The 44752-nt window shown below is 62.5% G+C and carries 41 protein-coding genes; 34 read left to right on the top strand and 7 right to left on the bottom strand.

Annotated elements, in window-relative coordinates:
- The 12 genes from ACTO5E_RS02175 to ACTO5E_RS02120 form a co-directional block, all read left to right on the top strand.
- Window positions 1-230 (top strand): hypothetical protein (locus tag ACTO5E_RS02175; RefSeq protein ID WP_482301186.1); only part of this gene is annotated, 230 nt, incomplete at its 5' end.
- 33 nt (window positions 231-263) lie between these two features.
- Complete coding sequence (locus ACTO5E_RS02170; protein WP_482301184.1) at window positions 264-1598, top strand: C1 family peptidase; 1335 nt, start codon at window positions 264-266, stop codon at window positions 1596-1598.
- A gap of 13 nt (window positions 1599-1611) precedes the next feature.
- Entirely contained in the window at window positions 1612-2373 is a 762-nt protein-coding gene (locus tag ACTO5E_RS02165) for a class I SAM-dependent methyltransferase (protein ID WP_482301183.1), read from the top strand.
- Between the two features lie 128 nt (window positions 2374-2501).
- A complete protein-coding gene (locus ACTO5E_RS02160; RefSeq protein WP_482301181.1) occupies window positions 2502-3851 on the top strand; it encodes a UDP-N-acetylmuramoyl-tripeptide--D-alanyl-D-alanine ligase in 1350 nt (449 codons plus the stop codon).
- A 61-nt stretch (window positions 3852-3912) separates the two neighbouring features.
- A complete protein-coding gene (locus ACTO5E_RS02155) occupies window positions 3913-4764 on the top strand; it encodes a hypothetical protein (RefSeq protein ID WP_482301180.1) in 852 nt (283 codons plus the stop codon).
- Between the two features lie 526 nt (window positions 4765-5290).
- Window positions 5291-6898: a xylulokinase gene (locus tag ACTO5E_RS02150; RefSeq protein WP_482301178.1), complete on the top strand. Its 1608-nt coding sequence runs from the start codon at window positions 5291-5293 to the stop codon at window positions 6896-6898.
- A gap of 280 nt (window positions 6899-7178) precedes the next feature.
- Entirely contained in the window at window positions 7179-8231 is a 1053-nt protein-coding gene (rsgA, locus tag ACTO5E_RS02145) for a ribosome small subunit-dependent GTPase A (protein ID WP_482301177.1), read from the top strand.
- 387 nt (window positions 8232-8618) lie between these two features.
- Window positions 8619-9431, top strand: a complete 813-nt coding sequence (locus tag ACTO5E_RS02140) for a hypothetical protein (protein ID WP_482301175.1) — start codon at window positions 8619-8621, stop codon at window positions 9429-9431.
- 282 nt (window positions 9432-9713) lie between these two features.
- The gene (locus tag ACTO5E_RS02135; RefSeq protein ID WP_482301173.1) at window positions 9714-12023 is read left to right on the top strand and encodes an AMP-binding protein; all 2310 of its coding nucleotides are present in this window, start codon (window positions 9714-9716) and stop codon (window positions 12021-12023) included.
- A gap of 345 nt (window positions 12024-12368) precedes the next feature.
- Window positions 12369-13148, top strand: coding sequence for a nucleoside phosphorylase (locus ACTO5E_RS02130; protein ID WP_482301172.1), 780 nt, complete (start codon window positions 12369-12371; stop codon window positions 13146-13148).
- A gap of 22 nt (window positions 13149-13170) precedes the next feature.
- Window positions 13171-13704, top strand: a complete 534-nt coding sequence (locus tag ACTO5E_RS02125; protein ID WP_482301170.1) for a GNAT family N-acetyltransferase — start codon at window positions 13171-13173, stop codon at window positions 13702-13704.
- Window positions 13705-13717: 13 nt separating this feature from the next.
- Complete coding sequence (locus ACTO5E_RS02120; RefSeq protein ID WP_482301168.1) at window positions 13718-14260, top strand: DUF308 domain-containing protein; 543 nt, start codon at window positions 13718-13720, stop codon at window positions 14258-14260.
- 68 nt (window positions 14261-14328) lie between these two features.
- Here ACTO5E_RS02120 and ACTO5E_RS02115 read toward each other — a convergent pair whose 3' ends face one another.
- Complete coding sequence (locus tag ACTO5E_RS02115; RefSeq protein WP_482301166.1) at window positions 14329-14718, bottom strand: TSUP family transporter; 390 nt, start codon at window positions 14716-14718, stop codon at window positions 14329-14331.
- A 10-nt stretch (window positions 14719-14728) separates the two neighbouring features.
- Entirely contained in the window at window positions 14729-15091 is a 363-nt protein-coding gene (locus tag ACTO5E_RS02110) for a TSUP family transporter (RefSeq protein WP_482301165.1), read from the bottom strand.
- A gap of 97 nt (window positions 15092-15188) precedes the next feature.
- On the opposite strand from ACTO5E_RS02110, the gene ACTO5E_RS02105 reads away from it, so the two are divergent.
- From ACTO5E_RS02105 to ACTO5E_RS02075, 7 genes are all read left to right on the top strand, one after another.
- Window positions 15189-16826, top strand: coding sequence for a penicillin-binding transpeptidase domain-containing protein (locus ACTO5E_RS02105; protein WP_482301163.1), 1638 nt, complete (start codon window positions 15189-15191; stop codon window positions 16824-16826).
- Window positions 16827-17267: 441 nt separating this feature from the next.
- A complete protein-coding gene (locus ACTO5E_RS02100; RefSeq protein ID WP_482301161.1) occupies window positions 17268-17807 on the top strand; it encodes an adenylate kinase in 540 nt (179 codons plus the stop codon).
- Window positions 17808-17916: 109 nt separating this feature from the next.
- Window positions 17917-20550 carry an alanine--tRNA ligase gene (gene alaS, locus ACTO5E_RS02095; protein ID WP_482301158.1) on the top strand — a complete coding sequence of 878 codons (2634 nt, stop codon included), beginning with the start codon at window positions 17917-17919 and terminating at the stop codon, window positions 20548-20550.
- Between the two features lie 265 nt (window positions 20551-20815).
- Window positions 20816-21169 (top strand): histidine triad nucleotide-binding protein, encoded by a 354-nt coding sequence (locus tag ACTO5E_RS02090; RefSeq protein WP_482301157.1) that lies wholly within the window; start codon window positions 20816-20818, stop codon window positions 21167-21169.
- Window positions 21170-21270: 101 nt separating this feature from the next.
- Entirely contained in the window at window positions 21271-21894 is a 624-nt protein-coding gene (locus ACTO5E_RS02085; RefSeq protein WP_482301155.1) for a hypothetical protein, read from the top strand.
- Window positions 21895-21932: 38 nt separating this feature from the next.
- A complete protein-coding gene (locus tag ACTO5E_RS02080; RefSeq protein WP_482301153.1) occupies window positions 21933-22469 on the top strand; it encodes a phosphoribosyltransferase family protein in 537 nt (178 codons plus the stop codon).
- 21 nt (window positions 22470-22490) lie between these two features.
- The gene (locus ACTO5E_RS02075; RefSeq protein WP_482301152.1) at window positions 22491-24650 is read left to right on the top strand and encodes a ComEC/Rec2 family competence protein; all 2160 of its coding nucleotides are present in this window, start codon (window positions 22491-22493) and stop codon (window positions 24648-24650) included.
- A 177-nt stretch (window positions 24651-24827) separates the two neighbouring features.
- Here the strand turns inward: ACTO5E_RS02075 and ACTO5E_RS02070 are convergent, their stop codons facing one another.
- Window positions 24828-25544: a helix-turn-helix domain-containing protein gene (locus tag ACTO5E_RS02070; protein WP_482301150.1), complete on the bottom strand. Its 717-nt coding sequence runs from the start codon at window positions 25542-25544 to the stop codon at window positions 24828-24830.
- 203 nt (window positions 25545-25747) lie between these two features.
- On the opposite strand from ACTO5E_RS02070, the gene ACTO5E_RS02065 reads away from it, so the two are divergent.
- The 4 genes from ACTO5E_RS02065 (at window position 25748) to ACTO5E_RS02050 (ending at window position 28271) form a co-directional block, all read left to right on the top strand.
- A complete protein-coding gene (locus ACTO5E_RS02065) occupies window positions 25748-26002 on the top strand; it encodes a hypothetical protein (protein WP_482301148.1) in 255 nt (84 codons plus the stop codon).
- Window positions 26003-26005: 3 nt separating this feature from the next.
- Window positions 26006-26368, top strand: coding sequence for a terminase small subunit (locus ACTO5E_RS02060; RefSeq protein WP_482301146.1), 363 nt, complete (start codon window positions 26006-26008; stop codon window positions 26366-26368).
- Window positions 26365-27732, top strand: a complete 1368-nt coding sequence (locus tag ACTO5E_RS02055) for a PBSX family phage terminase large subunit (RefSeq protein ID WP_482301145.1) — start codon at window positions 26365-26367, stop codon at window positions 27730-27732. Before ACTO5E_RS02060 ends, ACTO5E_RS02055 begins: the two co-directional genes overlap by 4 nt.
- A gap of 95 nt (window positions 27733-27827) precedes the next feature.
- Window positions 27828-28271: a phage holin family protein gene (locus ACTO5E_RS02050; protein WP_482301143.1), complete on the top strand. Its 444-nt coding sequence runs from the start codon at window positions 27828-27830 to the stop codon at window positions 28269-28271.
- A gap of 310 nt (window positions 28272-28581) precedes the next feature.
- Here the strand turns inward: ACTO5E_RS02050 and ACTO5E_RS02045 are convergent, their stop codons facing one another.
- Window positions 28582-30264: a putative polysaccharide biosynthesis protein gene (locus ACTO5E_RS02045; protein ID WP_482301142.1), complete on the bottom strand. Its 1683-nt coding sequence runs from the start codon at window positions 30262-30264 to the stop codon at window positions 28582-28584.
- 362 nt (window positions 30265-30626) lie between these two features.
- Here ACTO5E_RS02045 and recA point away from each other — a divergent pair, with 362 nt between their 5' ends.
- The 8 genes from recA to ACTO5E_RS02005 all read left to right on the top strand — a co-directional run bounded on the left by recA (window position 30627) and on the right by ACTO5E_RS02005 (window position 38262).
- On the top strand, window positions 30627-31796 hold the full coding sequence (gene recA / locus ACTO5E_RS02040) for a recombinase RecA (protein WP_482301140.1): 1170 nt from the start codon (window positions 30627-30629) through the stop codon (window positions 31794-31796).
- Complete coding sequence (locus tag ACTO5E_RS02035) at window positions 31796-32422, top strand: regulatory protein RecX (RefSeq protein ID WP_482301139.1); 627 nt, start codon at window positions 31796-31798, stop codon at window positions 32420-32422. The genes recA and ACTO5E_RS02035 overlap by 1 nt, the downstream gene beginning before the upstream one ends.
- A gap of 190 nt (window positions 32423-32612) precedes the next feature.
- Window positions 32613-32876 carry a 30S ribosomal protein S15 gene (gene rpsO, locus ACTO5E_RS02030; RefSeq protein ID WP_482301138.1) on the top strand — a complete coding sequence of 88 codons (264 nt, stop codon included), beginning with the start codon at window positions 32613-32615 and terminating at the stop codon, window positions 32874-32876.
- Window positions 32877-33176: 300 nt separating this feature from the next.
- Entirely contained in the window at window positions 33177-35369 is a 2193-nt protein-coding gene (locus ACTO5E_RS02025) for a polyribonucleotide nucleotidyltransferase (RefSeq protein ID WP_482301136.1), read from the top strand.
- A gap of 198 nt (window positions 35370-35567) precedes the next feature.
- The gene (locus tag ACTO5E_RS02020) at window positions 35568-36185 is read left to right on the top strand and encodes a cytidylate kinase-like family protein (protein WP_482301134.1); all 618 of its coding nucleotides are present in this window, start codon (window positions 35568-35570) and stop codon (window positions 36183-36185) included.
- A complete protein-coding gene (locus tag ACTO5E_RS02015; protein WP_482301133.1) occupies window positions 36182-37336 on the top strand; it encodes an FAD:protein FMN transferase in 1155 nt (384 codons plus the stop codon). The genes ACTO5E_RS02020 and ACTO5E_RS02015 overlap by 4 nt, the downstream gene beginning before the upstream one ends.
- Window positions 37333-37728, top strand: a complete 396-nt coding sequence (locus ACTO5E_RS02010; RefSeq protein WP_482301131.1) for a NusG domain II-containing protein — start codon at window positions 37333-37335, stop codon at window positions 37726-37728. The genes ACTO5E_RS02015 and ACTO5E_RS02010 overlap by 4 nt, the downstream gene beginning before the upstream one ends.
- A gap of 18 nt (window positions 37729-37746) precedes the next feature.
- Window positions 37747-38262: a Gx transporter family protein gene (locus tag ACTO5E_RS02005; protein WP_482301129.1), complete on the top strand. Its 516-nt coding sequence runs from the start codon at window positions 37747-37749 to the stop codon at window positions 38260-38262.
- Between the two features lie 118 nt (window positions 38263-38380).
- Here ACTO5E_RS02005 and ACTO5E_RS02000 read toward each other — a convergent pair whose 3' ends face one another.
- The 3 genes from ACTO5E_RS02000 to ACTO5E_RS01990 all read right to left on the bottom strand — a co-directional run bounded on the left by ACTO5E_RS02000 (window position 38381) and on the right by ACTO5E_RS01990 (window position 40716).
- Complete coding sequence (locus ACTO5E_RS02000; RefSeq protein WP_482301128.1) at window positions 38381-39196, bottom strand: zf-HC2 domain-containing protein; 816 nt, start codon at window positions 39194-39196, stop codon at window positions 38381-38383.
- A 380-nt stretch (window positions 39197-39576) separates the two neighbouring features.
- The gene (locus ACTO5E_RS01995) at window positions 39577-40065 is read right to left on the bottom strand and encodes an RNA polymerase sigma factor (RefSeq protein ID WP_482301127.1); all 489 of its coding nucleotides are present in this window, start codon (window positions 40063-40065) and stop codon (window positions 39577-39579) included.
- A 315-nt stretch (window positions 40066-40380) separates the two neighbouring features.
- Window positions 40381-40716 (bottom strand): hypothetical protein, encoded by a 336-nt coding sequence (locus tag ACTO5E_RS01990; protein WP_482301125.1) that lies wholly within the window; start codon window positions 40714-40716, stop codon window positions 40381-40383.
- Between the two features lie 186 nt (window positions 40717-40902).
- On the opposite strand from ACTO5E_RS01990, the gene pfkB reads away from it, so the two are divergent.
- From pfkB to ACTO5E_RS01975, 3 genes are all read left to right on the top strand, one after another.
- Window positions 40903-41829 (top strand): 1-phosphofructokinase, encoded by a 927-nt coding sequence (pfkB, locus tag ACTO5E_RS01985; protein WP_482301123.1) that lies wholly within the window; start codon window positions 40903-40905, stop codon window positions 41827-41829.
- Window positions 41830-42030: 201 nt separating this feature from the next.
- The gene (locus ACTO5E_RS01980) at window positions 42031-43149 is read left to right on the top strand and encodes a 5-bromo-4-chloroindolyl phosphate hydrolysis family protein (RefSeq protein WP_482301122.1); all 1119 of its coding nucleotides are present in this window, start codon (window positions 42031-42033) and stop codon (window positions 43147-43149) included.
- A 193-nt stretch (window positions 43150-43342) separates the two neighbouring features.
- The gene (locus tag ACTO5E_RS01975; protein ID WP_482301120.1) at window positions 43343-44488 is read left to right on the top strand and encodes a toxic anion resistance protein; all 1146 of its coding nucleotides are present in this window, start codon (window positions 43343-43345) and stop codon (window positions 44486-44488) included.
- The last annotated feature ends 264 nt before the right edge of the window (window positions 44489-44752 follow it).

Raw genomic sequence — 44752 nt, 5'->3', positions numbered from 1 at the left:
CTTTCTGCGTCAAAAATCCTCGAAAGGCGGCAAGCCTTTCTTGCGGTTTTTTCCTTGAAAGCCCTCGTTTTGGGACAAAAATCCGACATTTCTCCGGTTTTAAAACAGACTCTAGGGCCGGCGGACCGGAGTCCCTGATTTTTCGCATCGAGAAGGAAAACGCCCGCACCCCTCAGGGCAGCCGCTATGAGGTGTGGGTGCCCATTCAAAAGGCTGCCCCACAGGAATAAGGGAATCAAACACAGAAAACGGAGGAACCCAAAATGGAAAAAATCATTGAAACCGCTCAGCTGGAAGCCTTTGAGAAGGACTTTGCCGCCGACCCCGCCAAGCGGGTGGCCCAGCTGGCCGTCACCGCAAACGGGGTCAACAAGTCCGCTGCCGACCCCCATGTCCAGCGGGAGGACCGGCATCTGTTCTCCGTCCAGCTGGAAACCGGCAAGATTACCAACCAAAAGAGCTCGGGCCGGTGCTGGATGTTCGCCGCCCTGAACACCATGCGGGTGGATATTATGCGCAAGCTGAACCTGGACACCTTTGAGCTCAGCCAGAACTACACCCTGTTCTACGACAAGCTGGAAAAGTCCAACTACTTTTTAGAGAGCATTCTGGATACCCTGGACGAGCCCACCAACGGCCGGGTGATCGCCCACCTGCTCAGCGCCCCCCTCAACGACGGCGGCCAGTGGGATATGCTGTGCAATCTGGTGGAGAAATACGGCGTGGCGCCCAAGGAGGCCATGCCCGAGACCGCCTGCTCCTCCGCCACCTGGGAGGTCACCGGCTACATGACCCGCAAGCTCCGGGAGTTCGCCTGCACCTTGCGGGAGGGTCACGCTGCCGGCAAAACCGTAGAGCAGCTCCGCCAGCAGAAGGAGGCCATGCTGGGCAGCATCTACAACATGCTGTGCATTGCCCTGGGCGCCCCGCCCAAAACCTTCACCTTTGAGGCCCGGGACAAGGACAAGAAATTCATCCGGGAGACCGGCCTCACCGGCAAAAGCTTCTTCGAGAAATATGTGGGCTGGAACATGTCCGACTATGTGAGCCTCATCAACGCCCCCACTGCCGACAAGCCCTATCACAGAACCTTTACCGTGAAGCTGCTGGGCAATATTGTAGAGGGCCGTCCCGTCAAATACCTGAACCTGCCCATTGAGGACCTGAAGGCCGCAGCCATCCGCCAGCTGCAAGACGGCAGTCCTGTGTGGTTTGGCTGCGACGTAGGCAAGTGCTCCGCCCGGGACAGCGGCATTATGGACCTGAACGTGCTGCGGCCCGACCAGCTGTTTGGCACAGAGTTCGGCATGACCAAGGCCCAGCGCCTGGACTACGGCGACAGCCTGATGACCCACGCCATGGTGTTCCAGGGGGTAAACCTGAACGAGGACGGCCAGCCCACCCGCTGGCGGGTAGAGAACAGCTGGGGCAAAGAGGCCGGCAGCGAGGGCTACTATGTGATGAGCGACGACTGGTTCACCGAGTACACCTACCAGGTGGTGGTACATAAAAAGTACCTTACCGAAGCCCAGCGGGCTGAGCTGGACCAGGCCCCCATCGCCCTGGAGCCCTGGGACCCCATGGGCTCATTGGCGTAAGGAGGGGCTTCCTATGGCCGACCTGTACGACTACCCCGACATCTATGACGAACGCTTTACCGACAGGGCCAATCAGGCATATAAAGAGCATTATCGAAAGCTGTTCGCCGGCAAAGCGGTCCACAGCATTCTGGACTGCAGCTTTGGCACCGGCAATCTGACCTTCCCCCTGGCAGAGCTGGGCTACCAGATCGCCGGGTCAGACCTGAACGAGGGTATGCTGAAAAAGGCCGGGGAGAAGGCAGCGGCAAAGGGCTTCCAGGTTCCGCTTATGCCCTGCGACTTCCGGGGGCTGTCCGCCCGCTTTGACTGCCGGTTTGACTGCGTGATGAGCACCGGCAATGCCCTGGCCCATGTGGACAATGAAGACGTGGTGAAAACCCTGCATGAGATGGACCGGTGCCTGAAGCCCGGCGGCTACCTTTATTTCGACAGCCGGAACTGGGAGATGGCCCAAAAGAACGGGCAGCGGTTTATCATCCCTCAGCCCTTCTATCAGCAGGACGGGACCAGAATCGGCAATGTTCAGGTGTGGGACTATCATGAGGACGGAACCATCACCATAAACATTTTCCACAGCTACGAAAAGGATGGCAAAATTTTCAAAACAAATCAGTTCCAGGAGCATCTTCATCCCTTTTCCCTCCGTCTGGTCAAGGATGAGCTGGAAGGGATGGGCTATACACAATTTGAAATCAAGCCCTGCCCCTGGTTTGAAGACAAACCCTTTTCCGAGATTGGCTGGTATTGCCTGATGGCCCAAAAGCCTTACTGAAAAATATAGCGAAGAAGACGGCAGGCCCCCTGAAAAGCGTTTGAAAAGGATGCGTCAGCATTTTCAAAACACTTGCTATGGCCCGCCGTCTTCCCTTTTGTCCTGATCCTTTATGCAGAGGTGAGCTTATGAAAATGACCGTTTCTGAAATCGCAGAGCTCTCCGGCGGCAGGCTGCTCTCCGGCGACGGCTCTGCCCTGGTAACCGGCTTTGTCACCGACAGCCGCAAGGCCTGCCCCGGGGCCATGTTCGTGCCCATCCGGGGCGAGAACGTGGACGGCCACCGGTTCATCCCCAACGCCCTTGCCGCCGGAGCCGCCAGCTTTACCGACCACCCGGTGGAGGCCCGCGGCCCCCTGGTGCTGGTAGAGGACTGCCGCGCCGCCCTGCAAAAGGTAGGCGAAGCCTACCGGGCGCGGTTCACCCTGCCCATTGTGGGCATTACCGGCAGCGTGGGCAAAACCACCGCCAAGGAGATGACCGCTCTGGGGCTGACCGCCAGCCGCCGGGTGTGGCGCACCCCTGGCAACGCCAACAGTCAGGTGGGGGTGCCCATCACCGTGTGTGGCATCGAGCCGGAGCACACAGCCGCTGTCATTGAAATGGGGGTGAGTATGCCCGGCGAAATGGCCCGCATTGCCCGGGTGGTAAAGCCCACCTGCGGGGTGGTCACCACCATCGGCACGTCCCATCTGGAGTTCATGGGAACCCGTGAGAACATCCTGGCGGAGAAGGCCCGCATGGCCGATTACCTCCCAGAGGGAGCCCCCCTGTTTGTCAACGGCGACAACGACCTGCTGTCCGGCTTCACCTCCGGCTCCTACCGGGTGGTGACCTTCGGCCTCTCCCCGCACTGCCAGTGGCGGGCCAAAGAGGTGGCTGAGGGCAAAGACTCCCTGACCTTCACCTGCTGCTCCCCAGAGGGCCAGGAGCAGACCGTCTCCCTGCCTGTGCTGGGAGAGCACAATGTGCGCAACGCCCTGGCCGCTATGGCAGTGGGCAGCTGGCTGGGCCAGCCTCTGGCGGATACCGCCCGGGTCCTTGCCAGCTACGAGCCGCCTGCCATGCGCCAGCAAATCAAAGAGGCAGGGGGCGTCGCCATCATCGACGACACCTACAACGCCAGCCCCGACTCCATGGAGTCCGCCCTCAATGTGCTGGCGGACCGGCCCGAGACCGGGAGAAAAATCGCCGTGCTGGCCGGTATGCGGGAGCTGGGCAGCTACGAGCAGGCCGGCCACCAAAGCACCGGGGCCTATGCCCGAAAAAAAGCAGTGGAGCTGCTGGCCATAGGAGAATTAGGCCGGCTGATCGCCCAGGGCTACGGGGACAAGGCAGTGTGCGTAAAAGACAACGCCGAGGCCGCGGCCTGGCTGCTCCACAGGCTCCGCCCCGGCGACGCCGTGCTGGTGAAGGGCTCCCGGGGCATGAAGACCGAGGAGGTTGTCAACGCTCTGCTGTCTGGCCTGGGAGAGTAAGATTCCCGCTCTCCCGTGGTGAGAGATGATTCCAAGGAAAACAGAAAGAGGGGAAACGACTATGCTGAGAGAACTCAACCAAAGCAACTACAAAAATTACCTGGACTGGGCCTACAGCCTGGCCCTGGACATGACCCGTTCCGGCTATCCCACCTATGCTGACGGCCTGAAGACCCGGGCCGAGTTCGACGAGATCGCCGCCCTGGCCCATGAGAGGGAGCACGAAGGGGCCCTGCTCTTTGAGGACAACGGCAAGACCCTGGGCTATATCCACTACTTTGCCCTGCCCGAGGACAAATATCTGGATACCCGGGCCTTCTGCACCGAGGACAAGACCGAGCAGGCCATGGACGAGCTGATTGCCTACCTGGGTCAGAAGTACCCGGGCTTTACCATGCACTTCGGCTTTTCCGACCAGAACACCCGGGCGGTCAACCACCTGGTCGAGCTGGGCTGGCCCCTGAGTGAGGAGAGCCTGGTGGGCGTGATGAGGTTTGAGGAATACGAGCCAAAGCCCGAGAGCGCGAAGCACGTCCCCATCACAGAAGAAAATTTTGACCGCTTCGCCGCCATCCACGCCCAATGGGACGGGAAAATGTACTGGGACAACGCCCATCTCCGGGAAGCTCTGGACCGCTGGCACTTATACCTGCTGGAACGGGACGGCCGGGATGTGGCGGTCATCTACTTCGTCTATGTAGACGGGATGCTGGAAATCTTCGGCCTGGACTATGCAGACGGCAGGTTTGCCCCCCAGGCGGTCCGGGCGCTGCTGCTCCGTGCGCTGAACCAGGGCAAGGCAGACGGGATGGAGAGCTTCTACTACTTCCACGACAGAGACGAGGAGCCCATTGTGAAGGAGCTGGGCGTCCGCTCCCTGGGCCGTTATGTGATGTACAGCCGCGCCATCTAAGCCCCCCAACGCGGGCAAAAAACCCAAAGCGAAAGAAAACCAAAAGAGCGCGAACCAAAAGTTTCGTCCACCTTTACAAAGGTGGCAGAGGTTTGGGGACAGAGTCCCCAAGGTCTTGACCTTGACCTTAAAACGGCGGCGCAGTAAGCAAAGCCGCGAGGTACGAGTTTGCTCCCTCGACCAAGTTCGGGCCGGGGTAAGACTGCGCCGCCGTCGACTTGCCGAAGGCAAGTCGGAGCGAGGTCGACCGCAGGAAGACCAGCGGCCCTCTCGCTGCCGTCTCAAACAGAACGAAAAGCCCAACCACCGCAGGGAGACCAGCGGCCTCCTCACTGTCGCCTCAAACAAGACGAAAAGCCAACCGCCGCAGGAAGCCCAGAGTCCCTCTCGCTGCCGTCTCAAACAGAACGAAAACCCCAACAACCGCAGAGAAACCCGCGTCCCCCCAAAAAAAGCAAAAAAACACACTCCCCAAACCCACCCCACCCCAAAGCAACACCCCATCACCCCAAAGGAGGATTCCCCCATGAACCAAGCAACCATCATCCAGGCCATCCGCACCGGCGGCACAGCCCTGGGCATCGAGCTGGGCTCCACCCGCATCAAGGCCACCCTGGCCGGCCCCGGCTGCCAGCCCATTGCCAGCGGCGCCTTTGACTGGGAAAACCACCAGGAAAACGGCCTGTGGAGCTACCGCCTGGAAGACGTCTGGACCGGCATTCAGACCGCCTGCCAGAGACTGGCCAAAGAGGTAAAGGAAACATACGGCGAGGAGCTCACCACCCTGGGGGCAGTGGGCGTCTCCGCCATGATGCACGGCTACCTGCCCTTTGACAAGGAGGGCCGGCAGCTGTGCCCCTTCCGCACCTGGCGCAATACTGTCACCGAGGCCGAGGCCGCTGAGCTGACCGCACTGTTCGGCTTCAACATCCCCCAGCGATGGAGCATCGCCCACCTCTACCGGGCCATCCGTCTGAAGGAGGACCATGTACAGCAGCTGGACTACCTGACCACCCTGGCCGGGTACGTCCACTGGCAGCTCACTGGCGAAAAGGTCCTGGGCGTTGGCGACGCGGCAGGCATGTTCCCCATTGACAGCCAGACCCTGGACTTTGACAAAAATATGCTGGCCCAATTCGACAGGCTGGTCCAGGACCAGGCCCTGCCCTGGAAGCTCCGGGAGGTCCTGCCCCAGGTGCTCCCCGCCGGAGCCCCTGCCGGCGCCCTCACCCCGGCAGGGGCCAAGCTGCTGGACCCCACCGGCGTTCTGCAGCCCGGGGCCCTGCTCTGCCCCCCTGAGGGCGACGCGGGCACCGGCATGACCGCCACCAACAGCGTGGCCCCCCGCACCGGGAACGTGTCCGCAGGCACCAGCATTTTCGCCATGGTGGTGCTGGAGCGTCCCCTTTCCAAAGTCTACCCTGAGCTGGACCTGGTAGCCACCCCCACCGGCCGACCTGTGGCCATGGTCCACTGCAATACCTGCACCTCTGACCTGGACGCCTGGGTGGAGGTCTTCGCCCAGCTGCTGGGCCGGGCCGGGGCCTCTCTGAGCAAGGGGCAGCTGTACGACCTGCTGTATCAGGCAGCGTTGGAGGGCCCCCCGGACTGCGGCGGCGTGGTAAGCTATAACTGCTATGCCGGCGAGCCGGTCATCGGCCTGAGCCAGGGCCGGCCCCTGCTCACCCGGGTCCCCGGCCAGGCGCTGGGACTGGGCGGCTTTATGCGGGCCCAGCTCTACGCGGCCATGGCCCCCCTGAAAATCGGCATGGACTTGCTGCTGAAGGAGGAGAACGCTGCCCTTGACCAGCTTCTGGGCCACGGGGGACTGTTCAAGACCCCTGTGGTGGGGCAGCGGCTGATGGCCGGGGCCCTGGGCGTGCCGGTGTCCGTGATGGAGACCGCCGGCGAGGGCGGGCCCTGGGGTATGGCAGTGCTGGCTATGTTCGCCAAGGCCTGCCAGAAGACCCCCGGGCTGGACCTGGAGAGCTATCTGGCAGAGCAGGTGTTTGCCGGGGCAAAGGGCAGCTGCGCCCAGCCCCAGCCCCAGGACACCGAGGGCTTTGCAGCCTTCCTCCGCCGCTACCGGGCCGCGCTGCCGGTGGAGCGTCTGGCCGGGGACACAGAGCTGTAAACCCAATATCACCAATCATGTACAGCATCCCGCCCTCGTGTCAAGCAAGGGCGGGCCGGCGAGTGTCCGTTCCGAGGCGTTTTTCGTGTTCCCCCGCCCTACGGGCGGGGGAACACAGAGATAATCATCTGTGGTTTAGACACTCCCGGCGGGCCAGGCGGGCTTGACAAGCTCCGCCTGTTTGTGGTATAGTCTTTCCGTTCCCCAAATCGAAAGGAGTGATGTGTTATGAAAAACATCCTGGTACGCAAGAGGCTGACGATTCGATGGGAGGAATGGCATGACAAATCTGACCGAATGGGGCTTTCCCCAAGAGCTTTTAGACCAAGTAAACCAACCTGAAAACGCCCTGCCCGCCCGGGTCACCGCGGTGTGGAAGGAGCGGTTTCAGCTGATAACCCAGCAGGGCGAGCAGTATGCCCGGCTGAAGACCAAGGAATTCTTTTTTGAGGCCGGCAGGTCCTTTCCCACCACAGGGGACTATGTGCTGGCCCTGCCTGCCCCGGGAGACTGGCAGCTGGTGGAGACCCTGCCCCGCAAAAGCTTTTTCTCCCGGCTGGACGGCTGGCGCGGCGTCGAGCAGGCTGTGGCGGCAAACATGGACCTGGCCGTGGCAGTGCAGTCCTTAAACGAGGACTTCAGCCCCAAGCGGCTGGAACGCTACCTCACCCTGGCCTGGAACTCCGGAGCCAGACCCCTGGTGGCGCTCACCAAGGCCGACCTGCCCGGGGACCACAGCGAAAAGCTGGCCGCAGCCCAAGAGACTGCGGGAGGAGACGTGCCGGTTCTGGCCGTAAGCGCGAAAACCGGCGCCGGCATGGACCAGCTGCAGGCCTGCCTGGCCCCTGGGCGGACAGCGGCGTTTCTGGGCTCCTCCGGGGTGGGCAAGTCCAGCCTGGTCAACCGGCTGGCCGGGGAGGAGGTCATGTCCACCAGCGGCGTCCGGGAGCGGGACGGCAAGGGGCGGCACACCACCACCCACCGGCAGCTGCTGCGGCTGGCCTCCGGGCTGCTGGTCATCGACACCCCCGGTATGCGGGAGCTGGGCATGTGGGACGCAGCCGAGGGCCTGTCAGCGGCTTTCCCGGATGTGGAGCAGTATTTCGGCCAGTGCCGCTTTCGGGACTGCAAGCACGAAAACGAGCCCGGCTGCGCCATACAGGCGGCGATTGAGAGGGGCGAGCTCTCCCAAGACCGCTGGAAAAGCTACTGCCAGCTGGCGGGGGAGTCCCGGGCCAGCCAGCGGATGAAATGGGGCCAGCAGAGCCGTTCTGTGTCCAAAAACCGGCGGCAGGGGGAGAAATACCGGAAAAATTTCTCCGGCAAGGCTTGACATCCGGCTGCGGCAGGCGTATAATAGGTATAATATACCAAACCGAATAAAACAGAATTGCTGTGACGAAGACAGCGGGGCGCAATCCTCTTTCAGAGAGCCGGCGGCAGGTGCAAGCCGGCAGGGAGAGCGCCGGAGGCGCGGGAGGCAGGCTCCCGCCGCTGCTTCCGCTTATCTCTTCCGAGCTGAGGGTCCGAAGCCGCGCCGCGGTGGTAGACGCCCTCCGTGTACGCCGCGTTAGGGCGCAGGGCTTGTTAGAGCCTGGAAGTGGGCGCTGGGCAGGAAATGGCACAGCGCAAAATGAGTGGTACCGCGGAGCCAATCCGTCTCATGGGAGTATTTCCCGTGAGACGGATTTTTATTTTTTAAGAGAGAGGAGCTGAGCCTATGACCGCCTACGAGCTGACTGTAAAGGCCAACCGCTTCCTGATTCAGGACGGCCAGCTGACCTTGTCCCAGAAGCTCTATATTGTCCGCCGCCTGCTGGAAGCCCGTACCCCGCCGGAGGAGGCGGAGCGCTTCTACCGGGGCGTCCGCTGCCCGGGCAATGTAGACCGGGAGGGGCGGCGGATGTACCCGGCCTACTTCATTCCCCCGTACCATGGGGGCAAAAAATACAAAAGCCTCCTGAACCAGACCCCGAAGACCCAGATATTCTCCGCCAATCTCTACGAGCTGGAAATCCTCCGCCTGCTGTGCCTGCTGGCTCCCGACCGGCCCCAGGTGGAGGAGCTGCGGGAGGGCAGCCTTGCCCGGCTGAAGACCACCTGCTTTGGCTGCGAGGACGACGGGGTAGGGGAGTGCTTTGACGCCTCCCTGGCGGTCCTGCGGTTTCTGGTCGTGGCCGCGCCGGAGGAGACAGCCTGGCTCAAGGGTCGGCTGGACAATTTCCAGCGGCATTACAGCGAGAAAAAGCGTCCCTGGTTCTGCCTGTGGTACTTCTGGCTGTGCCTCTCCGAGCTGCCCTTTGACCTGGCAAAGCCCTACACCGACCCATACCTGCCCGAAATGCTGAAATGGCTGAAGCACAAGGGCATGGTCATGCACAGCGAGCACGACGTCACCGTGCACCCCATGCTCATGTACATGCTGCGCAACAATGTGTGCCGCTACCCGGCGTACGCCCACATCCAGGGCCGCAAGCCCTATATCCGGGAGAAGGATGGTAGGATCTGCTTTGATATGGCTGTGGGGGATTGAGGGGAGGCTTGTGGTGGGATTTTCATTTTCTTTGAAAATGAAAATGAAGGGCGTTTGTATGTTTTGGCCTCCGGCGGCTTAGGGCTTCGCCCTAAGGACCCACCAGGGGCGCTGCCCCTGGACCCTGCCAGAGGGGCAAGCCCCTCTGGACTCCATATCCGCGCTTCTGAGTGTTGCTGTCAGGAATGCTTTCGGCCCGCGTTTCGGCCTTCTGCTATATTTTTCGTGTTGCTGTCCATACTACATTTTAGTGACTATACATACCAAAAGGGGGACGACCCAATGGAAAAAACCGATTTGAAAACCCAGCTGGCCGAGGTGGCCCAGCGCATCCGCACCATGCGGGAGATTACCGGCCTCTCAGAGGAGGAAATGGCCAGGTGCACCGGCGTCAGCCGGGAGGAGTACCGCCGCTGCGAGGAGGGGGGCCAGGACTTCAGCTTTACCTTTATCTACAAATGCGCCAAACGCTTTGGCGTGGACCCCACGGACCTGATCCGGGGGGTCAGCCCCACCCTGTCCACCTACACCATTGTCCGCCACGGGGACGGCCTGCCTATTACCCGGCGGCATGGGTTCAAATACCTCAATCTGGCCCCCCTGTTCAAGGACAAAACCGCCGAGCCCTTTTTTGTCACCATGCCCTACAGCGAGGCCGAGCAGCACACGGCCATCAAGCTGGCCAGCCACGCGGGGCAGGAGTTCGACATTGTGATAAAGGGCGCCATGAAGGCCCAAATCGGCTCCCATATCGAGGTGCTCTACGAGGGGGACTCCATCTACTACAACTCCGGCGCCCCCCACGGCATGATCGCCACCGGCGGCCAGGACTGCCAGCTGTACGCCATGGTCATGAAGGGCTCAGAGGACCTGCCTCCCCAGCAGGACAAATTCCAGACCCTCATTGACCGCAAGCTGGCCCGCAAGCCCCGAGAGAGCGTCTCCGACCCCTTTATCGACACCTTTCTGGATGAGAACGGCATCCTCAAGGAGATCCAGTTCAAAAACCAGGAGAATTTCAACTTTGCCTTTGACGTGGTGGACGAAATCGCCCGCCGCACCCCGGAGAAGCTGGCCATGCTCCATGTGGACCGTGAGAAGCGCGAGCGCCGGTTCACCTTCTCCGATATCAGCCGCCTCTCAAGCCAAACCGCCAACTACCTGGAGTCCCTGGGCATCCGCCGGGGAGACAAGGTGCTGGTGGTGCTCAAGCGCCACTACCAGTTCTGGTATGTGATCACCGCCCTGCACAAAATGGGCGCGGTGGTCATCCCCGCCACCAATCAGCTCATGGAGCACGACTTCGACTACCGCTTCAAAGCCGCAGGGGTCAAGGCCATTGTCTGCACTGCCGATGGCGAAACCGCCCAAGAGGCGGACCGGGCCGCTCAAACCTGCCCCGGCGTGCAGGTCAAAATTCTGGTGGGCAGCAGCTCCAAGGCCCAAAGCATGGGCTGGCACGACTTTGACCAGGAGCTGCCCGCCCACTCCGCTGTGTACGAGCGCAGGCCCGACTCCCCCTGCGGCAGCGACCCCATGCTGATGTATTTCACCTCCGGCACCACCGGCTACCCGAAAATCGCCATGCACAGCTACCAGTACGCCCTGGGCCACTATATCACTGCCCGCTACTGGCACAATGTCAACCCCGACGGCCTGCACTTCACCATTTCAGACACCGGCTGGGGCAAGGCCATGTGGGGCAAATACTATGGTCAGTGGATGTGCGAGGCCGCCATCTTCACCTATGACTTTGACCGGTTCGACGCCCACGACATTCTGCCCATGTTCGCCCAATACCACATCACCACCTTCTGCGCCCCGCCCACCATGTACCGGTTCTTCATCAAGGAGGACCTGTCAAAATACGACCTCTCCGGCATCGAATACTCCACCACCGCCGGCGAGGCCCTGAACCCGGAGGTCTACGAGCAGTGGAAGCGGGCCACCGGCCTGATGCTCATGGAGGGCTTCGGTCAAACCGAGACCACCTGCGTCATCTACAACCCAGTGGGCGCCATCCCCAAGGTGGGGTCCATGGGCGTGCCCAGCCCCCTGTATGATGTGGACGTGGTGCTCCCCAACGGCAAGTCCGCCCCAGTGGGCGAAACCGGAGAAATCGTCATCCGCACCGATAAAAAGGTTCCCTGCGGGCTGTTCACCGGCTACTATCAGGACCCGCGCCAGACCCAGGAGGCCTGGCACGACGGCCTCTACCACACCGGCGACACGGCCTGGCGGGACGAGGACGGCTACTTCTGGTATGTGGGCCGCACCGACGACGTAATCAAGTCCTCCGGCTACCGCATCGGCCCCTTTGAGATCGAGAGCGTGATTATGGAGCTGCCCTATGTGCTGGAGTGCGCTGTCACCGCCGCCCCAGACCCGGTGCGGGGCCAGGTGGTCAAGGCCGACATTGTGCTGACCCGGGGCACAACGCCCAGCGACGAGCTGAAAAAAGAGATTCAGACCTATGTAAAAAAGCACACCGCGCCCTATAAGTACCCCCGCATTGTAGAGTTCCGGGAGGACCTGCCCAAAACCATCAGCGGCAAAATCCGGCGGGTGGAGCTGCGGGGGGAGAACAAGTAACCCCCGCCGCAAACCTTGACAAAGGACCCGGACGGGAGTATAATAAGCATAAAAGGGATACCGGCTGTGTGACGGTTAGCGTCCCTCGATAGTAACCAGAAAAGTCAGGTTAACCGCTCGGGTCGCGTCCGGGCGGTTAACGCGCTTTTAGGGACAAAACGAACACACAAAATAGCGCTGCAAGTATGTAAATCAGAATACGCGCTATTACTTTCCCCATTCGCCTCACCTCCTTTCGGAGGGAGTTGCTAACCGCCGCAGCCGGTATCCAGCTTTATTGTACTCCCTTTGGCATATTGTGTCAACCACACATGGAACATATACCAATGCGAAAGGAATGCCATTATGATAACCAACGCCTTTGACCCCAACTCCCCCGCCATCATACAGCTCCGCCCTGCGGAGGACCGTTTGAAATGCGATGCCTGCATCGTCACCTTTTCTGACATAATCGAACAGTATGTGCTCAACCACTACCCCTGCCGGGAGTTTGCCCAGGAGCGAAACGCCTGCGGGCCCACGCCTGTCTATTCCCTGGAATACAAGGGGCGCACACTTGCCTTTTATAAAACGCTGATCGGAGCCCCGGCGGCGGTGGGCCTGCTGGAAGGCGTGGCCATGCTGGTGGATACGAAAAAGTTCGTGGTGTTCGGCGGGGCGGGCTGTCTCGACAGGGAAATCGCCCACGGCAGGGTGATGGTCCCCCACCGGGCCTACCGGGACGAGGGAACCTCCTGCCATTACGCGGCCCCGGCGGATTACATCGGCCTCCCCCATGCTGGCGTTGTGGCGGAGTTCCTGGCGGACCGGGGCATCCCATATGTGACCGGCGGCACCTGGACCACCGACGCTTTCTACCGGGAAACAGAAACGAACTTTCAGAGGCGCAAGGCCGAGGGGTGCGTCTCCGTGGAAATGGAGTGCGCTGCCTTGCAGGCCATGTGCGATTTCCGGGGCTATGAGCTGTATTACTTTCTCACCAGCGGCGACCTGCTGGACGCCCCCCAGTGGGACCCCCGTTTGGAGGGGGACAGCCTCGCCGGCACGCAGCACGATATGACCCATTTTGACTTGGCAGCGGAGCTGGCCTGTTTTATCTCCGCACAACCGGCCCATCATACATAAATAGCATAGGGAGGCGATACCCATGGAGTACCAGCTGAAAAACGGCGAGACGCTCACCCTGCGCCCGCCTACTGTGGAGGACGCGGCGGAGCTGCTCCAAATCATCGCCGCGGCGGATACCCAAACCCGGTTTCTGGCCCGGAACCCCGGCGAGCTGAGCTTCACAGTGGAGCAGGAGGCGGAGATGATCCGCACCATGCAGAGCAACCCGAACCACCAGTGGTTTGTGGCAGAGTACCAGGGCAAACTGGTGGGGAACTGCTCGGCAGGGCTGGTCAGCGCCGGCCAGCGGTTCCGGCACAGGGCAGGGGTGGCCTTTGCGCTGCTGCAAGAGTATTGGGGCCTGGGCATTGGGGGCAAAATGATGGAGCACTGCCTTGCCTGGTGCCGGGAGCACAACTGCCGGCAGGTGGAGCTGGACGTGGTGGCCGGAAACAACCGGGCCCTGAGCATGTACAAAAGCTTCGGTTTTCAGTCCTGGGGCGCCAAGCCCCAGGCTCTCCGGTATCCCGACGGCAGCTGCGCCGACGAATACTATATGGTAAAATTTCTTTGAAGGAGTGACAGCTATGTTAAAAGGTATCCGCAACAGTCTGGTGCTCACCTCTGTTCTCTACGCGGCCTTGGGCGTGGTGCTGATGATCTTCCCCGGCACAGCCCTGCGGCTGGCCTGCACGCTCATCGGCCTGGTCACCTTGGGCTATGGGCTCACCCGGGTGCTGAGCTGGCGGCGGCTCTCCCAGGAGACCGGCGGCTACAGCCAGCGTTTCGACCTGTTCCTGGGTGTGGTACTGGGCCTGCTGGGCCTCTTCCTGCTGGTAACGCCCCAGGTGCTGGTGTCCATCATCCCCGTGGCGCTGGGGCTGTATGTGCTGGTAGACAGCGTGTCGGCAGGAAAGCGGGCATTGGATATGAAAGCCCTGGGCTACCAAAGGTGGTGGGCCGCCCTGGCGGCAGCGTTGGTGCTGGCGGCGTTCGGGGCGGTCATGGTGCTGCGGCCCTTCCAGACAGTGGAGAGCCTGGTGGTGTTTATTGGGGTGGGCTTTGTGTTCGACGGGGTCTCGACCCTGGCCGGCACCCTGGCCGCAGACCGTGCCTACCGGGACAAATAAACAGAGCGGCCCCCCCCCAAGCCCAAAGTCACAAAAAGGCGGTCCGCCGGCCTTGCGCAATGCGCAGGTCAGCGGCCCGCCTTTTCCTGTTCCGGCTCCTCCTCCTTCTTACAGAACAGCTCCCTGACCCCAATCACCAGAATAAACGCCCCAAACAGCCGCCGCAGCAGCGAGGCGTCCAGCCCGCCCGCCAGCAGCGAGGCCGCAACGCAGGCCGGCACGCCTCCCACCCCGCACCAGAATACCGCCCGCCCCTCCACCAGCCCGTTTTTGATATGCCCCCAAAGGGCCGGCCCGGCACAGCAAATAAAGTAGACCAGGTTCAGGCCTCCGGCCCGCAGCTGGTCCATGTGCTGGGCCATGGTCAGCCACAGCAGCAAAAGGGTGCCGCCCCCCACTCCAAACCCAGAGAGCACCCCAGTCAAAAAGCCCACCGCCAACCCTGAAATTGCCTCCATACAAGCCTCCTCACCCCAGCAGCAGGGCCCGCAGCCCGCCGTAGATAATCAACAGTCCAAAGCCCCTGCGCAGCCACACCAAGGGCACCCGCTTGAAGATCCTCCCCGACACCAGCCCCCCAACAAAGCCTCCCGCCAGATAGGGCCAGGCACCCTCAAGAGCCAGGCCTCCCCTGAACCAGTAAATGGCCGCCGACACAGCCGACAGCGGCAGAATCACCCCCACAGACGCCGCAAAGGCCTTGCGCCGGGGGAGCCCCGCCCACCCGGCCAGCAGGGGCACCAAAAACAGCCCGCCCCCCGAGCCAAACAGCCCGTTGGCCAAGCCGGCCAACGCCCCGGTCACTCCATACTTTGTCCGGCTGAACTCCATACAGCGTCCCCTCCTGTAAAAACTTATGACCCTAGCATGTGTATTTCTCTTGGGAAAAATCACAGAATAATCATAAATTTTTCAGGAGGTGGCCGGAATGAGGGAAAACAAGAAAAAAAGGAGCAGGCCTAAAAGCCGGGCCGTCCAATACAAGGCCTATGGGCTTTTCTTCCTGCTGACTCTGCTGCTGGCCCTGGCCGGGCACTCCATTGCCCATGTCTCCGGCGACGTGGAGTATGTGGCGGCGGCAGGCCAGCAGAGCGTCTACCGGCTGGACGTGGCCAAGGCCCGGGGCACGATTTTCGACTGTATGCTCCGCCCCCTCACCGGCAGCAAAAAGCAGTGGGTGGCCGCAGTGGCCCCCACCATCGAGGCCATCGGCGCCCTGGAGACCGCCACAGGGGGCCGCTACCGGGACCGCCTTGCCCTGGCCCTGGAGGACGGCAAGCCCTTTGCCCTTACCCTGGACAAGCCGGTGGAGCACCCCTGCGTGGACATGTTCTCTGTGGCGGAGCGGTATGAGGAGGACATGCCCGCCCCCCATGTGGTGGGTTATCTGGACAGCCAGGGAGAGGGCGCGGCAGGGGTGGAGCTGGCCATGAACGACGTCCTGGCCCTGTACCAGGGGGAGCTCTCTGTCTACTACCATGTAGACGCCATGGGCCGGGTGATTGCCGGCGACCAGCGGGTGACCGCCGACACCTTGGAGGAGGCCCAGGGCGGGGTGGCCGTCACCCTGAACAAGGAGCTGCAGCAGATGGCCGAGCAGGCCTCCGCCCGGCTGGGCCGGGGGGCTGTGGTCATCACCGAGGCGCCCGACTGCAAAATCCGGGCCCTGGTCAGCCTGCCGGACTTTGACCCCGGCCAGCTGGGCCAGGCCACCCAGAGCCAGGACTCCCCCCTGGTGAACCGCGCCCTTTGCGCCTATGCCCCCGGCTCGGTGTTCAAGCTGGTCACAGCGGCGGCGGAGCTGGAAAGCGGCTCTCTGCTGAAGGATTTTGAGTGCACCGGCGCGCTGAACGCAGGGGGCCTGCTGTTCCACTGCTACGACGGCCAGGCCCACGGCAGGGTAGACCTGGCCGCTGCCATCGAGCAGTCCTGCAACTGCTACTTCATCAGCGCGGCCCGGGCCATGGGGGGCCAGCCGGTGCTGGGGCTGGCCTACAATCTGGGCCTGGGCACCGGGCAGGAGTTCGGCCGGGGCCTGTTCACAGCCTCAGGCAGCTTGCCCCAGGGCGCCGCCCTTGAGAACGCCCGGGCGTTGGCAAACTTCTCCTTTGGCCAAGGAGACCTGACCGTTACCCCTGTGCAGCTGTGCGGCCTGATGAACGCCATTGCCTCCGGCGGGGTATACCGCTCCCCCAAGCTCATAGAGGGCCTGGTCAGCAGCGGCCAGCTCATCCCCCAAACCCCGGTGACAGACGTGACCCGCCAGGCCATGAGCCAAAGCACAGCCCGCCGGCTGCAAGACTACCTCCGGGGCGCGGCCAAACAGGGCACTGGCAAAAACGGCGCGCCAGAAGGGGTGCGCTGCGGCATCAAAACCGGCACCGCCCAAACCGGGGCCTACGAGGGGGGCGAGGAGCTGTCCCACTTCTGGTACTGCGGGTTTGTAGAGGACGAGAGCGGCCCCAGATACTGCATCACCGTGCTCAAGGAGTCGGCGGCAAACGGAGACGAGGTGTCTCAAATCTTCCGGGAGCTGGCGGAGCGCTTGGCCGGCGGAGACTGGTGAGGGAGAAACTCCCCCTGACAGCCCCTCCCGAAAAACCGTTGACAAACCCGCCCGAACGCGCTATACTATGGGTAAAACATGTGCGCGGAGAAGACGCTTTCTCCCCCGGATGCAGAGAGGCGGCGGCAGGTGCAAGCCGTTGAAGGGGCAAAGCGGGCCGCTCCCCAGTGGGTCCCCCGGCGGGCGGCCCTGCGCATCCGCTGCGAGGAGCGGCGGCGTACCAGGCGTTAACGGAGAAAAGCAGGCGTCCGGCAGTGGGGCGCAATTTGGGTGGTACCGCGGGCTTGCCCGTCCCAATGGGGACTGGCAGGCCTGTTTTGCGTAATGGGGAAGGAGGAAGGCCATGAAGCAATGGGAAAAGCGTCCGGACACAGGACTTCCGCACAGCCGGCGGGCGGTCTGCGCCGCCGGGGCCGTTGGGATGGAAGGGGGAATTAAGCCATGGTGCTGCTGATCGCCGGAGCCAGCCACACAGGCAAAACCGCCCTGGCCCAGCGGCTGCTGGAAAAGTATGGTTGGCCCTACCTCTCCATCGACCACCTGAAAATGGGCCTCATCCGCAGCGGGCGGACCTCTCTCACCCCCCAGGACGACCTGCAGCTGACAGAATACCTCTGGCCCATTGTGCGCGAGATGGCCAAAACCGCCATCGAGAACCGCCAGAACCTGATCATAGAGGGCTGCTACATCCCCTTTGACTGGCAGGCGGGGCTGGGCCAGGGCTACCTCCGTCAAACGCGCTATGTGTGCCTGGTCATGTCCCGCCGGTATATAGAGTCCCACTGGGAGGCAGTCTGCGGCCACGCCAATGTGGTGGAACAGAGAGGGGAGGAAGAGCCGGACAAAGAGGCGTTGATACAGGACAACCAGGAGAACCTGCGCCAGTGCCAGGCCCACGGGCTGGAATACATCCTCATCGACAAAGCGTATACCGTGGACCTGAGAGCTTTGGAAGAACAGCTTCAAACAGAGAGCACATAGTTGAGCTAAAAGAAATCTACTCCCCTGGTATTACAGAGACCGGGCCGGGGGAGGACGGAGGAGCCGCGGCTGCTCTGTGAAGAAAACGACAAATAAGGAGACGATACAAATGCAATGGACCGGACTGAACGAACTGAGAGAAAAATATCTGAGCTTTTTTGAGAGCAAGGGCCATCTGCGGCTGCCCAGCTTCTCCCTGATTCCCCAGGGAGACCCCAGCCTGCTGCTCATCGGCGCGGGCATGGCCCCCATGAAGAAGTATTTCACCGGCGAGGCGGAGCCCCCCCGCCACCGGGTCACCACCTGCCAAAAGTGCATCCGCACCCCAGACATTGACAGCGTGGGCATCACAGACCGCCACGGCACCTTTTTCGAGATGCTGGGCAATTTCAGCTTCAACGACTACTTCAAGCGGGAGGCCATTACCTGGGCCTGGGAGTTCTTCACCCAGGTGCTGGAAATCCCCGAGGAAAAGCTGTATGTCACCGTGTTCGAGACAGATGACGACGCCTGGAACATCTGGACAAAGGAGGTGGGCGTGCCCGAGAGCCACATGAAGCGTTTGGGCCGTGAGGACAACTTCTGGGAGCACGGCAGCGGCCCCTGCGGCCCCAGCTCCGAGATTTTCTTCGACCGGGGCCCCGAGCATAGCTGCGGCAAGCCTACCTGCGGCTTGGGCTGCGACTGCGACCGCTACGTTGAGGTCTGGAACCTGGTGTTCACCCAGCTCAACAGCGACGGCAAAGGCAACTACACCCCCCTGGGGCGGGAGAATATCGACACGGGCCTGGGCATGGAGCGTCTGGCCTGCGTGATGCAGGACGTGGACAACCTGTTCCTGGTGGACACTATCCAGAATATCATGAAGAAAATCAGCGAGATTACCGGCGTACAGTACGGCCAGAGCCCCAAAACCGACGTCTCCCTGCGCATCATCACCGACCATATGCGCTCCACCGTGTTCATGATTGGCGACGGCGTCCTCCCCTCCAACGAGGGCCGGGGCTATGTGCTCCGCCGCCTGCTGCGCCGGGCTGCCCGCCACGGCCGGCTGCTGGGGGTGCGCGGGCCCTTCCTCAAGGATGTGGTGGACACGGTGATTGAGGAGAACGGCGGGGCCTACCCCGAGCTGCGGGAGAAGCGGGAGACCATCCGCAAGGTGATGGCCTATGAGGAGGAGAGCTTCGAGCGCACCATCGACCAGGGTATGGCCATGCTCACCGAGTTCATTGACAAGGCGGAGAGCAAAATGTTCTCCGGCGAAAGCGCCTTTACCCTTAACGACACCTTTGGCTTCCCCCTGGATCTGACCAAGGAGATCCTGGCCGAGCGGGGTATGCTGGTGGACGAGGAACGCTTCCAGGAGCTGATGCGCCAGCAGAAGGAGCGGGCCCGCTCCGCCCGGAAAAACGCCGGAGCCGACGCCTGGAAGGGGGAGGGCGGGGCAGTCAACGGCCTGCCCGCCACCGAGTTCATTGGCTATACCGAGCTTGCCGGCGAGGCCAAGGTGCTGGCCATCATTCAGAACGGCCAGCGGGTCGAAACCGCCGGCGAGGGGGCCGAGGTGTCCGTGGTGCTGGACCGCACCCCCTTCTACGGGGAGAGCGGCGGCCAGACCGGAGACAGCGGCCAGCTGAAAGCCGAGGGCCTCACCGTAGACGTGATTGACGTCACCCGGCACGAGGGGGTCTTCCTCCACAGGGTCCAGGTCAGCGAGGGCTCCTTGAGCCAGGGAGACACGGTTACCGCCCAGGTGGAGGAGGCCCAGCGGTTCAACACCATGCGCAACCACACGGCCGCCCACCTGCTGCAGGCCGCTCTGCGCCAGGTGCTGGGCAGCCATGTGGAGCAGGCCGGCCAGCTGGTAAACGAGGAGCATGTGCGCTTCGACTTCACCCACTTCACTGCCCTCACCCCCGAGGAGCTGGCCCGGGTAGAGGGCCTGGTCAACCTGGAAATACTGAAGGCCGTGCCGGTTGAGGTCCGCGAAATGCCCATCGGCGAGGCCAGAAAGCTGGGAGCCATGGCCCTGTTCGGCGAAAAATACGGGGACATGGTGCGGGTGGTCTCCCTGGCGGACGGCTTCTCTATGGAGCTCTGCGGCGGCACCCACATGGACAACACCGCCCGGCTGGGCCTTTTCAAAATCATCTCCGAGTCCTCCGTGGCAGCGGGGGTGCGGCGCATTGAGGGCGTCACCGGCAGCAGCGTGCTGCTGGAGCTGGGCCGGCAGATTGCCGCCCTGCAGGAGGCCGCCCAGACCTTGAAGGTGATGAACCCTCTGGAGCTCCCCGCCCGGGCCAGGCAGCTGACAGCGGAGCTGAAAGAGAAGGACCGGCAGATCGAGAGCCTGAACGCCAGACTGGCCTCCATGAACCTGGAAGGGGTCTTCCGGGACGCCACAGATGTGGATGGGGTAAAGGTAGTGTACGCCCTGCTCTCCGGCACAGGCAGCGACGCTCTGCGGGCCCTGTGCGACAAGGCCAAGGAGCGGGAGGAGCCCATTGCGGCAGTGTTCGCAGGGGTCAGCGGCGGCAAGGCCTCGCTGGCAGCGGCCTGCAATAAAGCCGCCCAGGCAAAGGGCCTGAAGGCCGGGGCTCTGGTCAAGGCCGTGGCCCAGCTCACCGGAGGCAACGGCGGCGGCAAGCCCGACTTTGCCATGGCCGGCGCCAAGGACCAGACCAAGCTGGACGAGGCCCTGGCAGCAGTGCCCGGGCTTGTGAAGGAGCAGATGCAGGGATAATCCCTCTGCCCGCTCCTTGCAGAAAAAAGAATGAAATGACCTTCCGCGCAGAAGGTGAATCAAGCGCCCCCGAGACCGCCATCTCCGGGGGCTTTTTTCTCATTGACATTTGTACTGCCCGCCCGCCGGTGCGGAACAGACACAAACAATCAACAGCCTGTACCGGCCGGGCGGACAGCCGCCCCTCTCCAGATATTCTATTGTTTTTTAGCGGGCCTTCTGCTATAATGTAAGCAAACCAGTAATTTACGAAGGGAAGATGGCTATGTCAGACTGTGTTTTCTGCAAAATAGCGGCAGGGGAGATCCCCTCCGCCAAGGTTTATGAGGACAGCACTGTCCTTGCCTTCCGGGACCTGGACCCCCAGGCCCCCACCCATGTGCTCATCATCCCCAAGGAGCACATTGCCTCCGCAGCGGAGCTCACCCCAGAGAACAGCGGGGTGGTGGCCCACATCTTTGAGGTGGCGGCCAGGCTGGCCAAGGAGCTGGGCCTGGAAAAGGGCTTCCGGGTGGTAAACAACTGCGGCCCGGACGGTATGCAGAGCGTCCAACACCTGCACTTCCACCTGCTGGGCGGGAAGCAAATGGGCTGGCCTCCCTTCCCGCCCCAGCCATGACAGGCAAAGGCCCTGGGCCCGGCCAACGGCTGCTCTGGGTCCTGGCTGTGCTGGTCCTGCTGGCCCTCCCCGCCTGCGGTGGGAAAGAGCCGGAGGCCTCTGTGGAAGGGGTCTTGGTATATCAGCACGGCTCCACGTTCTATTTTTACAGTAAGTCCGACTATGAGCCCATCCTCACCCTGGCCGGGGACGTGACCACGTCCGGCGGTGAGCTGGCGGTGGGGCAGAAGGTTCGGGTGAATTTTAACGGCTCCGTACTGGAAATCGCCCCGCCCCAATTTGATAAGGTGTATTCTGTGGAGATTCTGGGCGCGGCGGGGGAGGAATTACAAGAGGGCCTGACCTACTTTAATACCCAGGTAAAGCCCTGGCATATCGACGGTCTGGGCGCACATTCCCCCCAGGACCCGGAGGTCACAGAGGGCATTCTGGTATACGAAAGTGTGCATGAGGAGCATTCCGCCTTCTACCTGTATACAGGGGATGAATACAATAAAGTCATCATGCTGTCCGGCGACGGGCCCGCGTCCGGCGGCGAGCTGGCGGTGGGGCAGAAAATCCGGGTGAATCACGATGGCATGTTGGAGAGAATGGCCCCGCCCTCCTTTTCCACCGTATATTCCATTGACATCCTCAGCGAAGCGTCAGAGGAGGAATTCCAAGCCGCGCTGGACTATTTCAACACAGAAGTAAAGCCCTGGCATATCGACGGCATAACAGAATAAGCCGTCAACCAAACGACAACCACGAAGGGAGAATCGTCATGAGCACATACAAAATCAACATTGCGGGCTGTGAGCGGGAGCTGCCCATCTGTCCCATCAACGAGCATCTGGACATCGCTGGCTTTGTCATGTTCAGCGATGTGGAGGTGACAGAGGCAGTAGCCAAGGCCCTGCTGGCAAAATGCCCAGAGCACGACGTCATCGTCACGGCCGAGAGCAAAGGCATCCCCCTGGCCTACGAGCTGGCCCGCATCGGCTGCCGCAATTATGTGGTGGCCCGCAAGGGCGTCAAGGCCTATATGGAGGACCCCATCCATGTAGAGGTAAAGTCCATCACCACCGACCATGTGCAGAAGCTCTATCTCTCCAAGGCGGACTGTGAAAACCTGAAAGCCAAGCGCATCCTGATTGTGGACGATGTGATCTCCACCGGCGAGTCCCTGGCCGCCATGGAGGAGCTGCTGCACACCATCGGCGGGCAGGTGGTGGGCAAGGCCTGCGTCCTGGCCGAGGGCGACGCCCAGGACCGGGAGGACATTATCTTCCTGGAGCCCCTGCCCCTGTTCTTCAAGTAAATGCCCCGGCGGCCTCTTGCCGTGGCAGGCTTTGCGGCCTTTGCCGGAGCCGCCGCCGCCGCGTGGCTGGGCCCCGCTGTCTCCCAGACCCTGGCGCTGGCCGCCGGGGTCCTGGCATTTCCGGCCCTTTTGCTCCTGCTCCGGGGAAAGGGCCGGGCCAGAGCCCGAGCCGGAGCCTGCCTGCTCTGCTGCCTGGTCTGGGCCCTGGTGTGCGGCCGGTACTGCTATGCCTGGCGGACTCAGGTGGAGCCGGTCCAGCACCTGGCGGGAACCGAGTCAGAGGTCAGTGTGCAGATTCTGGACTACCCCGAGTACCGCTACCGGCGGTACTACTATGAGGCCCTGGTGCGGACGGTAGACGGCAAAAAGGTGGAGGCCTTCCCCATCCGCCTCTCCTGCGGCGAGCCTCTGTACTGCCAGCCCTACGAGCTGGTAAAGGCCCAGGTGGCCTTCTACCCCTTTCAGGAGGGCGGGCTCTACTCCACCCGGAACACACAGCTGGCCCGGGGGCATGTGCTGGGAGCCTGGCTCTCCGGGTACGACACAGAGACCAGCAGCTGGTGGGTCTACTCTCCGGGGCGGCTCATGGCCTGGCTCCGGGAGGCAGTGGGCCGGTCCGTCTCCCGGCTTCTGCCGGCGGAGGAGGCGGGGCTGGTCCGGGCTATTCTGCTGGGCCAGCGTTCCGGCCTCTCCAACGGCGTCCGCGATGATTTCGCCCAAATCGGCTCCTCCCATGTCATGGCAGTGTCGGGGCTGCATGTGTCCATTCTGGCGGCGTTCACGGCCCTGCTGGTCCGGCGTTTCCCCATTGGCCCCTGGGGCAGGAGCCTCTTCGGCATGGCCTTTCTCCTTCTCTACCTGTGCCTGATCGGCTTCCCCGTGTCAGCCCTGCGCAGCGGCCTCATGTATTTCCTCTACCTGCTGGCCCAGCCCCTGGGCCGGCGCAGCGACGGGCTGACGTCCCTGGGCTTTGCCCTGCTGGTCATCTGCCTGCTTCAGCCCTTTTCCGGGGGCGACCCGGGGTTTGCCCTGTCCGCTTCCTCCACAGCGGGCATTCTTGTGCTATACCGGCCTGTGCAGAGGCTCTTTGGCCGCGTCCTGGCCCCACATCCCCGGCTGCGGCGGGCGTTAAAGCCGGCGCGGGCCTCAGTGGCTGTAACAGTCAGCGCCCTGCTCTTCTCCCTGCCCATCCAGCTGGAGCTGTTCGGCGGCGTCTCCCTCCTGGTCCTTCTGTCCAACCTGCTGCTGGTGCCCCTGGTCACCTTGCTGCTCTACCTCTCCATCCCCCTGGCAGCGCTGGCTCCCTTTGCCCTCACCCAGTCCCTGGCCCGGCCCTTTGCCTTTTGCGCCGGGTGGCTGGCCCGGCTCATTCTCCGGCTGGCGGAGGGCCTCGCCTCCGTCCCGGGGGGCTTTGTCAGCTTCGACAGCGGCATATGGCTGGCGGGCCTGGCCGGGGCCGCGTTGATCGGCTGCTGGGCTGCGCTCACTACCTGCCGCCGCCGGGGACGGGCCCTCTGTCTGGGGCTTCTCCTCATTGCCGGCATGGTGTTCTGGCAGGACCGCGTCCTCCATTCAGGCGCCGTCACCCTGGCCATGGGCGGCGACAGCGTCTCTGCCTGTGTGCTGGTCATCAAGGACGGCCGCGCCGGGGCCCTGTCCCTGGGGGGCTTTCCCAGCGGCAGGGCAAAGCGGCTGCTGGCCCGGGCCCACATTCCCCGGCTGGACAGCCTGTATCTCCCTGTCCGGGACTCCGCTGCCCGGGAAATGGCCGGAGACCTGCTGGCCTCCCGCCCGGTAGAGCGGCTTCTGCTGCCCCAGGGCGCATACGCGGGCAAAGACTTGGAGGGCGCCAACATACCCATACACCGGGTGCCCACCGGAAGCGGCTGGGAGGTCGTGCCCGGGGTAGCGGCCTGGTGCCCTTCCGAGGAGTGGCTGGTGCTGCAAGCAAATGGCCGGCAGGCGGCCCTTCATGTAACAGAGGACTGCGCCCTGTCCATCTCAAAGGCCGGGCTCCCCCTCTCCGCCGGGCAGCAGACCGTGCTGTTCTCAACAGAGGACGCCCCCGCAGCGGAAACCTTTGGCGAGCTGCCGGAGGGAGAATACATCCCCCTGTACGGCAAAAGCCTGCTGGTGCACATAGCCCCCAACGGCGCAATCCGCTGGGAGCTGTGCACCTAGCCCGCCAGCCTTCAGGCGGGGGAGAGCCCTCTCAAAAATCACTAACTCGCCAAAGCAAAAGGCGGCAGACAAAAAGTCTGCCGCCTTTTTTGTTTTGGCCCCTGACGCCACAGGTTCCTGGCCAAAAGTTCAGCATTTCTCCGGCTTTCAAACAAACGCCAGCCAGGACAAGCCTCCTCAGGGCAGCTTGCCCAGCACCCTGCCCTGGCAGCGAAAGTCGTCAAACTCCGCCAGAGGAATGGGGCTGTACTCCGGGTTCAGAGAGAGAAGCTCCCCATGCCCCAAACGCTTGATATAGCCGTCCCCATTCAAAAAGAAGATGCCGGTCTCCCCCTCGTGCACAGCCTCGGTGCGCTCCACAAACACAATGTCCCCGTCCCGATAGGCGGGCTCCATGCTGCGGCCGTTGACCCGCACACAAAAGTGGGCCCGCTCCGGCACCAGCTCCCCGGGAATTTCCAGCCGGGTCTTATAGGCGGCGTCCACCCAGGGCTCGCCGGTGCCCGCGCTAACAGCTAGGTCATAGCAGTTGATATAGCTGATGTGCCCCGAGCGGTCCCTCTCCAAGGTCAGCTCCTGGCGGGTCATGCGCTCATACTCCTTGTTCAGAATCAGCTCCGCCAGTTCCCGGCCATGCAGGTCCAGCAGCCGGTATTTACGCAGCAAGGCCAGCTCCTGGGGAGAAACCGCCCCCGGCGCGCCGGTTTCCAGCAGCTGGTCGGCGGAGACCTGAAGCAGCTGAACCATGCGGCGGAGCTTTTGCAGGTCAGGCTGGCGGCGGCCAGACTCATACCCGTTATAGGTGGTCTTGTCCAGGCCCAGCTGCTGGGCCATCTGATACTGGGTGAGGCCGGCAGCAGTGCGGGCGGCCTTAAGGGCGTCGTGGAAGCTCATAGGGGTCACTCCTTGGGTTTGCTTTCATCCGGCTCTGAACAGAATGGGCCAAAGGCCCCCTTACCTGCTCTTAGTATACCCCATTGGTTGACGAAATGTCAACAAATCTTTAGAAACTGCTTGACAAATTGTCGTTACGCCTCTATAATAAACATTAAGGTGTCATATTGACAACTAAATGATAAAAAAGGGGCGAATCACCTATGAAAATGCAATGGAACATGACCGGCTGGGGCCAGGGGGGCGCGGCCGACTATCAGGCCATGGCCCAGGAGGCCGCCCGGGAGCGGGACACCCTGCAAGCGCTGCTTCAATCCCGGCAGCAGCGGGGGCCTGCCCGGCCGGAGGAGGAACAGGTGTGGCAGCGGGACAACCGGCTCCTATACATCATGTATCTGGAACAGCGGAGCAACTGCCGGGAATTCACCCGCCGGGCCCAACGCCGCGAAAGGGGGTAGGGAATGGGAAAGCGGAAGCGACCCAGCGCAAAACAAATGGAGCAGCTGGCCGCCGGCTATTTCAGCCGGTGCCGGCAGGAGCGCAGCCACCCCTCTCTGCCGGGCCTGGCCCTGGCCCTGGGCTTTGCCAGCCGCCGGGAGCTGGAACAGGCCCAAAGCGCCAGCGGCCCGGCAGGCGAAGTCCTGCGCCGGGCAGTCACCCGGGTAGAGGAGGCCACCCTGCAATCCGCCTTTACCAAAGACCTGGCGGCCAGCGCCAAGTTTATTCTGCAAAACGGCTTTGGCTATGCCGAAAAAGCCGCCCAGCCCCCGCCGGAGGAGATCCGGGTGCTGGTGGAGGAGCCGGGAGAGGAGGGAACGCCTTGAGGGTCTATATTCCCCCCAGGGCCTTTAACCCGGTGTACCTGCCCCTTCTGCGAGAGGACAGCCACCGGTATGTGGTGCTGTATGGGGGAGCGGGCAGCGGGAAGTCGGTGTTTGCGGCCCAGCGGCTGGTGGTGCGGCTGCTGGAACGCCCCCTGTGCAATGTGCTGGCGGCCCGGGCTGTGGCGGCAACCCACCGGGACTCCACCTTTGCCCTGTTCCGGCAGGTGATCAACCGGTGGGGGCTGGGCAGTCTGTTCCGCTTTGCCCAGGGCGAGCTGCGCATCACCTGCCTGAATGGCAACAGCGTCATCTTCAAGGGCCTGGATGACCCGGAAAAGCTGAAATCCGTCACCTTCCCCAAGGGCGAGCTCACAGACGTGTGGGTAGAGGAGGCCTCAGAGCTCACCGAGGCCCAGTTCAACCAGCTGGACCTGCGGCTGAGAGGCCGGGGCTCCCACAAGCAGCTGACCGTCACCTTCAACCCGGTGTCCACGGTACATTGGCTGAAGGCCCGGTTTTTCGACAGGCGGGAGGAGCAGGCCGCAGTGGTGAAAACCACCTACCGGGACAACCGTTTTCTGGACCCGGACTATGGCCGGACCCTGGAGAGCTACCGGGAGAGCGACCCCTATTACTACCAGGTCTACTGTCTGGGGGAGTGGGGCGTGCTGGGGCAAAGCGTTTTCCACGCCCAAAAGGTGTCGGCCCGGCTGGGCGGGCTTACCGGCCCTCTGTACCGGGGGGACTTCCTGCCCGGGGAGGAGCCCGGCGGGCCGGACAAAAGAGAGGACGGATTTGTCAGCGTGTACCGGGAGCCGGAGCCGGGAGAGAGCTATGTGGTGGGCGGCGACACCGCAGGGGAGGGCTCCGACTACTTTGTAGGCCAGGTTGTCAACCGCCGCACAGGAGAGCAGGTCTGCACCCTGCGGGGCCGCATGGACGAGGACCAGTACGCCCGGCAAATGTACTGCCTGGGCCGGTGGTACAACTGGGCGCTGCTGGCGGTAGAGGCCAACTTCTCCGGCTACCCCCTGCGGGAGCTGGAACGGCTGGGCTACCCCAACCAGTATGTGCGGGGCAGGGGGGAAGCCGGCCGGCTGGGGCTGGGCTTTTTAACCACAGCCTCCACCCGGCCGGTGATTCTGGCCGGACTGGTAGAGGTGGTGCGGGAGCACACAGAGTGGCTCCATGACCGGGAGACTCTGCGGGAGATGCTGAGCTTTGTCCGCAGCAGCCGGGGCCGGGCGGAGGCCCAGGCAGGCGCCCATGACGACTGCGTGATGGCCCTGGCCATTGCCTACTATGTCCGGGGCGCAGGGGAGGCCCCGGGAGAGAGCCAGTGGGCCGTAAGCATTACGCGCTGAAACAACATCGCGGCCTGTTCCCAGCCAATCCGCCCAGCTCAAGCAAAGCCAAACAACAACCCAAACCATCTTTCATCATCCAAGGAGGAACCCCCATGAACCAAAGCTTTTTCACCAAAACCACCATTCTCGCGGCCCTGTCCACAGCGGGCGCGGCCCTCACCCAGGCCCTGGGCGGCTGGGACATGACCCTGCAGGTCCTGCTGGGCTTTATGGCCGCCGACTACGCCACCGGCACACTGGTGGCCGCCCTGTTCAAAAACTCCCCCAAAACCAAGGGCGGGGCCCTGTCCAGCCAGGCGGGTTTTCTGGGGATTGCCCGCAAATGCGCCATTCTCCTGCTGGTGCTGCTGGCCGCTCTGCTGGACCAGGCCACAGGCAGCGGCTTCATCCGCACCACCCTCTGCTTTTTCTTTATTGCCAACGAGGGCCTCTCGGTGCTGGAAAACCTGGGCCGCATGGGCGTGCCCTATCCCCGGTTTTTGCGGAGCATGCTGGAGGCCATGCGGGAGGACTCGGACAGCGGCGAAAAACCCTGAGACCCTGTACCGCTATCACTTGTGCCAGGCGCGCAACTCTGACAAGGCGCAATATCCTTTAGGGCTTGTTTGAAAATAGAGGGAATGACGAATTTTTACCCAGAAGGGGTTCATTTCAAGGAAAAAACCGCAAGGCAATCTTCCGATTGGCGAGGATTTTTGACGCAGAAAGGGACCCTTCTGGGTAAAAAGACGGCGTTTTTGATTTTTCAAACAAGCCCTAACCGGTACAAGCTCCCTGGCTCTATACATACATAACAAAAGAAAAGGAGCCCAGCGGCGTCAAGCCCCTGGGCTCCTTGCTTTTCCCTCACATGTTGCGCATATGCCGCCCGCCCTTGCCTGGGCGGGTCGAGACCGTCTTCTCCGCCATGTGCCGGGCCCGAACCTTCCGCTTTACCCGAAGCTTCCGGGCAATGGCCTCGCCCTTGGGCAGCATGGCCACATCGTCGTAGCTCACCCCCCGGAAGAGCACCACGCACACCGCGTATACCACCACCGCCGTGAGAATAGCCGGCAGCACAGCCACCCGCTCCGGCAAAACAGAGCACAGCCCGGTATAAACCCCATAGGAGGCCCCGCCCATCACCACCGCCGAGGCCAGAATGGGCGCGGCAGTGGCTGCCGTGCTGTCCATCCGGGGCAGGCTGCCCCGAATGGCGGCCAGATTCAGCACCATAATAATGAAATAAGAGACCACCGTGCTAATGGCCGAGCCCATGACATTGATCTCCGGAATGCCGGTGAGAAAATAAGACACGCCGATTTTCACCACACCGCCAATGGCCATGTCGACCACCGGGCGGGTGGTGCGGCCAAAGCTCTGCAAAATGGCGTTGCTGGTGAACAAGGTGCTGTTAAAGGCAATCGCCCCGGCCAGCACCTGCAGCAGCCGGGCAGCGCCCTCCGCCACCTCAGGCCGGTTGAACAAAAACAGCTGGCAGATGGGCCGGGCAAAAATAGACATGCCCACGCTGGCAGGAATGGAAATCAGCAGGGTCATGCGCATGGAAACCGAGGCAATATGGTTCACCGCCTGCTTGTCCCCAGAGACAATAGACCCGGAGAGCACCGGCAGCAGGCTGGTGGAAATAGGCACCACAAAGGCCCCGGGCAGGTCGAAAAGCTTGCGGGCATGGCCCAGCACGCCGCTGTACCAGTCCGCCTGGTCCTGGGTAAAGCCCGCCACGGTCTTCATCCGGTCCATCAGCACTGCGCTGTCCACAAAGTCCAGCACACTGAGAAAGCAGGCCCCCAGGGTAATGGGAATGGCAAAGCGGACCAGAGAGAGCAGCATGTCCCGCCTGGGGGTCAGGGCCTGGGCGTCCTCTGGCACAGCCCGGTCCCTGCGCCGCTGGCGAAGCTTGTAGCCCGCCAGATAGAGCATCCCCAGGGCCGCGCTGATGGACACGCCGGTAATGGCCCCCACCGCCGCCCAGGCGTCCGAGTGGTACTGCTGAATAATATAAGCCGCCAGCCCCACGCCAATGGCCACCTTGGACACAGCCTCAATAACCTGAGACACCGCCGTGGGCACCATGTTGCTGCGCCCCTGAAAATATCCCCGCAAAGAGGACATAACAGAGATAAAAAAGGCAGTGGGGGCCAGGGCCACAATGGTGTTGGCCGCCCCGGGCTTGCCCAGCAGCTGGGCAATCTGCCGCGAGCCGAACAGCATGACCAGACAGCCCAGCAGCCCCAGCCCAAAGAACAGCCAGAAGGCCACCGAGAACACCTGGTCGGCCTCCTTTTTCCTGCCTCTGGCATAGGCTGTGCTGACCATGCGGGAGACCGCAATGGGCAGTCCCGCGGTAGAGAGCATGAGAAAGATGGTAAAAATATCATAGGCCCCATAAAAATAGGACATGCCCTCCGCGCTGATAAAGTTAGCCAGGGGAATGGAGAACAGCAGGCCCAGCACCTTGACCAGGAGGGTAGAGGCAGAGAGAATGGCAGCGCCGATCATAAAGCCGTTTTTGTTTTCCTGGGCCAAGGCGGAACCTCCTTCAGGGGAGCGGATAGGGGTATTTTTTCCAATATAGTTTATATTATAACAGAAGCAGGGGGAAAACGCAAGGGCGGCGTGACCAGCTCCCGTCCATACCGCATATTTTAAAACCCACAAAACAGAAAAGCCCGGTCCTCCCATTCAAAGGCGGCAGGACATGGAGGGCAAATCCCCTGCGCCCCGCCCATAAACCACACAGCCTCAAAAACCACGCGGGCCATCCAGCGGCCCATTCAACAGAAGCCCTTGCTTTTCCCAGCGCTTTCCTGTATAATGAAAGCCATACGAACAACCGTACCCATCTGACCGCTTGACCAGACCCCACCCCAAGGAGGATATGATTCGCTATGGCAGAAAAAAAACAGCCCCCCATCTCTACCCGGGCCGATAAAAATATCGATAAGGCGGAGAAGGACAAGGCCCTGCAAACCGCCCTGTCCCAAATCAAAAAGCAGTTCGGCGACGGCGCGGTCATGCGCCTGGGCGCCGACTCCCCCCTGAACCTGGAGGCCATCCCCACCGGCTCCCTTTCTCTGGACCTGGCCCTGGGCATCGGCGGGCTCCCCCGGGGCCGGATTGTGGAAATCTACGGCCCCGAGTCCTCGGGCAAAACCACCCTGGCCCTGCACTGCATTGCCGAGGGGCAGAAAATGGGGGGCAACGCCGCCTTTATCGACGTGGAGCACGCCCTGGACCCGGTTTACGCCGAGGCCCTGGGGGTGGACATTGAGAGCCTGCTGGTGTCCCAGCCGGACACCGGCGAGCAGGCCCTGGAGATTACCGAGGCCCTGGTGCGCTCCAACGCCATCGACGTGATTGTCATCGACTCCGTGGCCGCCCTGGTGCCCCGGGCGGAGATTGAGGGCGAGATGGGCGACTCCCATGTGGGCCTGCAGGCAAGGCTCATGAGCCAGGCCCTGCGCAAGCTGGCCGGCGCCATTGCCAAGTCCAACTGCGTGGCGGTTTTCATCAACCAGCTGCGGGAGAAGGTGGGCGTTATGTACGGCAACCCAGAGGTCACCCCCGGCGGCAGGGCGCTGAAATTCTACTCCTCTGTGCGCATCGACGTGCGCAAGGGCGAGGTGCTGAAAAACGGCACCGACATTATCGGCTCCCACACCAAGGCCCGGGTGGTGAAGAACAAGGTGGCCTCCCCCTTCCGCACAGCCGAGTTCGACGTGCTGTACGGCCAGGGCATCTCCCGCACCGGCGAGCTGGTAGACATTGCCGTCCAGCTGGAGATCGTGCAAAAAAGCGGCTCCTGGTTCTCCTACAACGGCGAGCGCATTGGCCAGGGCCGCGAAAAGGTGAAGGACTTCCTGGCCTCCAATCCCCAAGTGGCCGGAGAGATCGAGGCCGCTGTGCGAGAGAACGTGGACAAGCTGTTCAAAAAGCCCGGGGCAAAGGCAGCGGCAGCAGCGGCCTCCGCCCGTGCCGCCGAGGAGCCCCCGGTCCCCGCTGCTCCGCCTCCGGCCAGCGAGCCGGACCTGAGCCTTGACATTACGGTGGACGACTGATGGAGCTGACTGCCGCCGAGCCCCGGCGCAAACGCCTGACCCAGCTGTTTATTGACGGCGAGGCCGCTGTGAAAATTGACACAGAGACCTTCCTGCGCTCAGGCCTCAGGCCCGGGGACCAGATCACCGACGAGACGCTCCGCCAGCTGATTCTGGCCTCCGACGCCCGCCGGGCCAACGAAAAAGCCCTGTACCTGCTGGAACACCGGGACCACTCGAAAAAGGAGCTGGCCGATAAAATCGCCCGCACCGCCGCCAGCCGGGAGGCCGCTCAAAGCGCCGCCCAGCGCATGGAGGAGCTGGGCCTGGTAAACGACGAGGCCTACGCCCGGCGCAAGGCCAAAGAGCTGTTCCAGCGCAAACGCTACGGGGCCATGCGGGTCCGCCAGGAGCTGCGGCAAAAGGGCATTTCCAGCGAGCTGATCGACGAGCTGGTGGAGGAATACGCCGGGGAGCTGGCCCAAGAGAATATCGCCGCCATCCTGGAGAAAAAATATTCTGGCTGGCAAGAGGACGAGCGCACCCGCCGCCGGGCCTTTGCGGCCCTGCAGCGCATGGGCTACAGCTACGGGCAAATCCGGGAGGGTATGCGCCGGGAGGAGGATTTTGGGGAATTTGAGGAATAAGAAAAAAACCGCCCCCCTCCGGCCCCTGCTTTTTCCCCTTATCCCACTTTACAAACAGCCCCAAGTGTGCTACAATACTAAGGATGCCCACCCCTCGGACCCGGGAAACACCGACCCAGCCTGTGGGGACGGGTGAATATTACAGCGGTATACGCGGGCCCTGCCCGTTCCGCGGAAAAAGGTGAATCGCATGACCAAAGTGGAAAAGACCGAAATCATCCAGAAGTATGCCCGCCACGAGGGGGACACCGGCTCCCCCGAGGTGCAGATCGCGGTGCTCACCAAGCGCATCAACGACCTGACCGACCATCTGCGGGTGAACAAAAAGGACCATCACTCCCGCCGGGGCCTGCTGAAAATGGTAGGCCAGCGCCGCAGCCTGCTCAACTATCTGATCAAAATCGATATCGAGCGCTACCGCTCCATTATCGCGCAGCTGGGCATCCGTAAGTAAGCTCTGCCCGTCCTTCGTAATAAGTGGATGAACGAGGGCGGCGGTTTTGCCCGCTGGCAGCCGCCGCCCCCTTCGCTTATTACTCTTTGCGATCCGGATTTTCCCAGCACATCCGCCAGCAAAATATTCAGCGGTCCTCCATCGGGACCTGTTTTACAAATAAACCGGCCGGGGCCCCCTCCTTCTTTCATTCCCCCTTTTAAAAAGAAGCCCCCACGGCTCCGGCCGGTTTATTTGTCAAACAGGGCCGGCAGGGGGCCGTCACTCGCCCCCGCTCCGGGGGAGAAAGGATATTCCATCATGTTTGAGAATTTTAAGCGCTACGAAACGGACTTTGCCGGACGCCCCCTGGTGATTGAAACCGGCAAAATGGCCCAGCTGGCCAACGGCGAGTGCCTGGTGCGCTATGGCGACACCGTGGTGCATGTGGCGGCCACCGCCTCGGCCAAGCCCCGGGACGGCATCGACTTCTTCCCCCTCTCGGTGGATTTTGAGGAAAAGCTCTACTCCGTGGGCAAAATTCCCGGCTCCTTTTTAAAGCGGGAGGGCCGTCCCAGCGAAAAGGCCACTCTGGTGTGCCGGGTCATCGACCGGCCCATCCGCCCCCTGTTCCCTAAGGACATGCGCAACGACGTGTCCATTGTCTGCACCGTCATGTCCGTAGACCAGGACTGCTCCCCGGAGATTGCCGCCATGGTGGGCACCTCCATTGCCCTCACCATCTCCGACATCCCCTGGAGCGGCCCTATCTCCGGGGTCTCCGTGGGCCTGGTGGACGGAGAATTCGTCATCAACCCCACCGCCGCCCAGCGCAAGGTCTCTGAGATGGCCGTCACCGTGGCCTCCACCACCGAGCGCATCGCCATGATTGAGGCCGGGGCCAACGAGGTCAGCGACGAGGTCATGTACAACGGCATTATGGCCGGGCATCATGCCAACCAGCATATTCTTCAGTTTATTCAGGGCATCCAGGCCGAAATCGGCAAGGAGAAGTTCGACTACCCCAGCAACGAGCCCGAGCCGGAGATGTTCGAGGCGGTCAAGGCCTTTGCCGAGGCGGACGTCCGCGCCGCCATGGACACGGACGACAAAACCGTGCGCGACGCCCGGCTGCGTCCGGTCTACGACAAGGTGCACGAGCGTTTTGACCCGGAGTATCCCGAGCAGGAGGCCAAAATCGACGAGTGCCTCTATAAAACCCAGAAATATGTGGTGCGCCGCTGGCTGCTGGACGAGCAGAAGCGGGTAGACGGCCGGGGCATGGACGACATGCGGCCCTTAGCCGCCGAGGTGGCCCTGCTGCCCCGCACCCACGGCTCCGGCATGTTCACCCGGGGCCAGACCCAGGTGCTCACCGTGGCCACCCTGGGCTCCATCCGGGACAACCAGCTGCTGGACGGCATTGACGAGGAGGAGAGCAAGCGCTACATCCACCACTACAACTTCCCCTCCTACTCTGTGGGCGAAACCCGGCCCAGCCGGGGCCCCGGCCGGCGGGAGATCGGCCACGGCGCCCTGGCCGAGCGGGCCCTGGTGCCGGTGGTGCCGACCCTGGACGAATTCCCCTACACCATCCGTCTGGTCAGCGAGGTGCTCAGCTCCAACGGCTCCACCTCCCAGGCCTCCATCTGCGGCTCCACCCTGGCCCTTATGGACGCGGGCGTGCCCATCAAGGCCCCGGTGGCCGGCATCTCCTGCGGCCTGATCACCGAGGGCGACCGCTGGATGACCATGGTGGACATCCAGGGGGTCGAGGACTTCTTCGGCGACATGGACTTCAAGGTGGGCGGCACCAAAAAGGGCATCACCGCCATCCAGATGGACCTGAAGATCAGCGGCCTGCTGCCTGAAATGGTGAAGGAGGCCCTGGAGAAGACCCACAAGGCCCGCAACTATATTATCGACGAGGTCATGCTGAAGGCCATTCCCCAGGTCCGGCCCCAGCTGTCCCCCTATGCCCCCAAGATGCTCAGTATGCAGATTCCCGTGGACAAAATCCGGGAGGTCATCGGCACCGGCGGCAAGGTCATCCAGAAGATCTGCGCCGAGTGCGAGATCACCATGGACGTGGAGGAGGACGGCCATGTGTTCATCTCCGGCCTGGACATTGAGAAATGCCGCCGGGCTATGGACATTGTGGACACCATTGTCAACGACCCGGAGCCGGGCAGCTACTACAACGGCCGGGTCACCCGTCTGATGGACTTCGGGGCCTTTGTAGAGATCGCCCCGGGCAAAGAGGGTCTGGTGCACATCTCCCGCCTGGACGTGAAGCGCACCGAAAAGGTGGAGGACGTGGTGAACGTGGGCGATGTGGTGAAGGTAAAGGTATTGGAGATTGACGACAAAGGCCGCCTGAACCTGTCCCGCCGGGACGCCCTCATCGACCTGGACGGAGCCGTGCCTGAAAACGACGTCAGCGACCGGCCCCCCCGCCGGGACCGGGACAGCCGGGACCGCCGTCCCCCCAGAAGAGACCATGACCGGCGGTAAGCCCAGCCTGTAAAATAGCGGCAACCAACCCCCGGAGGGCCCAGTCCCCCGGGGGTTTTTGCGCCCCCTCTGAAAGCCTTGTAGTTTTTTTCATGTTATGGTTGACTTTTTCACCAAAATAAGCTATATTATAAATAGAGAAAGTGTCCGGTTTCCCAATCCGCTCTACCCATATCCTATCAAAAAGGGGGATTCACTATGTTGCCCGTTATCACCATTTCCCGTCAGTTCGGCAGCGGAGGCCACGAGGTGGGCGAAAAGCTGGCCCGCCAGCTGAATGTGCCCTTCTACGACAAGGCCCTGATCGCCATGGCCGCCAAGCAGAGCGGCCTCTCTGAGGAGGTGTTTGCCCACGCCGACGAAAAGGCCACCAGCAGCCTGCTCTATTCCATGGTCATGGGCAGCTACTCCTTTGGGGCCCGGGTGCCCGGCATCAACGAGATGCCCATTAACGACAAGCTGTTCATCATCCAGTCCGACATCATCAAAAAGGCTGCTGCCGAGGGGCCCTGCGTGGTCATTGGCCGCTGCGCCGACTATATTCTCCGCGAGCACGACAACTGCCTGAATGTATTCGTCCACGCCAATAAGGAGGAGCGCATCCGCCGCTCCATTGCCAAAAAGGACTGCGAGGAGCGCAAGGCCGGGGATTTTGTCACCAAAAAGGACAAACAGCGGGCCAACTACTACAATTTTTACTCCAACAAACGCTGGGACGACCTGCAAAACTATGACGTCACCATCGACACCTCCCGCTTCACCATTGACCAGGCAGTCGAGCTGCTCATTGACGCCGCCCGCAAGCTGGACAGATGAAGCCTGACGCAAAAGCCCGCCTGCCTTTGGGCAAGCGGGCCCGTTTTTTTGTCCTTGCGCTGGCCCTGGTTCTGGCCCTTGGTTTGGCGGCAGGCCTGTGGGCGCTGCGGGCCCGCAACGCCAGCTGCCAGCTGGATACCTTCTCCATGGGCAGCTATGTGCGCCAGACCCTGTGGGGGCCCGGCGGGGAGGAGGCCGCCCGCCAAGCCGCCTGGGCGGTGGATGCCCTGGAAGGAGAGCTCACCTGGCGGGAGGAGGCCTCTCAGTCTCAGGGGGGGCGGAAGGGCGCGGTCTTTCTGCTGAACCAGGCCGCGGGGACAGCGCCCGTCTCCCTGCCCCCCGCCATAGGGGGCCTGCTGGACCAGCTGTTGGACCTGAGCAGAAAAAGCGGCGGGGCCTTCGACCCCACCATCGGCCCGGTTTCCCGCCTGTGGAGCTTTGACAGCGAGCCCCGCCTGCCAGCCCCCCAGGAGCTGAAAGCGGCCCTGACTCTGGTGGGCTATGACAGGCTGGTTACCGGGGAGGAGGCCTTTTTTGAACTGACCTCTGTCTCCCGGGAGTTGTTCGACGGGAACGCGGCCCCATTGGAACAGGCAGCGGCTCTGCTGGACCCCGGCATGTCCATCGACCTGGGGGCTGTCGGCAAGGGCGCGGCCTGCGACACGGCGCTGGAGGAATACCGCCGCGCCGGGATAAAGGGGGCTGTCGTTGCCGTGGGGGGCAGCATTGGGCTGTACGGCAAGAAGCCGGACGGCAAAGACTTCCGGGTCAGCGTCCGAAGCCCGGAGGGGGAGGGGAGCCTGGGGGTGTTGGAGCTCCCCGGGGGCTTTGTGTCCACCTCCGGCAGCTATGAGAAATTTTTCCAGCAGGACGGCCGCACCTACTGCCACCTGCTGGACCCCCGCACCGGGTACCCTGCGGAGAGCGGGCTGACCTCTGTCACCGTGTGGTGCCAGGACTCCGGGGCCCTGAGCGACGGCCTGGCCACAGCCTGCTTTGTGCTGGGCTTAGAAGAGGCTCTGGCGCTGTTGGAGGAATACGGGGCCCAGGGTGTGTTTGTCACCAACGACCGCAGGGTCGCCGCCACCCCAGGGCTGAGAGAACGCTTCCGCCTCACCGCCCCGGGCTACACCATGGAGGCCCTGCCATGAGCCCGCTCACCGGACGAAAGCTTCTCACCCGCCGGGAGCTGCCCTTGCTTCTGGTCCTGGTTCTGGCAGCAGGGGGCCTGCTGCTGTGGACCCGGTTGGCCCCGGCAGGGGCAGTGGCCGTGGTCGAGGCGGAGGGCAGGGAGCTGGCCCGGCGGGAGCTCCGGCTGCTGAGCAAGCCGGAGACCCTGACCGCCGCCGGAGCCGGGGGCCTGCAGGTGACAGTAGAGCTCTCCCCCCAGGGCGCCCGGGTCATAGAGGCCGGCTGCCCGGACAAAAGCTGCCAGCGCACCGGCTGGCTCACCCAGGCCGGGGACTGCGCCGTGTGCCTGCCCGCCCGGGTGGTGCTGCGGCTGGAGGGAGGCCCGGCCGGCGCAGACGCGGAAACCTATTAAAGCGGAAGGAGGCGGGCCATGAGACAACCAAAATCCGGCTCCATCGCTCTGGCAGGGCTGCTGGGAGCCCTGGCCCTGGCCCTCTCCTTTTTAGAGGGCCTGCTGCCCCCTCTGCCGGGTATGCCCCCCGGGGCCCGGCTGGGGCTCTCCAACCTGGCGACCATGTACGCCGCCGGGTGCCTGGGCCTGCCCTGGGCCCTGGCAGTGGCAGTGGTAAAGGCGGGCTTTGGCTTTCTCACCCGGGGGCTGACGGCAGGGCTGATGAGCCTGTGCGGGGGGCTGGTCAGCGCCTCGCTCATGTGGCTGGCGCTGACAAAGACCTCTGCCGGGCTGGCGGTTACCGGGGTGTGGGGGGCGTTGGGGCACAATCTGGCCCAGCTGGGGGTGGCCTGTGTGCTGACATCCCCGGCGGCGCTTGCCTATGGCCCCTTTCTGCTGGGGTATGGCCTGCTGACAGGGCTGCTCACCGGCACAACGCTGAAGCTGACCCTCCCCCCCCTGCAAAAGCTGAGCCGCTACCTTCTGCGAAGATAGCGTTAACGCGGTTCAAAAAAGGCGATTTTTCAAGCAGGTTTACTATAAAAGCCGGCGGAGCGCGAAAACGCGGTCCGCCGGCTTTTTCCGTGAGGCGTCCGCCCCACCGCCTTCAGCTCTACCTGAGATAAGGCCGGCTGCTCACCAGCACCGCCTTTTCCGCCAAAAGCTCCCCTCTCTGCTCTGCGGTAAGCACCTCCAACCCTTCCAGCAGGGTGCAGTCAGGGGCAAAGTAAACATAGTCGAAAATGTAGCCCTCATGAAACAGCTCAGCCGGCGGCGTGTTGCCATAAAACCTGCCGTTCCAGTCCTTCCAGGCCACAGGAATCACATCCTCAAGGGCTTCTGCTGGATATTCCAGCTCGTTGCGTCTGGGGGCCTTTTCCTCCTCCGTGGCGGTCAGGTCATACCAGGCGGACTCCCACACTGTGATGCGCCGGCTGAACACCAGCACCCGCTCCTGCTTGCCGTCTATGGTCACGTCGCCCCCAAAGGTGACCACCCGCCCCGGGGTATAATACCGGCTGCTATAGCTTGAGTCGTACCGAAACCAGAAGCGGTAAGCCTTTTCGCCATCCTTGTTGAAAGACCCCGTGGCCTTTACCATGTCCTTGGGCAGCAGGACCGTGGAGGTGTTCATCCACACAATAACAGCGGTAAACATCAGCGTCATCACCACCAGCACGGTCAGGCAAAGGGCCATGGCCCGCCGCCGGAACTGCCCCCGCACCTGCCGGATGGCCTCAGCCTGAGGGGGCTCCGGGCAGTCGGGCTCCACCTTGTCAGACTGCAAAAGAGTCTGATACGCGGCCTGACAGCTCTGGCAGTCCTGCAGGTGGTCCTCCACCGCGGCCTGGGTCTCGCCGGCGCAGACGCTGTCATGATAAAGGGGCAGAAGGTCCTGAATCAACGAGCAGGGGTATTTGTTTGACATTTGCATGCTCCTTTCTGGCGGTTATGTTCTAAGAGCCTGTGCCCGCCTTTTCGCAAATCCGGCCAATGCCCGGCCCCAAGAACCCACATGGTCCCGCAGCCCGCCAACAGCCGAATCCGCTCAAAACCCCAGACACAGCTCCTGGGGCGTGCTCACATCAGTGTTCCCACGGGCCTTTTTGGCCGGCCTTTGCCATCCTCCGCGCCAAAAATTCCTGAGGTGCGCAAGGCACATAAGTCTTGCAAGCAGCTCTGGGAATTTCTGACTGGAATCTGCTCAAAAATCTCCATACTCAGCTTATGGGAACAAGCCCTGATCCGTACAAGCTCCAAAAAATGATTTTTGCCTGACAGGGGCCGGCCTGCCCCAAAGGCGCGCCGTCAGCCTTCCCAGTCCTCCATCCGGGCGCGAATCTTCAGCTTGGCCCGGTGATAGGTCACCCGGGCCCAGCTCTCGGTTTTGCCGAACAGCCCCGCAATCTGGGCAAAGCTCAGCTCCCCCAAGGCCCGCAGCCAAAACACCTCCCGATAGGGCTCCTCCAGCTGGTGCAGGGCCCGGTGCACGGCCAGCGCCATCTCCTTGTCCGAGAACCGCTCCTCCAGGTCCGTGCTGTCCGGCCAGTCCTCCTCAGGCGGAGGACCGGCGCGGCGGCGCTTCTCCGCCAGGCTGTAGTAGGTGTTTTTGGCAATCTGGCACAGCCACACCCGCATCTGGCACTGCCCCCGAAAGCTGTCAATGGACTTCATGGCCTTAAAAAAGGCCTCCTGGGTAACCTCCTCGGCCAGATGCCTGTCCCGGGCCAGGCGCAGGGTATAGCTGTATACAGCTTGATAATAATCGTGGTACAAAGCTTCCAGGTCGTGGTCCAAGGGGTCCCCTCCTCTCTGCTGACATGGGTATGACCGGCTGCAAGGCAGAACGTTACAGCTTCCCGCAAAAAATGTCCCCCTCTGTCAAAAAAAATCCCAAGCAAACCCGAGACATGTCCAAAACCTAAAAAATCCCCCCACAATCCCGGGCTGACAGAACCAACGCAGCCAACTACACCCGCCCCGCCCAATCAAACCCCATTTTAGCATAAACCAGCGGGAAGGTCCACCCCCATCCCCCCGCAGAAAAAACGCAAAGAGAGGACGCCTTCCCCAAGGGATGCGTCCTCTCTCCGCGTTTTTGCCTGCCATCTGTCACCGGTCCTTGCCGCTGGCCTGACTGCTGCTCTCGTCCTCGTCCAGCCGGGAGCCGTCCTCGTCCCGGTCCAAGCGGGAGCTGTCCTCGTCCCCGCTTACCACCCCGTCGTCAGCCAGGTCGCTGTCCAGGTTGCCGTCCAGCCCACTGGAGGCCTCGCTGCCGTCCATATGGTCCAGGGCCGACTCCACCCGGCTCACCGTCTCGCTCACATCGTCCCCCAGCCGCGAGACCACCTCAGACACGGTGCTCTGCACCTTTCCGTCCCCGCAGCCGGTCAAAGCCGCGGCGGCGGCCAGGCACAGGCAAAATGCAAGTATGCGTTTTTTCAACATAATGAATCCCTCTTTACCCAGGCAGCGGCAGCAGCCGCAGCGTCCCCCGCCGCCCTGAATTTTTTCTCTTGGAGTAGCATGGCCCGAAAATCGCAAAAAATACCTGTACCCAAAAGATTGCAAAAATTTTTTCAAAATGATAGAATACTTTAAGAAACCTGTAAGACCAGGAGGGTATGATATATTATGATCTGCACCGTCACGCTGAACCCGGCTCTGGACTGCTACCTGACCCCCCGGCAGCTGGTCCCCGGCCAAGAAAACCGCTATGAGGAGCTCCGGCTGCTGCCAGGGGGCAAGGGGGTCAATGTCTCGCTGCTGCTCTCCGGCCTGGGCGCCCGCACCCTGGCCATTGGCATAGCCGCAGGCTTTACCGGCCAGGAGCTTTGCGCCATGCTGGACCAGGCCGGGTGCCCCCACGACTTTTTCACCCTCAGCCAGGGCCTCACCCGGCTGAACCTGAAGCTGCTGCCCCCCGGCGGGCCCGAGACCGGCCTCAACGGCACAGGTCCCGCCCTCACCGGCGAAGACCTGGACCGGATGGAGCAGCGTCTGGCAGCGGCCCTGCGCCCGGGGGACATTCTGGTGCTCTCCGGCAGCCTGCCCGCGGGCCTGCCGGCGGACGCCTATGTGCGCTTGGCCAAAACCGCGCCCGCAGGGGTTGAGGTGGTGCTGGACGCCTCGGGCCCCGCCCTGCAAGAGGGCCTTGCCGTCCGGCCCTTTCTGGTCAAGCCCAACCGGCAGGAGCTGGAGGAGCTGGCCGGCCAGCCCCTGCCGGAGGAGCGGGACCTGCTGCGCTGGGCCGAAAGACTACAGCATATGGGCCCCAAAAACGTGCTGGTCTCTCTGGGCGGCCAGGGGGCCCTGCTATTGACAGAGCAGGGCCAGACCCTGCGCCGGCAGGCTCTGCCCGGCAAAGAGGTCTCCTCAGTGGGCGCGGGAGACTCCATGGTGGCCGGCTTCCTCTACGGCTGGGAGAGCACCCGCAGCCTGAGCGACGCCCTGGACTGGGGTCTGGCCGCAGGCGCGGCCACGGCCTTCACCCAGGGCATTGCCTCCGGAGACGCGGTAAAGGAGCTGTACCGGCAAAGCTTCGCCAGTCCGGCATGCTGACAATACGCCTGCCCAGAACCCTACAGCAGCCCCTTCCCACCCCTTAGCCAGACTGCCGGTCCTGTCAGAGGATGTTTACAGAAAATTAAGTTGACACAGCGGGAAAGAAACCGTAAAATAAAGATGGGGTGTTAGAAGACCCACCCTGTCCGCCAGAAAAATCATACCGCGCGGCAAGAATCTGCCGCCAGGGGGAGTATTATGAATCAGAAAGGGAACCACGGCGGAAGGCCGGTGGAAAACGAATACCGCAGCTCTCAGATGTACCGCACCCTCAACGGCATCAATCTGCCCGGGGCCGACAAGCTGGCCGAGGGCCTGGGCAAAGCCGCCGCGGGCATTGACGCGGCCCTGCACACAGTCAACGCTGCCGCCCAGAATTACCAGCAGAACAGCCAGCCCCCCCAAACCCAGCAAACCTACCGCTACCGGTATCCCCAGCCCGGCCAGCCTCCCCGGCCCCCTCAGCCCGGCCCGGCCCCCCAGCCGCCCCGGGCGCCCCAGCCGGGCCCTGGGGTCCGCCAGGGCCGCACGGCCTACACCGGGCCCCGGGCCCAGCCCCACCGGCCCCCCGCAGGGGTCACGCCGGCCCCTGCCCCCCAAATGCCCCCCATGAAGGTGGTGCACATGGGCAGTCCGGCCAAATATTACATCACCGGCGCCGCAGCCCTTCTCTACGCCCTCAACGCCCAGATGACCGAGCCCGCAGAGTTCGCGGTGTTCGGCATTGTGGTGCTGCTGGTGTTTCTGCTGTCCGGGGCGCTGTTCCGGGGCAAAAAGCAGCTGGCGCCCGTTCAGGCCCAAGAGCCAAAGCCCCAGCCTCAGCCTGAGCCCCAGGCCAAAAAAGAGCCCGAGCCCGAGAAAAAATCCGCCACCGGCAACCCAGAGGTGGATAAGATCATCAACGAGGGCCACGATATGATCAAAAAGCTCCGGGCCGCCAACGACGCCATCCCCGACGAGGCCCTGTCCGCAGACATCGACCGCATGGAGCGGGCCTCGGCGGACATCTTCAACTATATTGCCAAGCACCCGGGCAAGGCCCCTCAAATCCGTAAATTCATGAACTACTACCTGCCCACCACCCTCAAGCTGCTGGGCAGCTACGAGCAGCTCTCCAAGCAGTCGGTAAAGGGGGAGAACATCACCTCCACCCTGTTCAACATCGCGGGCATGATGCACACCGTGGCCGACGCCTTTGAAAAGCAGCTGGACTCCCTGTTCACCGACGAGGCCATGGACATCTCAGCGGACATCACCGTGTTCGAGACCATGCTCAAGCAAGAGGGCTTTGTGGAGGAGAACCGGCCCGGCAGATGAGAAAGAGCATGAATATCAGGCGGAGAATGGAGCGCGCGCCGGAGCAAGCAGACGGCCCTTCGGGTCATCCTGGGCGGAAAGAGTACTGCATAACCCGGCCGCAGCAGCCCCGGCTTAAAAAATCTTTAAGAAACCGCAAAATAACCTGTAACATCTCAGATATAAAATAAATTCAGGAAATGAGGTTGTAAGGATGGAAAACGAGATCAAACTGACCCTGGAAGAGCCAACCATGCCCACGCTCACCCTGGACCCTGAGGCCCAGGAGCAGCCCGCCCCCCCGGAGGAGCCCCAGATCACCACCCTGGACGAGAGCATTCTCACCCCCGAGGAGCAGAAAATGGTAGACGACTTCTCCCAGAAGATCGACCTGCAAAACAGCACCCTGGTCATGCAGTACGGCTCCGCCGCCCAAAAGAAGATCGCCTCCTTCTCCGACACCGCCCTGAACAATGTGCGCACCAAAGACCTGGGCGAGGTCGGGGACCAGATCAGCAATCTGGTGGTAGAGCTCAAGGGCTTTGACATTGACGAGGAGGAGAAGAAGGGCTTTTTCGGCTTCTTCAAAAATTCCAGCAACAAAATCGTGGCCATGAAGGCCCGCTACGACAGCGCTGAGGTGAATGTCAACAAAATCGCCGCCGCTCTTGAGAGCCACCAGGTCCAGCTGATGAAGGACGTGGTCATGCTGGATAAGCTCTACGACATGAACCTCAACTACCATAAAGAGCTCTCCATGTACATTATCGCGGGCAAAAAGAAGCTTCAGCAAGAGCGGGCCACCACCCTGGAGCAGATGAAGCAGCGGGCCCGCCAGTCCGGCCTTGCCGAAGACGCCCAGGCCGCCAACGACTTTGCCCAGCAGTGCGACAGCTTTGAAAAGAAGCTCCACGACCTGGAGCTGACCCGCATGGTCAGCGTACAGATGTCCCCCCAGATCCGCCTGGTGCAAAACAACGACAAGCTCATGAGCGACAAAATCCAGTCCACCCTGGTGAACACCATTCCCCTGTGGAAGTCCCAGATGGTCCTGGCCTTGGGTCTGGCCCACAGCGAGCAGGCAGTGCGGGCCCAGCGTGAGGTCACAGACATGACCAACGAGCTGCTGCGCAAAAACGCCGACAAGCTGAAGATGAGCACCATCGAGACCGCCCGGGAGACCGAGCGCGGGGTGGTGGACATGGAGACCCTGCGCCACACCAACCTGAGCCTCATCCAGACCCTGGACGAGGTGGTAAAGATTCAGGACGAGGGCCGGGCCAAACGCCGCGCCGCCGAGCAGGAGCTGGGCCGCCTGGAAGGCGAACTCAAACAAAAGCTCCTCGACATCCACTCCTAGCGGAGAGCAGTTCGCGTATCGCTCGCTCCGACTCGCTACGTTTCTCCTGCCACCTAGCGGCATCCCGCGCAAAGAAAAAGCCCCGGCGAGAGGCCAACCTCCTCCTAGCGGAGAGCAATTCGCGTATCGCTCGCTCCGACTCGCTGCGCTTCTCCTGCCAGCCAGCGGCATCCCGCGCAAAGAAAAAGCCCCGGCGAGAGGCCAACCTCCTCCTAGCGGAGAGCAATTCGCGTATCGCTCGCTCCGACTCGCTGCGCTTCTCCT

This window comes from Acutalibacter sp. (genome assembly GCF_056800975.1).
This window is presented reverse-complemented; position numbering and strand designations above follow the sequence as displayed.

Excerpts from the sequence above, each read along its gene's own strand:
- ACTO5E_RS02170 (WP_482301184.1), top strand. The coding sequence starts at position 264 with ATGGAAAAAATCATTGAAACCGCTCAGCTGGAAGCCTTTGAGAAGGAC.
- ACTO5E_RS02165 (WP_482301183.1), top strand. The coding sequence starts at position 1,612 with ATGGCCGACCTGTACGACTACCCCGACATCTATGACGAACGCTTTACC.
- ACTO5E_RS02160 (WP_482301181.1), top strand. The coding sequence starts at position 2,502 with ATGAAAATGACCGTTTCTGAAATCGCAGAGCTCTCCGGCGGCAGGCTG.
- ACTO5E_RS02155 (WP_482301180.1), top strand. The coding sequence starts at position 3,913 with ATGCTGAGAGAACTCAACCAAAGCAACTACAAAAATTACCTGGACTGG.
- ACTO5E_RS02150 (WP_482301178.1), top strand. The coding sequence starts at position 5,291 with ATGAACCAAGCAACCATCATCCAGGCCATCCGCACCGGCGGCACAGCC.
- rsgA (WP_482301177.1), top strand. The coding sequence starts at position 7,179 with ATGACAAATCTGACCGAATGGGGCTTTCCCCAAGAGCTTTTAGACCAA.
- ACTO5E_RS02140 (WP_482301175.1), top strand. The coding sequence starts at position 8,619 with ATGACCGCCTACGAGCTGACTGTAAAGGCCAACCGCTTCCTGATTCAG.
- ACTO5E_RS02135 (WP_482301173.1), top strand. The coding sequence starts at position 9,714 with ATGGAAAAAACCGATTTGAAAACCCAGCTGGCCGAGGTGGCCCAGCGC.
- ACTO5E_RS02130 (WP_482301172.1), top strand. The coding sequence starts at position 12,369 with ATGATAACCAACGCCTTTGACCCCAACTCCCCCGCCATCATACAGCTC.
- ACTO5E_RS02125 (WP_482301170.1), top strand. The coding sequence starts at position 13,171 with ATGGAGTACCAGCTGAAAAACGGCGAGACGCTCACCCTGCGCCCGCCT.
- ACTO5E_RS02120 (WP_482301168.1), top strand. The coding sequence starts at position 13,718 with ATGTTAAAAGGTATCCGCAACAGTCTGGTGCTCACCTCTGTTCTCTAC.
- ACTO5E_RS02115 (WP_482301166.1), bottom strand. The coding sequence starts at position 14,718 with ATGGAGGCAATTTCAGGGTTGGCGGTGGGCTTTTTGACTGGGGTGCTC.
- ACTO5E_RS02110 (WP_482301165.1), bottom strand. The coding sequence starts at position 15,091 with ATGGAGTTCAGCCGGACAAAGTATGGAGTGACCGGGGCGTTGGCCGGC.
- ACTO5E_RS02105 (WP_482301163.1), top strand. The coding sequence starts at position 15,189 with ATGAGGGAAAACAAGAAAAAAAGGAGCAGGCCTAAAAGCCGGGCCGTC.
- ACTO5E_RS02100 (WP_482301161.1), top strand. The coding sequence starts at position 17,268 with ATGGTGCTGCTGATCGCCGGAGCCAGCCACACAGGCAAAACCGCCCTG.
- alaS (WP_482301158.1), top strand. The coding sequence starts at position 17,917 with ATGCAATGGACCGGACTGAACGAACTGAGAGAAAAATATCTGAGCTTT.
- ACTO5E_RS02090 (WP_482301157.1), top strand. The coding sequence starts at position 20,816 with ATGTCAGACTGTGTTTTCTGCAAAATAGCGGCAGGGGAGATCCCCTCC.
- ACTO5E_RS02080 (WP_482301153.1), top strand. The coding sequence starts at position 21,933 with ATGAGCACATACAAAATCAACATTGCGGGCTGTGAGCGGGAGCTGCCC.
- ACTO5E_RS02070 (WP_482301150.1), bottom strand. The coding sequence starts at position 25,544 with ATGAGCTTCCACGACGCCCTTAAGGCCGCCCGCACTGCTGCCGGCCTC.
- ACTO5E_RS02065 (WP_482301148.1), top strand. The coding sequence starts at position 25,748 with ATGAAAATGCAATGGAACATGACCGGCTGGGGCCAGGGGGGCGCGGCC.
- ACTO5E_RS02060 (WP_482301146.1), top strand. The coding sequence starts at position 26,006 with ATGGGAAAGCGGAAGCGACCCAGCGCAAAACAAATGGAGCAGCTGGCC.
- ACTO5E_RS02050 (WP_482301143.1), top strand. The coding sequence starts at position 27,828 with ATGAACCAAAGCTTTTTCACCAAAACCACCATTCTCGCGGCCCTGTCC.
- recA (WP_482301140.1), top strand. The coding sequence starts at position 30,627 with ATGGCAGAAAAAAAACAGCCCCCCATCTCTACCCGGGCCGATAAAAAT.
- ACTO5E_RS02035 (WP_482301139.1), top strand. The coding sequence starts at position 31,796 with ATGGAGCTGACTGCCGCCGAGCCCCGGCGCAAACGCCTGACCCAGCTG.
- rpsO (WP_482301138.1), top strand. The coding sequence starts at position 32,613 with ATGACCAAAGTGGAAAAGACCGAAATCATCCAGAAGTATGCCCGCCAC.
- ACTO5E_RS02025 (WP_482301136.1), top strand. The coding sequence starts at position 33,177 with ATGTTTGAGAATTTTAAGCGCTACGAAACGGACTTTGCCGGACGCCCC.
- ACTO5E_RS02020 (WP_482301134.1), top strand. The coding sequence starts at position 35,568 with ATGTTGCCCGTTATCACCATTTCCCGTCAGTTCGGCAGCGGAGGCCAC.
- ACTO5E_RS02015 (WP_482301133.1), top strand. The coding sequence starts at position 36,182 with ATGAAGCCTGACGCAAAAGCCCGCCTGCCTTTGGGCAAGCGGGCCCGT.
- ACTO5E_RS02010 (WP_482301131.1), top strand. The coding sequence starts at position 37,333 with ATGAGCCCGCTCACCGGACGAAAGCTTCTCACCCGCCGGGAGCTGCCC.
- ACTO5E_RS02005 (WP_482301129.1), top strand. The coding sequence starts at position 37,747 with ATGAGACAACCAAAATCCGGCTCCATCGCTCTGGCAGGGCTGCTGGGA.
- ACTO5E_RS02000 (WP_482301128.1), bottom strand. The coding sequence starts at position 39,196 with ATGTCAAACAAATACCCCTGCTCGTTGATTCAGGACCTTCTGCCCCTT.
- ACTO5E_RS01990 (WP_482301125.1), bottom strand. The coding sequence starts at position 40,716 with ATGTTGAAAAAACGCATACTTGCATTTTGCCTGTGCCTGGCCGCCGCC.
- pfkB (WP_482301123.1), top strand. The coding sequence starts at position 40,903 with ATGATCTGCACCGTCACGCTGAACCCGGCTCTGGACTGCTACCTGACC.
- ACTO5E_RS01980 (WP_482301122.1), top strand. The coding sequence starts at position 42,031 with ATGAATCAGAAAGGGAACCACGGCGGAAGGCCGGTGGAAAACGAATAC.
- ACTO5E_RS01975 (WP_482301120.1), top strand. The coding sequence starts at position 43,343 with ATGGAAAACGAGATCAAACTGACCCTGGAAGAGCCAACCATGCCCACG.